General features: G+C 71.8%; 42 protein-coding genes and 1 pseudogene. 13 read left to right on the top strand and 30 right to left on the bottom strand.

Going from position 1 to position 46,245, the window contains the following annotated elements; all coding sequences use genetic code 11:
• Positions 1–1,178: lactonase family protein (locus AOQ53_RS02035; RefSeq protein WP_174523217.1), on the top strand; the 1,178-nt coding region annotated here is incomplete at its 5' end.
• Here the strand turns inward: AOQ53_RS02035 and AOQ53_RS02030 are convergent.
• Both AOQ53_RS02030 and AOQ53_RS02025 read right to left on the bottom strand, forming a co-directional pair.
• The gene (locus AOQ53_RS02030; RefSeq protein ID WP_059414394.1) at positions 1,146–1,874 is read right to left on the bottom strand and encodes a DUF2470 domain-containing protein; all 729 of its coding nucleotides are present in this window, start codon (positions 1,872–1,874) and stop codon (positions 1,146–1,148) included. The two genes, AOQ53_RS02035 and AOQ53_RS02030, sit on opposite strands and share 33 nt — an antisense overlap.
• An 85-nt stretch (positions 1,875–1,959) precedes the next feature.
• Positions 1,960–2,568 carry a TetR/AcrR family transcriptional regulator gene (locus AOQ53_RS02025; protein WP_059414392.1) on the bottom strand — a complete coding sequence of 203 codons (609 nt, stop codon included), beginning with the start codon at positions 2,566–2,568 and terminating at the stop codon, positions 1,960–1,962.
• Between the two features lie 109 nt (positions 2,569–2,677).
• On the opposite strand from AOQ53_RS02025, the gene AOQ53_RS02020 reads away from it, so the two are divergent.
• Positions 2,678–4,174 (top strand): cytochrome P450, encoded by a 1,497-nt coding sequence (locus AOQ53_RS02020; RefSeq protein ID WP_059414389.1) that lies wholly within the window; start codon positions 2,678–2,680, stop codon positions 4,172–4,174.
• Here AOQ53_RS02020 and AOQ53_RS02015 read toward each other — a convergent pair.
• The 10 genes from AOQ53_RS02015 to AOQ53_RS01970 all read right to left on the bottom strand — a co-directional run bounded on the left by AOQ53_RS02015 (position 4,136) and on the right by AOQ53_RS01970 (position 14,808).
• Entirely contained in the window at positions 4,136–4,978 is an 843-nt protein-coding gene (locus AOQ53_RS02015; RefSeq protein ID WP_059414387.1) for a pentapeptide repeat-containing protein, read from the bottom strand. The genes AOQ53_RS02020 and AOQ53_RS02015 overlap by 39 nt on opposite strands.
• Positions 4,979–5,045: 67 nt before the next feature.
• Positions 5,046–5,780 carry a PIG-L deacetylase family protein gene (locus tag AOQ53_RS02010; protein WP_059414385.1) on the bottom strand — a complete coding sequence of 245 codons (735 nt, stop codon included), beginning with the start codon at positions 5,778–5,780 and terminating at the stop codon, positions 5,046–5,048.
• A 50-nt stretch (positions 5,781–5,830) separates the two neighbouring features.
• A complete protein-coding gene (locus tag AOQ53_RS02005; protein ID WP_059414384.1) occupies positions 5,831–7,132 on the bottom strand; it encodes an alpha/beta fold hydrolase in 1,302 nt (433 codons plus the stop codon).
• 108 nt (positions 7,133–7,240) lie between these two features.
• Positions 7,241–8,266 (bottom strand): LacI family DNA-binding transcriptional regulator, encoded by a 1,026-nt coding sequence (locus AOQ53_RS02000; RefSeq protein ID WP_059414382.1) that lies wholly within the window; start codon positions 8,264–8,266, stop codon positions 7,241–7,243.
• An 87-nt stretch (positions 8,267–8,353) separates the two neighbouring features.
• On the bottom strand, positions 8,354–9,778 hold the full coding sequence (locus AOQ53_RS01995) for a BNR repeat-containing protein (protein WP_059414380.1): 1,425 nt from the start codon (positions 9,776–9,778) through the stop codon (positions 8,354–8,356).
• Between the two features lie 17 nt (positions 9,779–9,795).
• Complete coding sequence (locus tag AOQ53_RS01990; protein ID WP_059414378.1) at positions 9,796–10,116, bottom strand: L-rhamnose mutarotase; 321 nt, start codon at positions 10,114–10,116, stop codon at positions 9,796–9,798.
• Positions 10,117–10,150: 34 nt separating this feature from the next.
• The gene (rhaS, locus tag AOQ53_RS01985) at positions 10,151–11,236 is read right to left on the bottom strand and encodes a rhamnose ABC transporter substrate-binding protein (RefSeq protein ID WP_059414376.1); all 1,086 of its coding nucleotides are present in this window, start codon (positions 11,234–11,236) and stop codon (positions 10,151–10,153) included.
• A 32-nt stretch (positions 11,237–11,268) separates the two neighbouring features.
• Positions 11,269–12,261: an ABC transporter permease gene (locus AOQ53_RS01980; RefSeq protein WP_059414374.1), complete on the bottom strand. Its 993-nt coding sequence runs from the start codon at positions 12,259–12,261 to the stop codon at positions 11,269–11,271.
• Positions 12,254–13,294: an ABC transporter permease gene (locus AOQ53_RS01975; RefSeq protein WP_059414372.1), complete on the bottom strand. Its 1,041-nt coding sequence runs from the start codon at positions 13,292–13,294 to the stop codon at positions 12,254–12,256. The genes AOQ53_RS01980 and AOQ53_RS01975 overlap by 8 nt, the downstream gene beginning before the upstream one ends.
• Positions 13,291–14,808 (bottom strand): sugar ABC transporter ATP-binding protein, encoded by a 1,518-nt coding sequence (locus tag AOQ53_RS01970; protein WP_059414370.1) that lies wholly within the window; start codon positions 14,806–14,808, stop codon positions 13,291–13,293. The genes AOQ53_RS01975 and AOQ53_RS01970 overlap by 4 nt, the downstream gene beginning before the upstream one ends.
• 262 nt (positions 14,809–15,070) lie before the next feature.
• Here AOQ53_RS01970 and rhaI point away from each other — a divergent pair, with 262 nt between their 5' ends.
• The 6 genes from rhaI to AOQ53_RS01940 all read left to right on the top strand — a co-directional run bounded on the left by rhaI (position 15,071) and on the right by AOQ53_RS01940 (position 22,788).
• Positions 15,071–16,231: an L-rhamnose isomerase gene (gene rhaI / locus AOQ53_RS01965; protein WP_059414368.1), complete on the top strand. Its 1,161-nt coding sequence runs from the start codon at positions 15,071–15,073 to the stop codon at positions 16,229–16,231.
• 111 nt (positions 16,232–16,342) lie between these two features.
• The gene (locus AOQ53_RS01960; RefSeq protein ID WP_059414366.1) at positions 16,343–18,382 is read left to right on the top strand and encodes a bifunctional rhamnulose-1-phosphate aldolase/short-chain dehydrogenase; all 2,040 of its coding nucleotides are present in this window, start codon (positions 16,343–16,345) and stop codon (positions 18,380–18,382) included.
• Positions 18,379–19,827 (top strand): rhamnulokinase, encoded by a 1,449-nt coding sequence (locus AOQ53_RS01955; RefSeq protein ID WP_059414365.1) that lies wholly within the window; start codon positions 18,379–18,381, stop codon positions 19,825–19,827. Before AOQ53_RS01960 ends, AOQ53_RS01955 begins: the two co-directional genes overlap by 4 nt.
• 71 nt (positions 19,828–19,898) lie before the next feature.
• Positions 19,899–20,654 carry a (Fe-S)-binding protein gene (locus AOQ53_RS01950; protein WP_059414362.1) on the top strand — a complete coding sequence of 252 codons (756 nt, stop codon included), beginning with the start codon at positions 19,899–19,901 and terminating at the stop codon, positions 20,652–20,654.
• On the top strand, positions 20,651–22,129 hold the full coding sequence (locus tag AOQ53_RS01945) for a LutB/LldF family L-lactate oxidation iron-sulfur protein (protein ID WP_059414360.1): 1,479 nt from the start codon (positions 20,651–20,653) through the stop codon (positions 22,127–22,129). Before AOQ53_RS01950 ends, AOQ53_RS01945 begins: the two co-directional genes overlap by 4 nt.
• 11 nt (positions 22,130–22,140) lie before the next feature.
• A complete protein-coding gene (locus AOQ53_RS01940; RefSeq protein WP_059414358.1) occupies positions 22,141–22,788 on the top strand; it encodes a LutC/YkgG family protein in 648 nt (215 codons plus the stop codon).
• A gap of 6 nt (positions 22,789–22,794) precedes the next feature.
• Here the strand turns inward: AOQ53_RS01940 and AOQ53_RS45655 are convergent.
• The 4 genes and pseudogenes from AOQ53_RS45655 to AOQ53_RS01925 form a co-directional block, all read right to left on the bottom strand.
• A pseudogene (locus AOQ53_RS45655) lies at positions 22,795–22,893 on the bottom strand (oxidoreductase); the annotation flags it as partial.
• Between the two features lie 57 nt (positions 22,894–22,950).
• Complete coding sequence (locus AOQ53_RS01935) at positions 22,951–23,310, bottom strand: cupin domain-containing protein (RefSeq protein ID WP_059414356.1); 360 nt, start codon at positions 23,308–23,310, stop codon at positions 22,951–22,953.
• A 61-nt stretch (positions 23,311–23,371) separates the two neighbouring features.
• Positions 23,372–24,352 carry a pyridoxal-phosphate dependent enzyme gene (locus tag AOQ53_RS01930; protein ID WP_059414354.1) on the bottom strand — a complete coding sequence of 327 codons (981 nt, stop codon included), beginning with the start codon at positions 24,350–24,352 and terminating at the stop codon, positions 23,372–23,374.
• Complete coding sequence (locus tag AOQ53_RS01925; RefSeq protein WP_059414351.1) at positions 24,349–25,041, bottom strand: helix-turn-helix transcriptional regulator; 693 nt, start codon at positions 25,039–25,041, stop codon at positions 24,349–24,351. Before AOQ53_RS01925 ends, AOQ53_RS01930 begins: the two co-directional genes overlap by 4 nt.
• A 165-nt stretch (positions 25,042–25,206) precedes the next feature.
• On the opposite strand from AOQ53_RS01925, the gene AOQ53_RS01920 reads away from it, so the two are divergent.
• The 3 genes from AOQ53_RS01920 to AOQ53_RS01910 are packed head-to-tail and all read left to right on the top strand — an operon-like array spanning position 25,207 to position 27,850.
• Positions 25,207–26,127: a metal ABC transporter solute-binding protein, Zn/Mn family gene (locus AOQ53_RS01920; protein ID WP_059414349.1), complete on the top strand. Its 921-nt coding sequence runs from the start codon at positions 25,207–25,209 to the stop codon at positions 26,125–26,127.
• A 5-nt stretch (positions 26,128–26,132) separates the two neighbouring features.
• Positions 26,133–26,972, top strand: a complete 840-nt coding sequence (locus AOQ53_RS01915) for a metal ABC transporter ATP-binding protein (protein ID WP_408055126.1) — start codon at positions 26,133–26,135, stop codon at positions 26,970–26,972.
• Entirely contained in the window at positions 26,969–27,850 is an 882-nt protein-coding gene (locus AOQ53_RS01910; RefSeq protein ID WP_059414345.1) for a metal ABC transporter permease, read from the top strand. The genes AOQ53_RS01915 and AOQ53_RS01910 overlap by 4 nt, the downstream gene beginning before the upstream one ends.
• Positions 27,851–27,940: 90 nt before the next feature.
• Here the strand turns inward: AOQ53_RS01910 and AOQ53_RS01905 are convergent, their stop codons facing one another.
• From AOQ53_RS01905 to AOQ53_RS01890, 4 genes are all read right to left on the bottom strand, one after another.
• Complete coding sequence (locus AOQ53_RS01905; protein WP_059414398.1) at positions 27,941–29,638, bottom strand: amidohydrolase; 1,698 nt, start codon at positions 29,636–29,638, stop codon at positions 27,941–27,943.
• Positions 29,639–29,720: 82 nt separating this feature from the next.
• Positions 29,721–30,704, bottom strand: coding sequence for an ABC transporter permease (locus AOQ53_RS01900; RefSeq protein ID WP_059414343.1), 984 nt, complete (start codon positions 30,702–30,704; stop codon positions 29,721–29,723).
• On the bottom strand, positions 30,701–32,473 hold the full coding sequence (locus tag AOQ53_RS45650; protein ID WP_059414341.1) for a sugar ABC transporter ATP-binding protein: 1,773 nt from the start codon (positions 32,471–32,473) through the stop codon (positions 30,701–30,703). The genes AOQ53_RS01900 and AOQ53_RS45650 overlap by 4 nt, the downstream gene beginning before the upstream one ends.
• An 11-nt stretch (positions 32,474–32,484) precedes the next feature.
• Positions 32,485–33,495 (bottom strand): sugar ABC transporter substrate-binding protein, encoded by a 1,011-nt coding sequence (locus tag AOQ53_RS01890; RefSeq protein ID WP_059414339.1) that lies wholly within the window; start codon positions 33,493–33,495, stop codon positions 32,485–32,487.
• Positions 33,496–33,737: 242 nt separating this feature from the next.
• On the opposite strand from AOQ53_RS01890, the gene AOQ53_RS01885 reads away from it, so the two are divergent.
• Positions 33,738–34,769, top strand: coding sequence for a helix-turn-helix transcriptional regulator (locus AOQ53_RS01885; protein ID WP_059414337.1), 1,032 nt, complete (start codon positions 33,738–33,740; stop codon positions 34,767–34,769).
• Between the two features lie 31 nt (positions 34,770–34,800).
• On the opposite strand, the gene AOQ53_RS01880 is transcribed toward AOQ53_RS01885, so the two are convergent.
• Positions 34,801–35,739: a TIGR03619 family F420-dependent LLM class oxidoreductase gene (locus tag AOQ53_RS01880; RefSeq protein WP_059414335.1), complete on the bottom strand. Its 939-nt coding sequence runs from the start codon at positions 35,737–35,739 to the stop codon at positions 34,801–34,803.
• A gap of 104 nt (positions 35,740–35,843) precedes the next feature.
• Here AOQ53_RS01880 and AOQ53_RS01875 point away from each other — a divergent pair, with 104 nt between their 5' ends.
• Positions 35,844–36,416 (top strand): MarR family winged helix-turn-helix transcriptional regulator, encoded by a 573-nt coding sequence (locus tag AOQ53_RS01875; protein ID WP_059414396.1) that lies wholly within the window; start codon positions 35,844–35,846, stop codon positions 36,414–36,416.
• A gap of 14 nt (positions 36,417–36,430) precedes the next feature.
• Here AOQ53_RS01875 and AOQ53_RS01870 read toward each other — a convergent pair whose 3' ends face one another.
• The 9 genes from AOQ53_RS01870 to AOQ53_RS01830 form a co-directional block, all read right to left on the bottom strand.
• Entirely contained in the window at positions 36,431–37,123 is a 693-nt protein-coding gene (locus AOQ53_RS01870; protein WP_059414334.1) for a gamma-glutamyl-gamma-aminobutyrate hydrolase family protein, read from the bottom strand.
• Positions 37,120–38,610: an aldehyde dehydrogenase gene (locus tag AOQ53_RS01865; protein ID WP_059414332.1), complete on the bottom strand. Its 1,491-nt coding sequence runs from the start codon at positions 38,608–38,610 to the stop codon at positions 37,120–37,122. The genes AOQ53_RS01870 and AOQ53_RS01865 overlap by 4 nt, the downstream gene beginning before the upstream one ends.
• Before the next feature lie 118 nt (positions 38,611–38,728).
• Entirely contained in the window at positions 38,729–40,189 is a 1,461-nt protein-coding gene (locus AOQ53_RS01860; protein ID WP_059414331.1) for an APC family permease, read from the bottom strand.
• Between the two features lie 132 nt (positions 40,190–40,321).
• Positions 40,322–40,924 (bottom strand): TetR/AcrR family transcriptional regulator, encoded by a 603-nt coding sequence (locus AOQ53_RS01855; protein WP_059414329.1) that lies wholly within the window; start codon positions 40,922–40,924, stop codon positions 40,322–40,324.
• Positions 40,925–40,952: 28 nt separating this feature from the next.
• Positions 40,953–41,798 carry a fumarylacetoacetate hydrolase family protein gene (locus AOQ53_RS01850; protein WP_059414327.1) on the bottom strand — a complete coding sequence of 282 codons (846 nt, stop codon included), beginning with the start codon at positions 41,796–41,798 and terminating at the stop codon, positions 40,953–40,955.
• Positions 41,791–42,711: a 3,4-dihydroxyphenylacetate 2,3-dioxygenase gene (locus AOQ53_RS01845; protein ID WP_059414325.1), complete on the bottom strand. Its 921-nt coding sequence runs from the start codon at positions 42,709–42,711 to the stop codon at positions 41,791–41,793. Before AOQ53_RS01845 ends, AOQ53_RS01850 begins: the two co-directional genes overlap by 8 nt.
• Positions 42,704–44,167 (bottom strand): aldehyde dehydrogenase, encoded by a 1,464-nt coding sequence (locus AOQ53_RS01840; RefSeq protein WP_059414323.1) that lies wholly within the window; start codon positions 44,165–44,167, stop codon positions 42,704–42,706. Before AOQ53_RS01840 ends, AOQ53_RS01845 begins: the two co-directional genes overlap by 8 nt.
• A 122-nt stretch (positions 44,168–44,289) precedes the next feature.
• Positions 44,290–45,099, bottom strand: coding sequence for an acetoacetate decarboxylase family protein (locus AOQ53_RS01835; RefSeq protein ID WP_059414321.1), 810 nt, complete (start codon positions 45,097–45,099; stop codon positions 44,290–44,292).
• Positions 45,096–46,245, bottom strand: a 1,150-nt coding sequence (locus AOQ53_RS01830; protein WP_059414319.1) for an NAD(P)/FAD-dependent oxidoreductase, incomplete at its 5' end; no start/stop codon positions are given. The genes AOQ53_RS01835 and AOQ53_RS01830, both read right to left, overlap by 4 nt.

Genomic DNA, 46,245 nt, shown 5'->3' with positions numbered 1-46,245 from the left:
GCAGGCGCCGGTTCGTCGGCGCACTGGCGTCAGGGGCCGCCGCGGCGGCGCTGCCCGCCTGTGACGACGCGCCCGCGCCGGCGTCCCCGACGAATCCGGCGGTCCCCGAGTCGAGCGCGAGTCCGTCCCGCGAGGCCCGGCGCCCGTCCGGCCCGCGCCCGCTCTACCTCGGCACCTACACCTCCGCCGAGGGCGGCGGCAAGGGCATCGGGCTGGCCGTGTACGACGCGGCGACGGGCCGGATCACCGGCACCGGCACGCTCACCGGCGTCGACGACCCGTCGTACCTCGCGATCCACCCGGACCGCCACACGCTGTACGCGGTGAACGAGCGCGAGGAAGGCGCCGTGACGGCCGTCCGGCTGTCCGACCGGAAGGTCCTGGGCAGCCGGAGCACCGGCGGCGCGGCCCCCTGCCATCTGTCGGTGCATCCGGGCGGGCGCTGGCTGTTCAGCGCGGACTACGGCTCGGGCAGCGTGGCGGTGCATCCGATCGGCGCCTCGGGCGCCCTCGGCGAGCGGACCGACCTCGTCCGGCACACCCGTCCGGCGCCGGGGCCGGGCCAGGAGGGTCCGCACGCCCACCAGATCTTCACCAGCCCCGACGGCGGGCACATCCTCGCCGTGGACCTGGGCACGGACACCGTCTACACCTACCGGCTCGACGAGAAGGCCGGCACGCTCACCGAGGTCGCGCAGGCCCGCACCCGGCCGGGCGCGGGCCCACGACACCTGACGTTCCATCCGGGCGGCCGGTACGCCTACCTCGCCAACGAGGTCGACAACACGGTGGCGGTCTGCTCGTACGACCCCGCCTCCGGCCGCGTCACGGTCGGCGAGGCGCAGTCCACGGGCACCGGTCCGGGCACCAACTACCCGGCGCAGATCCTGGTGACCCCGAACGGCCGGTACGCCTTTCTCGCCAACCGCGGCGACAACAGCCTCACGCGCTACGCCGTCGAGGCGGACGGCGCCCGGCTCAGGTTGCTGGACACCGTGCCGGTGGGCGGGGACTTCCCGCGCCAGATCGCCTTCTCGCCGGAGGGCACGCTGCTGTTCGCGGCGAACCAGAAGTCCGGCACCGTGACCGTCTTCCGCGTGGACGGGACGAGCGGCGCGCTGCGGCGCGCCGGTGAACCGTTTCCGTCACCGGTCGCCGTCTGTGCGCTGCCACTGTAGGGCCCGCGGGCAGGACGCGGCGGTCGCCTGGCTGAGCAGGACGTGCATGCGCTCGGTGAGCTGCGAGACGTCGTCAGCGGGTGTGTGGAACGCCAGTCGTACGTCGCCGTGGGAGCGGGCGCGTTCGATCCTCAGGGTCAGTCCGTGCCGGTCGACGGCGAGGGGCTGGACGCGGACCGCGCCGTGCAGGCTGTCGGAGCCGACGAGGCGGGTGAGGCGCTCGACCGCGTCCGCGTGGCAGTCGGCGAGGTGCGTGAGCAGCCGGGCCTCGGCCGTGGTGAGCGGGTCGGGCGTCGCGGCGGCGAAGTCGTCGAGGTCGACGACCACGGCCCCGGAGGGCTGCCGCAGCACCACGCGCGTGGCCCGGAAGGCAAGCCGGTCCTCCTCGACGGTGAACCAGCCCGCGAGCCACAGCCGGGCGCGGATCCGGTCGCGCACGGGGACGGGGGCCACGTCGGCGAACTCCAGCACCGCGGACGGCTCGCCGCGGGGCGCGCAGATCGCGGCCGCGAGCAGGCCGCTGTCCCCGGGCACGTCCACCATCACCCGGCCGTCCTCGGTCACCGTGTGCGCGCCGACCAGCTCCTCCCGCGTGCCCTCCGCGGTCACCGAGCAGGACCACGCGGCGGCGAGCACCGAGCGCGCCCGCTCCGCCGCGGCAGGGGCCGCCGTCCAGCTGTGGCTGCCGTCACCCATCCCAGACCTCCTTAGGTAAGCCTTGCCTAACTTACCGAAGATCGGGGCGTGAGCCAACCACGTCACGTGATCTTTACGAGGCCTTTCAGGGAGTGAGCACGCCCAGCAGGGCGCGGGCACACAGCTCGCGCACCTGATCCCGGCTCAACTCCGTGCCGCGCAGCCACTCCAGACAGACGGACGTGGTGAACGCCAGCCAGCCGCGCACGGCCAGCCGCACCTCCGGCCGCCCTTGGCAGGCCGGGCCGAATTCCGGGTCCTCGGCGAGCGCCGCCAGGATCTGCCGCTCCTGCGCGCCCAGAGCCCGCTGGTAGACCCGCCGCACCGCCTGGTCCCCGGCCGCGTCGGCGCGGTGGAAGGCGCGGTAGCCATGGGCATGGGCCTGGACGTACTCCAGGAACGTGTCGAGGCCGCCCGCGAGCTGCTCACGCACCGGGACGCCGGGCACCGCCGCCGTCATGCGCAGCATCCGCTCGCTCTCGCGCTCGACGACCGCCGCGAAGAAGTCCCGCTTGGTCGGAAAGTAGTGGTACAGCAGCCCGCGCGACACGCCGGCGATCTCGGTGACCTGTTCGATCCACACGTCGTCGTACGGACTCTCCGAGAACAGCCGCGCACCGACGGCCAGAAGCTGCTCCCGGCGCTCCTCGGTGCTGAGCCGGCGGCGCGTGCGCCCACCCTGGTTCGCGGCCATGCCCGCACTTTACTTGACGCCGGTTCAACAACGGGACCAGACTGAACCGCGCTATTGAACCCGTGTACAACACGTGCGAACCCACCGCTGGATCAAGGGAGACAGCGTCATGACGGAGGCGCCGATACCGGACGGGCTGCCCAAGGGGTTCCGGGGTGCCGAGCTGGGCTGGCCGGAACTGGACCGCATTCCGCATCCGCCGTACCGGGTCCCGCTGCTCGGTGACGTGGTGGGCGTGAACCGGCGCACTCCCCTCCAGGACTCGCTGCGGTACGCCCGCCGACTGGGGCCGGTCTTCCGGCGGAAGGCCTTCGGCAAGGAGTTCGTGTTCGTGTGGGGCGCCCGGCACGCGGCCGACCTCGCGGACGAGTCGCGGTTCGCCAAGCACGTGGGCCTTGGCATCGCGAACCTGCGGCCGGTCGTCGGGGACGGCCTGTTCACGGCGTACAACCACGAGCCCAACTGGCAGCTGGCGCACGACGTGCTCGCCCCGGGGTTCAGCCGTGAGGCCATGGCCGGTTACCACCCGATGATGCTGGCCGTAGCGCGGCAGCTGACGGAGCACTGGGACCGGGCGGCGGCGAGGGAGAGGACGGTGGACGTGCCCGGCGACATGACCAAGCTGACGCTGGAGACGATCGCGCGCACCGGCTTCGGCCACGACTTCGGGTCGTTCGAGCGCTCCCGGCCGCATCCCTTCGTGACCGCGATGGTCGGCACGCTGACGTACGCGCAGCGGCTCAACACGGTGCCCTTCCCGCTGGCGCCGCTGCTGCTGCGGAGCGCGAGCCGCCGCAACGCCGCCGACATCGCCTACCTCAACCGCACGGTCGACGAGCTGGTCCGGGCCCGGCGCTCATCCGGCCGCGGGGACGGGGACCTGCTCGACCGGATGCTGGAGACGGACCATCCGGAGACCGGGGAGCGGCTGGAGCCGCGGAACGTCCGCCGTCAGGTCATCACCTTCCTCGTCGCCGGCCACGAGACGACGTCCGGCGCGCTCTCCTTCGCGCTGCACTACCTCTCCCGCCACCCCGAAGTCGCGGCCCGGGCGCGCGCCGAGGTGGACCGCGTCTGGGGCGACGCGGCGGAACCGGCCTACGAGCAGGTGGCCAGGCTGCGCTACGTCCGCCGGGTGCTGGACGAGTCGCTGCGGCTGTGGCCCACCGCGCCCGCCTTCGCCCGGGAGGCGCGGGAGGACACGGTGCTCGCCGGGGAGCACCCCATGCGGCGCGGGGCGTGGGCGCTGGTGCTGACGCCGATGCTGCACCGGGACCCCGAGGTGTGGGGCGCGGACGCCGAACGGTTCGACCCGGACCGCTTCGACGCGCCGGCCGTACGCTCCCGGGCCCCGCACACCTTCAAGCCGTTCGGGACCGGGGCGCGGGCCTGCATCGGGCGCCAGTTCGCCCTGCACGAGGCGACGTTGGTGCTCGGCCTGCTGCTGCGGCGCTACGAGATGCGGCCCGACCCGGCGTACCGGCTGCGGGTGACGGAACGGCTGACGCTGATGCCGGAGGGGCTGCGGCTGCATCCGGAGCGCCGGACACCGGTGCGGGAAGCGGCCTCAGACCTGCGCTGTCCAGTGCCCGGGGCGGGTGACTGAATCAGGCAGCCGGGTCCCGGCGCTCCCCCGGGCCGCGTTCAGCTGCGGCTGGGTGAGGAAGAACGCCCCGGTCAGGTCGGCGTCCGTGAAGTCCGCGTCGCGCAGGTCGGCACCGATCAGGTCCGCGCCCCGCAGGTCCGCGCCCGTGAGGTCGGCGGCGATGAGGTAGGCCCCGCGGAGATTGGCGCCGCGCAGGTCCGCACCCTTGAGGCGGGCGCCCATGAGGTCCGCGCCCCGGCGGTTCTTCTTACGGCCCTTGGTGCCGGCCCTGGCCAGCTCGCTCGTCCTCAGCAGCAGGACGTTGACCTCCTGGCGGTGCGCCGCCACGTCCAGCCCGGCGAGCTCCTCGGGAGTCAGCCCGGTCAGCTCCTCGGTCTTCTCCAGGGCCTTGCGCAGATCGGCGTGGACGGGACGGGCCGTGGACAGGGCGAGCGCCTCGGTCAGGTACCACAGCAGCTCGTGCAGCTGCCGGACGACCGGGAAGACGTCGAACATGCGGCGGGCGTGCTCCGGCGGTCCGGACCTCCAGTCCTGGCCGCCGAAGGTGATCTGCGAGACCTGCTGCCCGGCGCCGAAGCAGTCGTAGACCGTGCAGCCGGTGAACCCCTTCTGCCGCAACCGGGCGTGGATGCCGCAGCGGTGGTCGCTCTGAAGATTGCGGCAGGGTGTGCCGGCGTCCTTGTCGACCGCGAAGTCGGCCGAGGCCGCGAAGGGCAGGGCGACACAGCACAGTCCGAAGCACCGCTCGCAGTCGCCGCGCAGTTCCGCCCGCGCGGGCTTGTGATCTCGCATGACGTTCAGCATACGAAACGAAAAACTCACCGATGAGTTCGCGGCCCTGCGGGGGCCTCCTCATCCCAATTCGTCCGCGTCATCTGCCGAACAGTTCGAACGCCACCGCCGGTCTGCCTCCGAACCGCTCCCCGGTGGCCTCGGCGTGCTGGGTGAGGAAGCCGCGGACGTAGGTCTCCGGGTCCTCGTCGGTCAGGACCTCGATGTAGGTGCGGTGTTCCAGCAGTGAGCGCACCGCGCGTTCCATGCCGGGCGTCGCGTCGACCGCGTGCGTGGGGGTGCTGGAACCGGCGACGGCGACCCAGCGCACGCCGTCCCACGGTTCGAGGCCCTGCTCGGTGAGCTCCGGGAAGATCCACCGGTTGCCGGCGTCGCCGGCCGCGTCGAGCGTGGCCCGGCCGACGGCCACGTGGTCCGGGGTGTTCCAGGCGACACCGCCCCAGGTGTCCCGGTGGTTGAGCGTGATGACCAGCTCGGGCCGGTGCCGGCGGATCGCGGCGGCGATGTCGCGGCGCAGGGCGGTGCCGTACTCGATGACACCGTCCCTGTGGTCGAGGAACTCCACGACCGACACGCCGACCACCGCCGCGCTCGCCCGCTGCTCCCGCTCCCGCAGCGGCCCGCACCGCTCGGGCTCCAGGGTGTCGATGCCCGCCTCGCCCCGGGTCGCCAGCACATAGGCGACCTCGCGGCCCTCGTCGGTCCAGGCCGCGATCGCCGCCGAGCAGCCGTACTCGAGGTCGTCGGGGTGGGCCACGACCGCGAGGGCACGCCCCCAGTCGTCGGGCATGGGCTGGAGTTGAGTGGTCGTCATGTCGGCAGACTAATCCGCGCCACCGGCATCACCGCGCGTCCGGCACGGCATCACGCCTCGTTCCGCACGAGCGCCAGCAGCCGGTCGAGGACCCGCTGGCCGCCGGTGCGTACGCCGTCGTGCTCGAACTCGTCCGTGATCCAGGTGCGCAGGCCGCGGATCGTGCGGGCGGTCCGCAGGGAGTGGGCCGTGTCGACGTACATGTCGTCGTGGTAGACGGCGGCGACGACCGGGACGTCGTTCGCGGCGAGGCGGGCCGGGTCGTACAGGGTTGTCCAGTCGGTGCGGGCGGCGAGCAGGTCGGCGGTCTCGCGCAGGGGGCGCAGCGCCGGGTCGCAGTCGAACATCCAGGGGTGGATCGACTCGCCGGTGAACAGCAGCGGTTCGTCGCCCGCGAGCGCCTTCGCGGCGTCGAACTGCGGGAACTCGGCGCGGACCCGCTCGGCCGACCAGGCGGTGGGCCGGGCGTCCTGGCCGTAGATCGACTCGTGGACGAGGGCATACAGCGGGTGGCGGGCGTAGGACAGCATGCCCTGCGCCTGCTCCTGGAACGCGTCGGAGAGCGTGAAGCCCTGCGGGGTGCGGACGAAGGCGTTCTCGAGGAGGTAGTGGAGGCGGTGGGTGCCGTCGCCGGTGCCGAGGACGATGCCGAGGGACTGGAAGGCCTCGACGGTGAGCCGGTAGCCGTTCGGCAGGACCACGTCGTGGGTCAGGAGGTGGCCGGCGATCCGGCGGGCGCGTTCGGCGTCCTGCGGGTAACGCGCGTAGTGCGCGGTGACCTTGCGTTCGATGCGCGGGAAGGCGGCCCGGTAGACGTCGTCGGCGTGGGCGTCCAGGGAGGGCAGTCCGCCGGTGATCACGGCGGTGGCCAGGCCTTCGGGCGCGAGGGACAGGTAGGTGGTCAGGCAGAAGCCGCCGAAGCTCTGGCCGAGGACGGTCCAGGGGGCGCCGCCGGTGACCTGGGCGCGGATGGCCTCGCAGTCGCGGACGATCGAGTCGGCGCGGAACCGGGTGAGGTAGTCGGCCTGTTCGGCGGGGCCGCCGCGCAGCGGGAGCGTCTGCCGGTTGGCGGGCGTGCTGTGGCCGGTGCCGCGCTGGTCGAGGAGGAGCACGCGGTACTCCTTCAGCGCGCGGCCGAGCCAACCGGACCTGCCGACGGAGCGGTCCGCGCCGAAGCCGGGCCCGCCCTGGAGGTAGAGCAGCCACGGCAGGTCCTGGTGCGCCTTGTCGCTCGCGACGACCTCGCGGGCGTACAGCTCGATCGTCTCGCCCCCGGGGTGGTCGTGGTCGAGGGGGACGGTGAAGCGGCGGTCGGTGAGGACCACTCCGGGCTGGCGGTAGCTGAGGGTCAACAGGGCTCCCGGGACGGACGGGTGTTCGGACCGTGTCCCAGTTCATCACAGGAGACGTCCGCGAGTGAGCCCTTCGATCATGAAACCTTGCTGAACGGCGGTTCAGGTTCAGCGGGCGGACAGGCTGGAGCGGCGGACCACCAGCTCGGGCTGGAGCACGACCCGCCGGTGCTCGTGCGGCCGGGCCGGGCCCTCCTCCTCCGTCTCCTCCAGGAGCAGGTCGGCGGCCATGGCGCCCATGGTGACGGCGGGCTGGCGCACCGAGGTGAGCGGGACGGCCGCCGCGGCGGCGAACTCGATGTCGTCGTAGCCGACGATCGCGAGGTCGTCCGGGACGCCGACACCGGCCGCGTACATGGCCTGGAGGACGCCGAGCGCCAGCAGATCGTTGGCGCAGAACACGGCGGTCGGCCGGTCGGCGAGGCCGAGCAGGCGAGCGCCGGCGTCGCGGCCCGCGGCGACGTCCAGCCGTTCGGTGGGCAGCTCGCGCAGCGCGTCGGGGCCGAGCCCGGCCTCGGAGAGCGCTTCGAGGGCGCCCGTGCGCCGGTCCCGGACCTGGTTGAGGCCGGGCGGCCCGCTGACGTAGGCGAGGGAGCGGTGCCCGGCGTCGACGAGATGGCGTACGGCCAGGGCGCCGCCCGCGACGTCGTCGACGGAGACCGAGCACTCGGTGGTGCCCTCGGCGACCCGGTCGACCAGGACGAACGGGATGCCGTGCCGGCGGAACGCCTCGATGTTGCGGCCCGTGGCGTCGGCCGGGGTGAGCAGCACGCCGCGCACGCGCTGCTCGGCGAAGAGCGACAGGTACTCGGCCTCCTCGCCCGGGTTCTGGGCGCTGTTGCAGACCATCACGCCGAGTCCGGCCTGGCGTGCGGCGCGTTCGGCGCCGCGGGCCACGTCGACGAAGAAGGGGTTGCCCATGTCGAGGACGAGCAGCCCCATGATCCGGCTGCGGCCCGCGCGCAGCTGGCGCGCGGACTCGCTGCGGACGTAGCCGAGCCGGTCTATCGCGGACAGCACGCGGGCCCGGGTCTCGGTGGCGACCGTGTCCGGGCGGTTGATCACGTTCGAGACCGTGCCGACGGAGACTCCGGCGGCGCGGGCGACGTCCTTGATACCCACCGACTGGGCCATCGGGCGGGGACCTCCTGGTGAGATGAGGGGGGCGGCGGCCGGAGCGGCCTCACATTACCGGCATGCCGCCCCGGCGTCCGGCTTCGGTCAGGCGGGCAGGCGGAAGTCGATCACGCGCAGCGCCGAGGGCGTCGTACCGCTGGACTTCTCCTGGTACATGAAGGACAGCACCCCGTCCTGCGCGACGCGCATCTCGTCGATGACGACCTCGCCGAAGGCGTTGAGGCCACTGCCGTCGAACAGGATCCTCCAGTCGGTGTATCCGGAGGCCGCCGAGGCGCCGGCGATCCGCCCGAAGGGGAAGATCGCGTACGCGTTGTCGTACTTGTCCAGGATCAGCTTGGTGCGCTGGCTGGAGTTCAGCGGGACCGGGATCTCGGTCTTCTGCCAGGTGCCGGAGGCGTTCCTGCGGACGTGGAAGGCACGGCCGTTGCGCGTCCGGTCGGTGACGTAGTTGGTGGTGCACTGCCCGAAGCGGCCCGGGACGTAGGAGATGATCGCGTGCGGCCGGCCCGCGGAGTCGGTGAACTGGCTCTCCTGGTTCATCAGGGAGTGGTCCGGGTTGAGCGGGTCTACGACCAGCCCGGCGTCGTTCACGGACACCTTGTCGGAGCCGCCGGTGACGCCGACGACGGTGCCCGCGTTGTTGCGCCAGGTGCGGCCGCGGTCGTCGGAGTAGACGTAACCGGTGTCGTGGTTGGTGATGCCGCCGCTGCTGCACATCACGGCGCCGTTCTGCTCACGCCAGGTGAAGAACGAGTGCAGCCGGCCGCCCCGGTCGTAGTCGATCCCGTGCAGGTACATGTTGCGGGCGGTCGAGGAGCCGTGCTCGCTGCTGTACGTGCCCGTGGAGCTGGACCATTCGCCGAGGTTGGTCCACTTGGTGCCGTCGTACTCGGCGAGGGCGTTGCGGCCGTTGCCGGAGACGGCGACACGGTAGCTCAGCTGGAGCCTGCCCTCCGGCGTGGAGATGAACTGCGGGTAGGTGAACTGCGAGGTCAGCGCCAGGCCGTCCAGGGTGGACTGGGGTGCGCCGAAGCGGCTCGCGGTCCAGCTCAGCCCGGCGGGGTTGTCCATGAGCCCGGCGACCGACTTGACGTAGGTGAAGCCGTCGCTGTGGGAGTCCATGTTGAGGTGCAGCCGGCCGTCGACCTTGGAGACGCCCATGGAGATGACGTTGTGGGAGTCGTTGTAGCGCAGGGTGTGGCCGACCTTCACGGTGGACCAGGTACTGGCGCCGAGGGCGCGGCGGCCGACGACGGCGTTGCGGTCGGCTGTGTACCAGACGGCGTACTGGTAGCCCTTGTAGGTCAGCAGGCCGTTCTTCTGGAACGCGTTGTTGTTGACCAGGCCGTCGTACGACACGAAGAAGATGGCCTGGTTGTCGAGGGTCGTGGTGCCGGTCCGGGTGACGGCGGGGCCGGGGTCGGCGGCCCGCGCGGTGCCGGAGGCGAGGGCGGGGGTCACCACCGCACCCGCGAGGGCGGCGGCCAGCAATGTACGTCTGTGCATCTCATGAACTCCATCGTTCAGGCGAGGTGGAACACTTCCGTGAGCGGTTTCATGGCCTCGTCGGGCCGGGCGCCGTCCAGCGACTCGAAGAACGGCGCCATCTCCGCCTGCCAGCGGGCGTTGACGTCGGTGGCTTCCATTCCGGCCTGGGCGGCCGCGAAGTCCTCGGTCTCCAGGTAGCCGACGAGCAGTCCGTCCTCGCGCAGGAAGAGCGAGTAGTTGTGCCAGCCGGTGTCCGAGAGCGCCTGGAGCATCTCGGGCCACACGGCGGCGTGCCGCTCGCGGTACTCGTCGAGGCGGTCCGCCCGGACCTTCAGCAGGAAGCACACGCGCTGCATCAACAGCCCTTTCGGTGATCGGAGGACGCGGTGATCAGAAGTTGAACTGGTCGATGTTCTTGGCGTCGAACACGGTCGGCTTGCCGAGGCTGATCACACCGTCCTTGCCGATGGTGTACTCGCCCATGGAGCCGGCCTTGAAGGTCTCGCCCTCCTTGCCGGTGATCTGCCCGGAGGACAGGGCGACGGCGGTACGGGCGGCCAGCTCGCCGAGCTTCGCCGGGTCCCACAGCTCGAACGCCTCGACGGTGCCGTTCTTGACGTACTTGCGCATGTCGTTGGGGGTGCCGAGGCCGGTCAGCTTGACCTTGCCCTTGTACTTGGAGCCCGACAGGTACTGGGCGGCGGCCTTGATGCCGACGGTGGTCGGGGAGATGATCCCCTTCAGGTTCGGGTACTCCTGGAGCAGGCCCTGGGTCTGCTGGAAGGACTGCTGGGCGTCGTCGTTGCCGTACGCGGTCTTCACCAGCTTCATGTTCTTGTACTCGGGCTTCTTCAGCTCGTCCTTCATGAAGTCGATCCAGGTGTTCTGGTTCGTGGCGGTCTGCGCGGCGGACAGGATCGCGATCTCGCCCTTGTAGCCGATCTGCTTGGCGAGCAGCTGCACCTCGGTACGGCCCAGGTCCTCGGCGGAGGCCTGCGAGACGAAGGCGTTGCGGCAGTCGGGCGTGGTGTCGGAGTCGTAGGTGACGACCTTGATGCCGTTCTTCATGGCCTGCTTGAGCGCGGTGCACAGGGCGCCCGGGTCCTGCGCGGAGACGGCCATCGCGTCGACCTGCTGCTGGGTGAGCGTGTTGACGTAGGAGACCTGGCCGGAGGTGTCGGTGGCGCTGGAGGGACCGACCTCCTTGTAGCTGGAGCCGAGCTCCTTCAGCGCCTTCTCGCCGCCCTTGTCGGCGGAGGTGAAGTAGGGGTTGTTGACCTGCTTGGGCAGGAAGCCGACAGTCAGCCCCTTCTTCAGCTCGGCGTTCGGGTCGGCCTTCCCGGCCGCGGCGGCCGAACCGCCCTCGTTCTGCACGTCCTTCTTGGTGGTGCCACCACCGCAGGCGGTGAGCGCCAGGGCGAGAGAGGTGGCGGTGGCGAGCGCCGCGCAGCTGCGGCGGAGGGTTGACTTACGCATGACGATGGTCCTTTTTACGAGGAAGGGCTGGGTTACGAGGTGGGAGTCGAGGCGGCTCTACGGCCCGCCCTCGCTGTGGAGATCTGCCGTACGACCCGGGGGCCGAGCACGGACAGAACGAGCAGGACGCCGGTGACGACGATCTGGGACTGCGCGGAGACGTCCTGGAGGCTCATGACGTTCTGCAGCGCCCCCAGCAGGAACACCCCGGCGATGGCGCCGCCGAGCGTGCCCTTGCCACCGTCGAAGTCGATACCGCCGAGCAGTACGGCGGCCACGACGGACAGTTCGAGGCCGGTGGCGTTGTCGTAGCGGGCGCTGGCGTAGTGCAGCGCCCAGAAGATGCCGGTGAGCGATGCCATCAGGCCGGTCACCGTGAACAGGAGCAGCTTCTGCCGCTTGACCCGGATGCCGGCGAACCGCGCCGCCTCCTCACTCGCCCCGATCGCGAACAGCGACCGCCCGAACGGGGTGGCGTGCAGCGCGACCACGGCGATGGCGAGCAGGACGAGGAACGGCAGGAAGGCGTACGGGATGAACGTGTCGCCGATGCGCCCGGCCGCGAAGTCCAGGTACTGGGTGGGGAAGTCGGTCACCGCGTCGGAGCCGAGCACGATCTGCGCGATGCCCCGGTAGGCGGCCAGTGTGCCGATGGTGACGGCGAGGGACGGCAGCCCCAGCCGCGTCACCAGCAGGCCGTTGACCAGCCCGCACACCACACCCAGCAGCAGGCAGATCGGGATGATCGTCTCGATCGCCATGCCCTGGTTCCACAGGGCGCCCATCACGGCACCGGACAGGCCCGCCGTCGAGGCCACCGACAGGTCGATCTCGCCGGACACCACCAGCAGGGTCATCGGCAGAGCGATCAGCGCGATCGGCAGCGTGTTGCCGATCAGGAACGACAGGTTGAGCGCGTTGCCGAACCCGTCGACGAAGCCGAAGGAGAACAGCAGGACCACGATCAGCAGGGCGCCGACGACCGTGTCCCAGCGGACCGCTCGGCGCAGGGAGATGTCAGCCATGGCGGGCGTTCCTCTTCTTCAGGGCGGAGGCCACGCGCAGCGCGACGATCCGGTCGACCGCGATGGCGAGGATGAGCAGGATGCCGTTGATGGCGAGCACCCAGACGGAGCTGACGCCGAGGGCGGGCAGCACGCTGTTGATGGAGGTCAGCAGCAGCGCGCCGAGGGCCGCGCCGTAGACGCTGCCGGAGCCGCCCGTGAAGACGACGCCGCCGACCACGACCGCGCTGACGACGGTGAGTTCGTAGCCGTTGCCGGTGCCGGAGTCGACGTTGCCGAACCGCGCGAGGTACATCGCGCCGGCGAGTCCGGCGAGGGCGCCGCAGAAGGTGTACGCGGCGAGGATCCGCTTGCGCACGGGGATGCCGGCGAGGCGGGCGGCCTCGGGGTTGGAGCCCAGCGCGTACAGCTCGCGGCCGCTGGCGAAGTGCTTGAGGTAGTAGGCGGTGGCGATGAGGACCGCGAGGGCGATCAGCGCCAGGTACGGCACCGCCGAGATGCCGCCGGAGCCGAAGTCGACGAAACCGCCGGGCAGATCGGCCGCGGTGATCTGGCTGGAGCCGACCCAGATGGAGTCGATGCCGCGGATGATGTAGAGCGTGCCGAGGGTGACGACGAGCGCGGGCACCTGGCCGAGGCTGACGAGCAGGCCGTTGAGCAGTCCGAAGCCGATGCCGAGCAGGACGGCCAGCGCGATGGCTACGACCGGGTTGCCGCCGCCCTGGAGATAGGTTCCGGCGGCGAAGGCGCTGATGCCCAGCGTGGATCCGACGGACAGGTCGACGTTGCGGGTGATGACGACGAGGGACTGGCCGGTGGCGACGAGCACGAGGATCGTCGCGTTCAGCAGCAGGTCCTTGATGCCCTGTTCGGACAGGAACTGGCTGTTGCCGGCCTGGGTGACGGCGATCATCACCAGGAAGACGACGAGGATGGCGAGTTCGCGCATCTTGAAGACGCGGTCGACGAGGCGGGTGCCGCTCGACTTGGGCACGTCGGCCACGGGGGCCTCTTGGGGAGTGACGACCGTCATGCGGCGGCCCTCCCGGTGGCTGCGGCCATCACGGTTTCCTCGGTGGCGTCGGAGCGTGGGATCTCGGCGGTGAGCCGTCCCTCGTGCATGACCAGCACGCGGTCGGCCATGCCGAGGATCTCGGGCAGGTCGGAGGAGATCATCAGGACGGCCACGCCGTCGGCGGCCAGTTGCGACAGCAGCCGGTGCACCTCGGCCTTGGTGCCGACGTCGATGCCACGGGTCGGCTCGTCGACGATCAGCACCCTGGGGCCGGTGGCGAGCCACTTGGCGAGCACGACCTTCTGCTGGTTGCCGCCGGACAGGGTGTTCACGGTGTCGGCGATCCGGGCGTACTTGACCTGGAGCTTGACCGCCCAGTCGAGGGAGCGGCTGCGCTCGGCGCCGCGGTCCATCAGGCCCGCCTTCACGGTCGTGCGCAGCCCGGTGAGCCCGATGTTCCGCTCGATGGACATGTCCATCACCAGGCCCTGGGCGCGCCGGTCCTCGGGGACCAGGGCGAGTCCGGCGGACATCGCGGCGGAGGGGGCACCGTTGACGAGGGTCTTGCCGTCCACGGAGACCTCGCCCGCGTCCCAGCGGTCGATGCCGAACACGGCCCGGGCGACCTCCGTGCGCCCGGCGCCGACCAGCCCCGCGAGGCCGACGATCTCACCGCGCCGCACGTCGAAGGAGACGTCGGTGAACACGCCCTCGCGGGTCAGGCGGCGCACGCTCAGGGCGACCTCGCCCGGCTGGACGTCCTGCTTGGGGTACAGCTCGTCCAGGTCGCGGCCGACCATGCGGCGCACGAGGTCGTCCTCGGTCATGCCCGCCAGCGGCTCGCTGCCGACCCAGGCGCCGTCGCGCAGGGTGGTGACCCGCTGGCAGATCTCGAAGATCTCCTCCAGCCGGTGGGAGATGAACAGCACGGCGGCGCCCTGTTCGCGCAGGGTGCGTACGACGCCGAAGAGGCGGGCGACCTCGCTGCCGGTGAGCGCGGCGGTCGGCTCGTCCATGATCAGGACACGGGCGTCGAAGGAGAGGGCCTTGGCGATCTCGACGATCTGCTGGTCGGCGATGGACAGGCCGCGGGCGGGCCGGTCGGGGTCGAGTTCGACGCCGAGGCGCTCCATGAGGGCGGCGGTCGCGTTGTGCGTGGCCTTGTGGTCGATCCGGCCGAGGGCGCGCCGGGGCTGGCGGCCCATGTAGATGTTCTCGGCGATCGACAGGTCGGGGAAGAGCGTGGGCTCCTGGTAGATCACGGCGATGCCGGCGTCGCGGGCGTCGCCGGGGCCGTGGAAGGTGACGGGCGCACCGTCGAGCAGCACCTGGCCGGCGTCCGGCCGGTGCACTCCGGCGAGTGCCTTGATAAGGGTGGACTTGCCGGCACCGTTCTCACCGGCGAGCGCGTGCACCTCCCCGGGGAACAGCTCCAGGGAGACGTCCCGCAGTGCTCGGACCGCACCGAAGGACTTGGAGACGTCCTTCAGTGCCAGAACCGGGGCCGGACCCGTGGTGGACGGGTGGGTCATGGGGGCTCCTCGACGACGCCGGCGGGACGGCCCTCTCGGCGTCGTGAAAGGTTTCAACTGGGTTGCCGGGACGTTAGGCGGGTCGCGCATGTCACGTCAATGGGTTCCGGTCGAAAAAGTTTCGAAGGCAGAAGGTCACGCCCTGGTCACGGGAAACCGTGTTGGCCGGAGGGGTTGACACCCCTTCGGGGGGCCCATAACTTCGCGTCCTGAATCGTTTCATTCGGTGGTCGTTACGACCCGATGCCTCAGGAGCCCTGACGTGACCGAGCTCGCCGCGGTGAAGGCCGCTCTCAAGACCCAGGCAGTCGAGACGCCGTCGTGGGCGTACGGGAACTCGGGCACGCGCTTCAAGGTGTTCGCGCAAGCGGGTGTGCCGCGCAATCCGTACGAGAAGCTGGACGACGCGGCGAAGGTGCACGAGTTCACGGGGGTCGCCCCCACGGTCGCCCTGCACATTCCGTGGGACAAGGTCGACGACTACGCGGCGCTGGCGAAGCATGCCGAGCAGCGCGGGGTGAAGCTCGGGGCGATCAACTCCAACACGTTCCAGGAGGACGACTACAAGCTCGGGAGCATCTGCCACCCGGACGCGGCGGTGCGGCGCAAGGCCGTCGATCACCTGCTGGAGTGCGTCGACATCATGGACGCGACCGGTTCGACGGACCTGAAGCTGTGGTTCGCCGACGGGACGAACTATCCCGGGCAGGACGACATCCGGGCCCGGCAGGACCGGCTTGCCGAGGGGCTCGCGGAGGTCTACGGGCGGCTGGGCGACGGGCAGCGGATGCTGCTGGAGTACAAGTTCTTCGAGCCGGCCTTCTACTCGACCGATGTGCCGGACTGGGGCACGGCGTACGCCCACTGTCTGAAGCTCGGGCCGAAGGCTCAGGTCGTCGTCGACACCGGGCACCACGCGCCGGGGACCAACATCGAGTTCATCGTGGCGACGCTGCTGCGGGAGGGGAAGCTCGGCGGGTTCGACTTCAACTCGCGGTTCTACGCGGATGACGACCTGATGGTCGGGGCCGCGGATCCGTTCCAGCTGTTCCGGATCATGTACGAGGTCGTGCGGGGCGGCGGATTCTCGCCCGAGGTCGCGTTCATGCTCGACCAGTGCCACAACATCGAGGCGAAGATCCCGGCGATCATCCGTTCGGTGATGAATGTGCAGGAGGCCACGGCGAAGGCGTTGCTGGTCGACGGTGACGCGTTGGGCGCGGCGCAGCGGGCGGGGGATGTGCTGGAGGCCAATGCCGTGCTGATGGATGCGTACAACACGGATGTGCGGCCGTTGCTGCGGGAGGTGCGGGAGGAGATGGGGTTGGACCCCGACCCCATTGCGGCGTACCGGCGCTGTGGGTGGGGCGAGAAGATCGTTGCCGAGCGGGTCGGTGGGGAGCAGGCGGGGTGGGGTGCGTAAGCGTCTGCCGAGATCTGTCGTCTGTGGGGTGCGGGCCGTATGTGGTTGGTCGCGCAGTTCCCCGCGCCCCTGAGTGAATCACCCACCGTCCCTTGAGAGGAACACGTATCCATGGCAACCCATCCCGAAGCCGCCGCCCTCCTCGCCCGTTCCCACCGGCTCGGCTCTGATCCCCGTAACACCAACTACGCGGGAGGCAACGCCTCCGCCAAAGGCACCGAGACCGACCCCGTCACCGGCGGCGATGTCGAGCTCATGTGGGTCAAGGGGTCCGGCGGTGATCTCGGCACGCTCACCGAGGCGGGGCTGGCCGTGCTCCGGCTGGACCGGATGCGGGCGCTCGTCGATGTCTACCCGGGCGTGGAGCGCGAAGACGAGATGGTCGCCGCGTTCGACTACTGCCTGCACGGGAAGGGCGGTGCGGCGCCCTCCATCGACACCGCCATGCACGGGCTCGTCGAGGCGGCCCACGTCGATCACCTCCACCCGGACTCCGGTATCGCACTCGCCTGTGCCGCCGACGGGGAGAAGCTGACCGCCGAGTGTTTCGGGGACAGTGTCGTGTGGGTGCCGTGGCGGCGGCCCGGCTTCCAGCTGGGGCTGGACATCGCGGCCGTGAAGGCGGCCAATCCGCAGGCCATCGGGTGCATTCTCGGCGGTCACGGGATCACCGCCTGGGGTGACACCTCCGAGGAGTGCGAGCGGAACTCGCTGCACATCATCCGGACCGCGGAGAAGTTCCTCGCCGAGCGCGGCAAGGACGAGCCCTTCGGGCCGGTGATCGAGGGGTACGCCGCGCTGAGCGCCGGGGAGCGCCGGGAGCGGGCCGCCGCCCTCGCGCCGTACGTCCGTGCCCTCGCCTCCCAGGACCGGCCTCAGGTCGGGCACTTCAACGACTCCGAGGTGGTTCTCGACTTCCTCGCGAGCGCCGAGCATCCGCGGCTGGCCGCGCTGGGCACCTCCTGCCCGGACCACTTCCTGCGGACCAAGGTGCGGCCGCTGGTCCTCGACCTGCCGCCGACCGCTCCGCTCGACGAGGCCATCGCCCGGCTGAAGGAGCTGCACGCCGAGTACAGCGAGGAGTACGCCGCCTACTACCAGCGGCACGCCGAGCCCGACTCCCCCGCCATGCGCGGCGCCGACCCGGCGATCGTGCTGGTCCCGGGCGTGGGCATGTTCAGCTTCGGCAAGGACAAGCAGACCGCCCGGGTGGCCGGCGAGTTCTACGTCAACGCCATCAATGTGATGCGGGGCGCCGAGGCGGTCTCCACGTACGCGCCGATCGAGGAGTCGGAGAAGTTCCGTATCGAGTACTGGGCGCTGGAGGAGGCCAAGCTCCAGCGGATGCCGAAGCCCAAGGCGCTCGCGACGCGGGTCGCGCTGGTGACCGGTGCCGGCAGCGGCATCGGGAAGGCCATCGCGCACCGGCTGGCCGCCGAGGGCGCCTGTGTCGTCGTGGCCGATCTGAACGGTGAGAACGCGGCCGCGGTCGCCGAGGAGCTGGGCGGTCCGGACAAGGCCGTCGCCGTGACCGTGGACGTGACGTCCGAGCAGCAGATCGCCGAGGCGTTCCGGGCGGCCGTGCTGGCGTTCGGCGGTGTCGATCTCGTCGTCAACAACGCCGGTATCTCGATCTCCAAGCCGCTGCTGGAGACCTCAGCGAAGGACTGGGACCTCCAGCACGACATCATGGCGCGCGGGTCCTTCCTGGTGTCGCGGGAAGCGGCGCGGGTGATGATCGCCCAGGGACTGGGCGGCGACATCGTCTACATCGCCTCGAAGAACGCCGTGTTCGCCGGGCCCAACAACATCGCCTACTCGGCCACCAAGGCCGACCAGGCCCACCAGGTCCGGCTGCTCGCCGCCGAGCTGGGCGAGCACGGCATCCGCGTCAACGGGGTCAACCCCGACGGTGTCGTGCGCGGCTCCGGGATCTTCGCCGGTGGGTGGGGGGCCAAGCGGGCCGCCGTGTACGGGGTCGAGGAGGAGAAGCTCGGCGAGTTCTACGCCCAGCGGACCATCCTCAAGCGTGAGGTGCTGCCCGAGCATGTCGCGAACGCGGTCTTCGCCCTCACCGGGGGCGACCTGACCCACACCACCGGGCTGCACATCCCGGTCGACGCCGGCGTCGCGGCCGCCTTCCTGCGGTGAGCGCGGCCGTGAAGTCGTACGCCGCGGTCGACCTCGGCGCGTCCAGCGGGCGCGTCATGGTCGGCCGCGTCGGCCCCGACAGCCTGGAGCTGACCGAGGCGCACCGCTTCCCGAACCGGCCCGTGCGGGTGCCCGAGGGGTTGCGCTGGGACGTCCTGGGTCTGTACGCGGGAGTGCTGGACGGGTTGAAGGCGGCCGGGCAGGTCGACTCCGTCGGGATCGACAGCTGGGCCGTGGACTACGGGCTGCTCGACGCGGACGGGGCGCTCCTCGGCAATCCCGTGCACTACCGGGACTCCCGGACGGAGGGGGTCGCGGAGAAGGTGTGGGCGACCGTCCCGGCGGAGGAGCTCTACGCGGCGACCGGGTTGCAGTACGCGCCCTTCAACACCTTGTACCAGCTGACGGCGGCCCGGTCCTCGGCCCAGCTGTCCTGCGCCCGGCGGCTGCTGCTCGTCCCCGACCTCCTGACGTACTGGCTCACCGGCGAGCAGGGCACCGAGCTCACCAACGCCTCGACGACCCAGCTGATCGATCCCCGGACGCGCGACTGGTCGTACGACATCGCCTCGCGGCTGGGGATCGACCTGAGTCTGTTCGCGCCGCTGCGGCGGCCCGGTGATCCGGCGGGTGTGCTGCGGGACGCGGTGCTGGAGGAGACCGGGCTGACCGGCCCCGTGCCCGTGACGGCGGTCGGGTCGCACGACACCGCGTCGGCGGTGGCCGCCGTACCCGCCGGGCGTGAGCGGTTCGCGTACATCTGCACCGGCACCTGGTCCCTCGCCGGCCTGGAGCTGGACGCTCCGGTGCTGACCGAGGAGAGCCGGGCGGCCAACTTCACCAACGAGCTGGGGCTGGACGGCACCGTCCGGTACCTGCGCAACATCATGGGGCTGTGGCTGCTCCAGGAGTGCGTGCGGGCCTGGGGCGAGCCGGACCTGGGCGCGCTGCTGCTGGAGGCCTCCAAGGTGGAGGCGCTGCGGTCGGTCGTGGACGCGGGTGACGCGGCGTTTCTCGCGCCGGGGCGGATGCCGGAGCGGATCGCCGAGGCGTGCCGGGTCTCGGGGCAGCCCGTGCCCGAGTCGCCGGCCGAGGTGACGCGCTGCATCCTCGACTCCCTCGCCCTCGCCCACCGCAAGGCCGTGCAGGACGCGCAGCGGCTCGCCGGGCATCCGGTCGACGTGGTGCACGTGGTGGGCGGCGGTACGCGCAACGCGCTGCTGTGCCAGCTGACCGCCGACGCCTGCGGGCTGCCGGTGGTGGCGGGGCCGACGGAGGCGGCCGCCCTGGGGAACGTGCTCGTGCAGGCGCGGGCCCACGGTCTCGCCGGTGACCTTGCGGGGATGCGGCAGCTGCTCGTCCGTACGCAGCCGCTCACGCGGTACGAGCCGCGCGGCGGGACCGAGCGGTGGCGCGCCGCGCAGGACCGGCTCGCCGGGGACTGACGGGGCCTCCCCCGGGCCCCGTCCCCGGACTACGCTGCAACTCATCCGATGACCGACCACAAGGAGCCGCGATGCGTGTCGCCCTGTTCCTGACCTGCGTCAACGACACGCTGTATCCGGACACCGGGCGCGCCGTGGTGAAACTGCTGACCAGACTGGGCGTCGACGTCGACTTCCCGATGGCGCAGACCTGCTGCGGCCAGGCGCACTACAACACCGGATACCGTCACGAGGCCGAACCGCTCGCCCGGCACTTCTCCGATGTCTTCGGCGAGTACGAGGCGATCGTGACACCGTCCGGGTCGTGCGGGGCGATGGTGCGGGAGCTGTATCCGCGGATGGGCGAGCGAGCCCGGGCGGAGGGGCGCGGGGACACCCTCGCGGCCACGCTGGCGCCGGTGGTGCCGAAGACGTACGAGCTCACGGAGTTCATGGTCGACGTGCTGGGCGTGACGGACGTCGGGGCCTACTACCCGCACAAGGTGACCTACCACCCGACCTGCCACGGCCTGCGCGGCCTGGGCCTGGGCGACCGGCCCAGGCGGCTGCTCCAGGCCGTGAAGGGGCTGGAACTGGTCGAGCTGCCGGGGGCCGACGAGTGCTGCGGGTTCGGCGGCACCTTCGCGCTGAAGAACCCCGACGTCTCGGCGGCCATGGGCGCCGACAAGGTGCGCAACGCCGAGTCGACGGGCGCCGAGGTGCTGTGCGCGGCCGACAACTCGTGCCTGATGCACATCGGCGGGACGATGACCAGGCTGCGGACCGGCATGCGGCCGGTGCACATCGCGGAGATCCTGGCGAGCACGGAGGAGGAACCGGCCGTATGAGCGGGACGTTCGTCGGGATGCCGGCGTTTCCGGAGGCCGCGCGGGAGGCCGTGGGCAACAAGACCCTGCGCGGCAATCTGCGGCACGCCACGCACACCATCCGCGCCAAGCGGGAAAAGGCCGTGACGGAGGTGTCCGACTGGGCCGAGCTACGCGAGGCGGGCAAGCGGATCAAGGACCACACGCTGCGCCATCTCGACCGTTACCTCGAGCAGCTGGAGGAGGCGGTGACGGCGGCCGGCGGCATCGTCCACTGGGCCGCCGACGCGGCCGAGGCCAACGAGATCGTCACCCAGCTCGTGAAGATGACCGGCGAGTCGGAGGTCGTCAAGGTCAAGTCGATGGCCACACAGGAGATCGGACTCAACGAGGCACTTCAGGCCGAGGGCATCCGGGCCTACGAGACGGATCTCGCCGAGCTGATCGTGCAGTTGGGCAAGGACCGCCCCTCGCACATCCTCGTCCCGGCCATCCACCGCAACCGGGGCGAGATCCGCGACATCTTCTCCCGGGAGATGAGCGAGTGGGGCCGCCCGGCCCCCGAGGGCCTCACCGACACGCCCGCCGAACTCGCCGAGGCGGCCCGGCTGCACCTGCGGGAGAAGTTCCTGCGTGCCAAGGTCGGCATCTCCGGTGCCAACTTCATGGTCGCCGAGACGGGCACGCTGGTGGTCGTGGAGTCGGAGGGCAACGGCCGGATGTGCCTGACGCTGCCCGAGACGCTGATCTCGGTCGTCGGCATCGAGAAGATCGTGCCCACGTGGCGGGACCTGGAGGTGTTCCTCCAGACCCTCCCCCGCTCCTCGACGGCGGAGCGCATGAACCCGTACACGTCGACGTGGACCGGCACGACCGACGGGGACGGGCCGAGCACCTTCCATCTGGTGCTGCTGGACAACGGCCGCACCGACACCCTCGCCGACGAGGTCGGCCGGCAGGCGCTGCGCTGCATCCGCTGCTCGGCGTGTCTCAACGTGTGCCCGGTGTACGAGCGGGCCGGCGGCCACGCCTACGGCTCGGTGTACCCGGGCCCGATCGGCGCCATCCTCAGCCCCCAGCTGCGGGGCACGGGCAGTGAGATCGACGCCTCACTGCCGTACGCGTCCTCGCTGTGCGGCGCGTGCTACGAGGTGTGCCCGGTCGCCATCGACATCCCCGAGGTGCTGGTGCATCTGCGGGAGCGGGTGGTGCAGGGCGGGGAGGTCACCCGGGAGGGCAACAAGGTGGTGCTGCGGCCGGCGAAGGGGCATGCCGCCGAGCGGGCCGCGATGCGCGCGGCACGGTGGGCGTTCACGCACCCGGGCGCGCTGCGCACCGGCCAGCGCGCCGCCTCCCGGACCCGGCGCTTCCATCCTCGTACGCTGCCGGGGCCCGGGCGGGCCTGGAGCGGGACCCGGGATCTGCCGGCGGTGCCCTCCGAGCCGTTCCGGGACTGGTGGCAGCGGACGCGCGGCGGGAAGGGCGGGGCGGAGTGAACAGGGGCCAAGTGAACAGCAGGGAGCGGATCCTGGGCCGGGTGCGGCGCGCGCTGGCGGACGTGCCGCGGGACGACACGGCGTACGAGCAGGCGGTTTCGCGCGACTATGCGCGTGAGCACGGGGACCGGAGTGTCGAGGAGACCGTCGAACTGCTCGCCGAGAATCTGGCGGACTACCGGGCGATCGTGCACCGTACGGACACCGAGGGGCTGGCCGGGCTGATCACGGGGCTGCTGGAGAAGCGCGGATCGGCTTCGGTGCTGGTGCCGCCCGGGCTGGACGAGGGCTGGCTCTCGCAGACCGGTGTGACGCGGGTGGCGGACCGGGCGGAGAGCACGCCGCACGAACTCGACCGAGTGGACAGCGTGGTGACGGCCTGTGCGGTCGCGATCGCGGAGACCGGGACGATCGTGCTGGACGGCTCACCCGACCAGGGGCGGCGCCGGATCACTCTCGTCCCCGACCACCACATCTGTGTGGTGCGCGTCCCCGGCCAGGTCGTGTCGTCCGTGCCGCAGGGCCTCGAACGCCTCGACCCGGCACGCCCGTTGACGTGGATCTCCGGGCCGTCGGCGACCAGTGACATCGAGCTGGACCGGGTCGAGGGGGTGCACGGTCCGCGCACGCTGGAGGTGATCCTGGTGAGCGAGGACTGACCGGGCTCAGGGCAGGATCGAGTCGACGCAACCGCCGTCGACCCGCGGGGCACCGCCCGTGGCCGCCGAGGCCTGGTCGGAGGCGAGGCAGACGACCCGGTGTGATCAGGCGGTGGGGCGCCCTTCGCACGCGGCGGGCCGCAGGTGCGAAGGACGGCCGGGCTACTCCTTCTTGGCGTACTCCTTGGCCATGGTGCCCGCGAAGTCGTACACCACGCACTGCTCGTCGCCGACGACCCAGGCGTCGTGGCCGGGCGGGCAGACGAACACGTCGCCGGGTCCCACCTCGCCTTCCGCTCCGTCGTTCATGCGGATGCGCAGACGGCCCGAGACGACGTAGCCGTTGTGGTGGATCTGGCAGCTGTCGGTGCCCGCGATCGGCGCCACGGACTCGGACCAGCGCCAGCCGGGCTCGAAGGTCGCCACGGCGAAGTCGAGGTCCGTCATGTGGACGGCTTCGAGGTGGCCACGGGGGAAATCGCGCCGTTCGTCCGGCTTGTCGAGCGTCTTCACCTCAAGCATGACGCTCCTCCTCGGTGAGGGATGTGTTTCCATCGTCCGTCCGTCGAGCGGGCCACGCCATTCAGCGGGTGCCGGTGCCGCAGAGCCGGGCGAAGCGCTCGGCGTCGATGTTGCCGCCGGTGATGATGACGCCGACGCGGCGTGGGAGAGGGCCCGCGCGGCCGGTGAGCAGGGCGGCCAGCGGGGTGGCGCCGCTCGGCTCGATGACGATCTTCAGGCGTTCGAAGGCGAACCGCATCGCGTCCCGGATCTCGTCGTCGGTGACCAGGACGATGTCGTCGACGAGCCGCCGGTTGACGGAGAAGGTGAGTTCGCCGGGTGTGTGAAGGGCCTGTCCGTCGGCGATGGTGTGCGGCACCGGGATGCTGATGCGCCGGCCCGCCTCCAGTGAGCGCTTGGTGTCGTCCCCGGCCTCCGGTTCGACGCCGATCATCCGGATGTCCGGGTGCAGCCCCTTGGCCACCGTGGCACTGCCGGCCATGAGCCCGCCGCCACCGACCGGTGTCAGCAGCGCCCCCAGCTCCCCCGTCTCTTCGAGGAGCTCCAGTGCGGCCGTGCCCTGCCCGGCCATGATGTGCGGATGCTCGTACGGCGGAATGACGGTGAGACCCCGCTCGGCGGCCAGGGCCTCGGCGATGGCGACTCGGTCGCCGGTGTAGCGGTCGTAGGTGACGATCTCGGCGCCGTAGCCGGCGGTGGCCGCCCGCTTCGACGGCGGGGCGTCCTCCGGCATGACGATCAGGGCGGTGGTGCCGAGCTCGCGGGCGGCGAGGGCGACGGCCTGGGCGTGGTTGCCGGAGGAGTAGGTGGCGATCCCCCGGGAGAGCTGCTCGGGGGTGAGGCGGGAGACGGCGTTGTAGGCGCCGCGGAACTTGAAGGCGCCGACGCGCTGGAAGTTCTCGCACTTGAGGTGGATCTCGGCGCCGGCGAGTGCGTCCAGGGTGCGGGAGCGCAGGACGGGCGTGCGGTGGGCGACGCCCTGGAGCCGGGCGGCGGCGTCCCGGACGTCGTCGAGGGTGACCGGTGGGGTGGTGGTCGTCACGCTTGTCCTCCAGCGGAAGAGTCGGAAGCCGTGCTGTGGGCGGCCCGGGCCTGGGAGAGGTAGTTGTAGGCGGAGGCGCGGGAGATGCCGAGCCGGGCGGCGACCTGCTCGACCGCGCCGCGCACGGCGAAGACACCGCGCGCGTCCAGCCCGCCGAACAGCTCCAGGCGCTCCGCGCGGTCGAGCTCCGCCCAGCTGCCCCGCTGCCTCGACTGGTGGGCGTCGACGAGGGCGTCGACCACGGAGTCGATGTCGTTGCCGAAGGTGGTGGTCGGCAGCTCCGCGGGGGCCGCGCCGAGCCCGGCGAGGGCGCCGAGCAGGCTGTGGACCTGGCTGACGGCACTGACGTCCACGTTGACGCAGAGCGCGCCGAACACGGCTCCCGTGGAGTCCCGCAGCACCATCGTGGAGGACTTCACCATCGTCCCGTTGCGGGTACGGGTGACGTAGTTCAGTTCGTCGGCCGCCTCGTCCCCGTGGGCGAGGACGCGCATCCCGATCTCGCTCATCGCGCCTCCCACCGTCCGCCCGGTCACCGATCCGGCCACGGCGACGACCGACTTCTCCGGGTTCCGGTAGTCGTGCAGCACGACTTCGCAGACCGGTCCGAAGGTCGCGGCGATCCCGTCGACGACCGGTGTCAGCGCGGCGAGGATCGCGTCCCGTTCCGCGGTCAGAGTCTCTCCCATGGATTTAGACTACATGTCCAACGGTTGGACGACTAGTCCATTCCCTCCGTCAACAACTGGCAATGGTTTTCACATGACTTCGGCCAGAACTCGCTCTTGACATTCATTGCCATCTAGCGTGGCGCCTGCCTGACATCCCGTCTGCACATCCGTCATGGAGGAGCCATGCCCCTGTCCACGTCCCGCCGCCTGGCGCTGCTGACCGGCGCGTCACTGGCCCTTCTCGCGGGCTGCGGCAGCTCGTCGGACTCCGCCGACGCCGCGAGCGCCTCGGCCAAGGTGCCCGTGGTCGCCTCCACGAACGTCTACGGCGACATCGTGCGGAGCATCGGCGCCGACAAGGTCGACGTCACCTCGGTCATCAGCGACCCCGACCAGGACCCGCACTCCTACGAGGCCGACACGCAGAACCAGCTGGCCCTGTCCAAGGCGAAGGTCGTCGTCGAGAACGGCGGCGGCTACGACGACTTCGTCGACCGCATGCTGAAGAGCGGCCACAACGACTCCGCCCAGGTGATCAACGCGGTGCGGGTCTCCGGCAAGACCGCGCCGAAGGGCGGCGAGCTGAACGAGCACGTCTGGTACGACTTCCCCACCGTCGCCCGCGTCGCCGACCGCATATCCGCGGCCCTCGCCAAGGCCGACCCGGCCGACGCGGCCGCCTTCAGGAAGAACGCCACCGCCTTCAAGGCCGAGCTCACGCCATTGGAGGCGAAGGAGGCACGGATCATGAAGGAGCACGGCGGTGAGGCGGTGGCGATCACCGAGCCCGTGCCGCTGTACATGATCGAGGCGAGCGGCCTGGTGAACAGGACGCCCGCGGCGTTCAGCGAGGCGATCGAGGAGGGCGGCGACGTCTCCCCCCGGATCCTCCAGGAGAGTCTGGCCCTGTTCAGCGGCAGGAAGGTCAAGGCACTCGTCTACAACGAGCAGACCTCCGGTCCGCAGACCGAGAAGACCGAGGCGGCGGCCAAGACGGCCGGCGTCCCCGTCGTGCCCGTCACCGAGACCCTGCCGAAGGGCAAGGACTACCTCGGCTGGATGACCGCCAACGTCGACGCGCTCGCGAGCGCGCTGGCCAGGTGACCCCGGTGTCCGGGCAGGCCGGCACCCCTGTCGTCAGTCTGCGCGGCGCTGCCCTGTCGTACGGCGACCGCACGGTGTGGAGCGGCCTCGACCTCGACGTACGGCCCGGGGAGTTCCTGGCCGTGCTGGGGCCGAACGGAGCGGGCAAGACCAGTTTCGTACGGGCGTTGCTGGGCCGTCGGCCGCTGTCCGCCGGGACGCTGACCGTCCTCGGCCGACCCGCTCGCGAGGCCGCCCGGCACATCGGCTACGTCCCGCAGCAGGCGGCGCTGTCCGCGCAGGCCCTGCTGCGCGCCCGGGACCTCGTGCGGTTCGGCATCGACGGGCACCGCTTCGGGCCGCGCCTGCGCACCGGCGCGGTCCGCCGCCGGGTGGACGAGATCCTCGAATCGGTCGGGGCCGCGGCCTACGCCGACGTCCCGCTCGGCCTGCTGTCCGGCGGCGAACGGCAGCGCGTGCGCATCGGGCAGGCCCTGGCGACCGACCCGCGCATCCTGCTGTGCGACGAGCCGCTGCTGTCGCTCGACCTGAACCACCAGCGGGCCGTCACCGGGCTGATCGACGCCCGGCGCCGCTCCCACGGCACGGCGGTCGTCTTCGTGACCCACGAGATCAACCCGGTGCTGGGGATGGCCGACCGGGTGCTGTACCTGGCCCCCGGTGGCCACCGAGTCGGCACCCCGGACGAGGTGCTGACCTCCGAGTCGCTGTCCCGGCTCTACGGCACGCAGGTCGACGTGGTGCGCGTGCGGGGCCGGGTCGTCGTCGCCGGGGCCCCCGACGAACCCGCCGCGCCGCCGCACCATCCCGGGCAGGTTCACGAGACGGACGGAGTGCGCGCATGACGCTCGCCGACGGGGTCTGGCAGCAGATCTTCGACTTCACCGACTACGGCGAGCTGCTGGCCCTGGTCCGCAACTCCCTCATCGCCGGCGTGGCACTCGGTCTCGTGGGCGGGCTGGCCGGCGTCTTCGTCCTGATGCGGGACCTGCCGTTCGCGGTGCACGGCATCAGCGAGCTGTCCTTCGCGGGCGCGTCGGCCGCCCTGCTGCTGGGCGCGAACATCGTGGCGGGCTCGATCGCCGGTTCGCTCCTCGCGGCCGGCGCCATCGGGGTGCTGGGGACACGGGCCCGGGACCGCAACTCGGTGATCGGCATCATCATGCCGTTCGGGCTGGGCCTCGGCGTGCTCTTCCTCGCCCTCTACAAGGGCCGGGCGGCCAACAAGTTCGGGCTGCTCACCGGTCAGATCGTCGCCGTGGACACCCCGCAGATGTCGTGGCTGCTCGGCACGTCCGTGCTGGTGCTGATCGCTCTGGCGGTCATGTGGCGTCCGCTGGCCTTCGCCAGCACGGACCCGGACGTGGCTCAGGCACGCGGAGTGCCGGTGCGTGCGCTGTCCTTCGCGTTCATGCTGGTGCTCGGGCTCGCGGTCGCCCTGTCGGTGCAGGTCGTCGGCGCGCTGCTGGTGCTCACGCTGGTCGTCACCCCGGCCGCGGCCGCCGCCCGCGTCACCGCGTCGCCGGTGCTGCTGCCCGTGCTGAGCGTGCTGTTCGCCGTGGCCTCGATCGAGGGCGGCATCCTGCTCGCGCTGGGCAGCAGCATTCCCATCAGCCCCTACGTCACGACGATCTCGTTCGGCGTCTACGCGGTGTGCCGGGTGGCCGGGAAGTACCGGACCCGGCGCTGGGGAACGCGGCGGACGCCTGTGGGGTCGACCTGACTCGGTGATCGGCCACGGTCGTCACGGGCCGGGGAATCCGCGGTGCGGAGGAGCGGGCCGCCGGTCGGCGGCCCGCCGTGGGGTACAGGCTCAGCGCTCGAACACCACCCGCCCGTCGAACACCGTGAGATCCACCTGGACCTTGGTGATGTCGTGCGGGTCGAGGCCCAGCAGCGGTCGGTCCAGGACGCACAGGTCGGCGGCCCTGCCCGGCTCGACGGTGCCCTTCCAGTCGTCGGCGAAGTCCTGCCAGGCCGGGGTGGCGGTGTAGGCGCGCAGGGCGTCGGCGAGCGGCACGCACTGTTCGGGGCCGCTGGCGCGTCCGCTGGCCTTGGACTCGCGGAGCATCATCGCGGCCACGCCCTGTCGCCAGTCGGGCTCGGTGATCGGCGCGTCGGAGCTGGCGCAGACCCGTACGCCGGCGTCGAGCGCGGAGCGCACCGGCCACTGGTAGGCGGAGCGTTCGGGGCCCACGACCTCGTCCATGAGGTCGGAGATGGTCCACTTGATCGCGGGGTTCATGTTGACGCCGTATCCGTGTGCGGCCAGCTCGGCCAGGCTGCCGGGGCTGATGAAGTCACCGTGGATGACGTAGTGGCGGGCGTCGGGGCGGGGCGCGGCCCTGTCGGCGGCGACGAAGGCCTCCACCACCGTGTCGATGGCGCGGTCGCCGGTGACGTGCACGCCGAGCTGGAAACCGGCCTCGTGGGCGACCCGGATCATCTCCCGCAGTTCGTCGGCCTGGAGCGCGGGGGTGTCGCCGTGGACGCACAGGGCGCCGTGACCGCCCTCCGGGTAGGGCTCGTTCATCCAGGCCGTGCGGTTGGGCGGCACGCCGTCGCCGAAGATCTTGACGCCGATGGCCCGCAGCAGCCGGGGGTCGGCGGACTCGGGGCGGCGCAGTTCGGCCAGGCCCTTGCGGACGTCGGCGGCGGAGCCGCCCATGGGGGCGGGCAGCAGCAGCACGCTGACGCGCGCGAGGAGTTCACCGCTCGCCGCGAGGTCTGCGTACGCGGTCCAGTTGTCGGTGCTCAGGCCGCCGAAGAGGGTGCCGGCGCCGCCGGGGCCGAGGCCGGGCTCGGTGTAGCTGGTGATGCCGCGGGAGTGCAGCTCGCGGATCACGTTCTGGATGGCCTGGCGTCGCTGGGCGAGGGTGGGGGCGGGCAGCGCGGCCTGGACGAGCCGCCCGGCGGCCTCGCGCAGGATGCCGGTCGGCCGGCCGTCGGGGTCGTGGTCGATGACGCCGCCGGGCGGGGGCGCGGTGTCCGCGTCGATGCCGCAGCGGCGCAGCGCCTCTGAGTTGGCCCACACCATGTGCGAGGAGAAGTCGGTGAGGCAGACCGGGTGACCCGGCGCCACCGCGTCCAGGTCCCGGCGGTGCGGAAAGCGGCCCGGGTCGGCCAGGCACTCGGCGAGGTAACCGGGGTCCCAGCCCAGGCCGACGATCCACTCTCCGTCCGGGACGTCCCGCGCCGCCCGGGCGACGGCCGCGGCGATGTCGGCGAGGGACCCCACCGCCGGATGGCCGACGTCGATGGCGAACGGCGGTTTCGTCATCCCGTAGGCGGCTCCGTGCAGATGCGAGTCGTTGATGCCGGGCAGCACGGTCCGGCCGCCCAGTTCGACGATCCGGGTGCCGGGCCCGGCCAGGGCGCGCATCTCCGCGTCGCTGCCGACGGCCAGGATGTCCCGGCCGCGTACGGCCACGCCTTCGGCGACGGTGAAGCCGGCGTCGACGGTGAGAACCTGGCCGCCGGTCAGGACGAGGGTGGGGGCGGTGTCGCTCATGGATGTGTCGTCGCTCTCGGACGGGGTGCCGCTCGCGGGTGCGGTGTCGCTCACGGTGACCTCTTTTCAGGGGGAGTGTGGGTCAGCGCCCCGTGCGGGGTGCGAAGTACGCCAGGGCCGCGCCGGCCACCAGCGCGACGCCTTGGGCCATCTGTTGCCAGAACGTCGGCACGTTCAGCAGGGTCAGACCGTTCTGTAGGCCGCCGAGGAAGAGCACGCCGAGCAGGACGCCGAGGATCGAGCCGGAGCCGCCGGTGAGGGCGACTCCGCCGACCAGCACGGCGGTGAGCACGGCCAGCTCAAAACCGGATCCTGAGGTTCCGGCCACCACGCTGTCCAGTACCGACGCCTTGACGGCACCGGCCAGGGCGGCGGCCACGCCGGTGACGACGAACAGCGCGAACGGGGTGCGGCGGGTCTGGATGCCGGAGAGGTGAGCGGCCTCCCGGTTGACGCCGATGGCGAAGACGTGCCGTCCGGCCGGGGTGAACGCGAGGAACAGCGCACCCGCCGCCAGCACCAGCGCCGCGATGACGACCGGCGCCGCGATCCCGGCGATCCGCGCCCCGCCGATCCAGGCGAACCCGGAGCCGAATCCGCTCAGCGGCAACGGGAACAACTGCTGTGCCAGACCTCGTACGGCGGTCAGCATGCCGAGCGTGACGATGAACGCGGACAGGCCGAAGTAGCAGCACAGGACGCCGTTCACCGCGCCGACCACCGCCCCGGCGGCGAGCGCCCCGAGCAGGGCGACGGCGGGCGACTGGTGGTGCTGGCCGGCCAGCCAGCCCGCGACCAGCCCGCCGAGGGCGAGCGTGGAGCCGACCGACAGGTCGAGGTATCCGCTGATGACGAGCAGAGCCAGCGGGACGGCGACGATGGCGAGGGTGGCGGCGTCGGTGGCTATACCGCCGAGGTTGGCCGGGTCGAGGAAGCTGCCCGTGGTCAGCTGGAAGACCAGCACCATCGCGACGAGCACGACCAGCAGGGGGTTGCGGCGTACGGTGGTCAGCCCGCCCGTGGCGATCAGACGCGGGCGCGTGAGGACGCGGTCGGCGGTGGTCATGCTGCTCCTTCGGCGGGCAGGGGGTCGGTATCGGCGTCGTGGACCGCCGACAGCAGCGCCTGTTCGGTGAGTCCGGTGCCGGAGAGTTCGCCGACGATCCGTCCCCGGGCGACGATCAGGCAGCGGTCGGCGAGCGCCACGATCTCCTCGGGGTCGCTGGACGCGAACAGCACGGCGGTGCCCCGCTCGGCGGCGAGTCCGGACACCACCCGGTAGATCTCCTGACGGGCGCCCACGTCGACGCCCTGGGTCGGCTCGTCCAGCAGCAGCACGTCCACGTGCCGCGCCTCGTTGATCCACCGGCCCAGCACGAGCTTCTGCTGGTTGCCCCCCGAGAACGCGCCCGCCGGCAGCCCGGGCCGGGCCGGGCGCAGCCCGACCGCCGTGGCCAGCGCGTCGAACACCCGCCGTTCGGTGCGCAACGCCCGTACGTTGTACCGGGCCAGGGTCCGGACGGCCGGCAGCAGCGCGTTGTCCTGCGCGGACAGTGACGGGAACAGGCCCTGTGCGCGCCGGTCCGCCGGCACCAGCGCGATTCCGGCGCCGAGCGCGTCGGCCGGGCGGGCGGGGCTGACGGTGCGTTCGCCGACCCGGATGGTTCCGGCGGTGGCTCGGCGCCTGCCGTAGAGCGTCTCCAGGATGCGGGTGCGGCCGGAGCCGATGAGCCCGAACAGGCCGACGCGTTCGCCTTCGGTGACGGTGAGACCGACGGGCCCGAAGCCGGGGCCGCGCAGGGCTTCGACGATCAGCCGGGGCGGGGCCGGAGTGCGCTGCGGCTCGGGCGTGTCAGGGCCTGGCGTGTACTCGTCTCGGTCGGGAGCGCGCCTCGGCTCCTGGGCGTCCGGGCTCGGCGTGCGACGGGCGTCGTGCCCCGCCGGGACGGGCGCGTACCGCGGCCTTTGGGCGTCCGTGCTCGGCACGCCACGCGTCTCGTCCCCGTCCGAGCCGGGCGCGTACCGCGGCCTTTGGGCGCGCGGGCCGGTCCTGCGAGGCGGCTCCGGCGCGTCCGTGCCCGTGGCGCGCCGAGGCCCGTGCACGGCCTCCGTCGGCCTGCCCGCGATCGCCTCGACCAGGTCACGCCGCGTCTGTCCCGCCACCGTGGCCTGGTGGGTCACTCGCCCGTCGCGCAGTACGGTCACCGCGTCCGCGAGCCGTTCCACCTCCGACAGCAAGTGGGTGACGTAGACGATGGCGAGGCCCTGCGCGCGGAGGTCCTCGACGCGTTGGGCCAGGGCGTCGGTCTCGGCGCCGGACAGGGCCGCGGTCGGCTCGTCGAGGACCAGGACGGAGGCGCTGCGGCTGAGGGCCTTGGCGATCTCGACCAACTGCCGCTGGGCCATGGGCAGATCGCCCACCCGGTCGCGCGGAGAGCACCTGGCCGCGACCCGCTGAAGCAGCCCGGCGGCGACCTCCTCCTGGGCGCGCCGGTCGATGCGGCCGTACCGGGTCCACTCCTGACCGAGGAAGATGTTCTCCGCCACGGTCAGAGCGTCGACCACGCTCAGCGTCTGGAAGATGATCGCCACGCCGGCCGCGATCGACTCGCGCGGGGTGAGGCGGGTGTACGACGTGCCGCCCACCTCGATCGTGCCCGCGTCGGGCGGGTAGGCACCGCCCAGGCACTTGATGAGGGTGGACTTGCCGGCGCCGTTGTGGCCGAGCAGGGCGTGCACCTGCCCGGCGGGCACGGTGAGGTCCACACCGTGGAGGGCCCTGACGCCGCCGAAGGACTTGGTCAGCCCCCGGATGCGGAGGTTCGTGGTCGTCATGGCGGCGGGCCTCAAGCGTTCTGCGCGAGCAAGGCGTCGATCTCGGCGGTGTCGGCGTGCTGGACGAGCGCGACCGGCACCTGGGCGCTGGGGTTCGCCTTGCCCGCGGCGACGGCTCGTGGCACCTCGACGATGGCGGCGGCGATGTCCTTGGGCGCGAGCGCGGCGGAGGCCCGGTAGAAGGTGCCCTGCTTGACGGCGAGGAGGGAGGGCGCGGAGCCGTCCTGGCCGCCGACGAAGGTCTTGGCGTCGTCGGCGGCCCGGCCCGCCTGCTGGAGGGCCTTGAATCCGCCGTAGGCGGCGGCGTCCGTGACGCCGAGGACGAGGTTGAGGTCGGGGTGCTTGGCGAGGATCGCCTTCGTCTTCGACAGGCCAGTGTCGGGGTCGATGGCCTGTTCCCGCGCCACCACGTCGACGCCGGGTGCCAGCCTGGTGAAGGCGTCGATCATGCCCTTGGTGCGTTCGCGGCCCAGTTCGATGGTGCTGTCGGTGAGGAAGGCGATCTTGCCCTTGCCGCCGAGGTGCTCCTCGGCCCACTTCGCCGCCGCCTCGCCGAGCAGGGTGCCGCCCTTGCGGAAGCTGAACTGGATGTCGGCGCTCTGGTGTTGCAGGGAGCCGCCGTAGGTGACCCAGATCAGTCCCGCGTCCAGTGCCGCCTTGGCGATGGGCTCGGCGGCCTCGAAGACCATCGGGAAGGACACGATCGCCGGGACCTTGCGGGCGACCCAGGTGTTGAGGTTGCTCGCCTGTGTGTCGGCGCTGGCGTTGTCGCTCGTGGTGACCAGCGACATGCCGTGCTTCTTGGCCTGGGCGGTGGAGAGCTTCACCAGGGTGGAGTAGAGCGGGAGCTGGGTGAAGGGGTAGTCGAGTCCGATCTTCGTCAGGCGGGTGCCGCCGGGGGACGACGGTTTGGCCGAGGCGGCCGTGTTCTGCGGTGCCGAGCATCCGGCGGCGGCCAGGGCGGTGGCCGCGGAGAGGGCGAGGAAGTGTCGGCGTGAGGCTGTGGACGGGGATGGGGTCATGGCGGGGACTCTCCGAGGGGCGGGCCCGACTGGAGCGGGCATCCGGGTGTGCCGAACAGGAAAGTCCCGCCGGGCCCGCCGCACCATCCGTACAAATACCGACTGCGAACGACAGCCGGCGAATCATGGGGCCCCCGCACGACAAGTCCGCGGCAAGTCGGTGAACACCTTGTCGGACCCCGACCGGACCTCTATCGTTAGACCCCAAACGACATCGCGTCGGAGCCGCCCGGAGGCTCGCCATGCCCAGCCACCACCAGATCGCGGCAGCAGCACGCATCGGCATGCTCACCCGCGAGCGCGACACCACGTCGGCCTCCGCGCAGGCCCTGCGGGAACTCGCCCGCGCCCTGCCGCTGGACGCGGCGACCCTGCTCACGATCGACCCGCTGACCGGCTCCCACGTCCAGGTCGCGAGCATCGGTTACACCGCCGCGGCCTCGCAGGCCCTGGCCGGGGAGTTCGTCGCGACGCAGTGGTACCGCAACGTCGTACGGCAGGAGCTGCCACCGTCCATCTCGGAGGACGCGGAGGACGCCGACGACGCCGGGCCGCGCTTCCGGCACGGCTGGTTCTACGCCGAGCGGGTCCGCCCGGCCGGTTTCCGGGACGGCGTCACGGGAGCGCTGCGGCACCGGGGCCGGCTGGTGGGCCTGGTCCATCTCTCCACCGAGAGCGCGGACGCCTACGACACCGACGCCCGCCGGCTCCTCGCCTCCGTGATGCCCGCCTTGGCCGCGCTCGCCGACCCGCTGGCCCACGCCGGTGACCTGCACGGTCTGGCGACGGAGGACGCGGCGAGCCTGGTCACGGGCGACGGTGGGGTGATCGACCTGCCGGGCCGGGACCGGCCGCGGGTGCTGCGGGAGGAAGGCGGGTTCCACGCGCTGCTCGACGCCTTCACCGGCACGGGCGGCCGGCGGCTGCGCCTGCTGTGGCCGGCCGGCGGCGGCTGGCAGCGGGTCGTACTCCACCGGCACCCGGCGGGGCCCGGCCTCGCGTCCGACGCGGTGCTGGTGCACGAGACGCCCACGGAGCTGCCGTACGGGCTGAGCCCCCGGGAGCTGGAAGTGCTCACCCGGGCGGCCACGGGGCAGACCAACCAGGCCATCGCGCAGGCGCTGTTCCTGTCCCCGCGGACCGTGCACAGCCATGTCGAGCATCTGCTGCGCAAGACCGGCTGTGCCTCCCGTGCGCAGGCCACGGCGCTCGCCGTCCGGGACGGGCTGCTGCGGCCGGACCCGGATCACCTCGGACGTTTCGTCGAGCGGTGATCCGGGCCCTGGCGGTCGGGGAGGAACGCGGTCAGGAGGTCAGCGCCTCGACCCGCCGCATGACGTCCCGGCAGAACTCCCCCACCCCCTCGGGGTCGTCGATGAACTGGTTCGGCTTGACGCAGAAGGTCGTGAAGCCCTGCTCCAGTTGCTCGGGGATGACGGCGAGCGCCGCGCCGAGGTCGGCCGGTGAGCGGTCGTCGGGGAAGACGGCCTGGGTGCCGCCGATCATCTCCAGGTCCGCGCTGTCCCGCCCTGCCGCGGCCATCGCCTCCTTGAGCGCCTGGAGGTCCTCGGATGTGGGCCGGCCGAGCGGGTGGAAGCCGTGGCCGTACCGCACGAGGCGGCGCAGGACGGGGCCGTGCAGCCGCTGTCCGCCGAACCAGAGCCGGGGGCCGTCCGGGCGGTGGGCCTTGGGCTCGAAGTAGACGTCCTGGAAGGGGTAGTGCGGCCCGTCGTGGGAGAGCGGCGACGGGCCCCAGGCCTTCGCCCAGATCTCCAGGTGTTCGTCGAGGAGCCGCCCGCGCCGGGCGAAGGGCACGCCGAGGGCGTCGTACTCGTCCTTGCTCCAGCTGACCGTGGGCTGCACGACGAGGCGCCCCTGGCTGAGGAGGTCCAGGGTGCCGAGCTCGCGGGCGAGCAGCAGGGGGTGGCGCAGCGGGGCGAGGACGGCCGCCGCGGCCAGGCGCAGCCGGGAGGTGACGGAGGCGATGGCGGCGAGCAGCAGCAGGGAGTTGGGCCAGGGGGTGTACGGGTCCTGGTTGCCCGGGAGGGCGTAGTCACGGGGGTTGCCCATGATTCCGGCGGCCGCCGCGTCGGGGCCGAGGACGATGTGCTCGCTGACCATGACGGCGTCGAAGCCGGCGTCCTCGGCCTCGCGGGCCCAGCGGACGGCGGCGGGCAGGTCGGCCCGGCCGCCGGTCAGCGTCCAGTTCTCGCTGAGGACGAGGAGCATGCGGGGAGTGGGCATGTCGGGTTTCCCTTTCGTCTCCGTACAATTTGAGTCCGAACGACCGGACGGCGAGGATGCGCCGCCCCGGCGTGACGCGTCGCGACCAGACGAAGGAGCCGCCCGTGCCGGGCCAGCGATCCATCACCGAAGCCGAGAAGCTCGCAGCGGCGAAGCTCGGCGGTGTTCCGATCCGCCGGGAGCAGATGGCGGCGGTGGCGAACATCTACCGGGCGGCGTCCGCCGTGCGGCAGCACCTGGAGAACTCGGTGCTGCGGGGCTCGGACCTGACCTGGACGGCCTTCGTGGTGCTGTGGGTGGTCTGGGTGTGGGGCGAGTCCGAGACCCGGCACGTGGCGGAGGAGGCGGGGATCTCCAAGGGCACGCTGACGGGTGTGGCGCGCACGCTGGAGTCGCGGGGGCTGCTGCGGCGGGCGGATCATCCGAGCGACGGGCGGCTGGTGCTGCTGAGCCTCACCGAGGAGGGAGACGCGTTCATGCAGCGGGTCTTCCCGGCGTTCAACGAGGAGGAGGCGTTCGTGACGGCCCGGCTCAGCGACGCGGAGTGCCGCAGCCTCGCCGAAGGACTGCGCAGTGTGGTGCTCCAGGTCGAGGAACACGGCGAGGAGCGGCGGCAGTCCCTGCTCGGCGGTGCCGAGCCCGCGCCGCGGCGCAGTGGACGGCGACCCCGGGCCTGACTCCCGCTGCGGCCTCACCGGGCCGCGGCCCGTACGAGTGCGTCGAACAGGCCCTGCTGGGCGGGGTCTTCGTGGGCGGTGTCCTCAGGGTGCCACTGGACGGCGGTGAACCAGCCCCTGGCGCCCGGGAGTTCGAGGGCCTCGACGGTGCCGTCCGCCGCCCGGGCCGTGACACGCAGGCCCGTGCCCAGGCGGTCGACGCGCTGGTGGTGATAGCAGGACGCGTCGGTCTTCTCGACGCCGGTGGACCGGGCGACGACCGAGTCGGGTTCCAGGGTGACGGGGTGCACCAGGTGCCGGTGCTCGCGTTCCGGGCCGCCCATGTCCTGCTCCAGGGTGCCGCCGAGGGCCACGTTGACGGCCTGGAGTCCGCGGCAGACCGCGAGCAGGGGCAGGCCCGACTCCAGGGCGTGGCGGGCGACGTCGAGGTCGAAGGTGTCCTGGAGGGCGTCGACGTCGTAGACGGTGTCGTGGGTGTCGGTCGCGCCGTAGCGGGAGGGGGCGAGGTCGCCGCCGCCGGGGAGCAGGACGCCGTCGAAGCGGGCGAGCCGGGCGGCGGCGCCGGTGTCCGCCGGGTGGAGGCTCACCGGTTCGCCACCGGCCCGCCAGACCGCCTCGATCAGGGCGCGGGCGTTGACCTCGGCGGCGTACCGGAGTGCGGAGGCCCGCGCCGAGAACCGGGCGGGAACGGCGATCAGCGGCCTCACAGCTGGATCCAGGTGGTCTTGAGCTCGGTGTACTTCTCCAGCGCGTGGACGGACTTGTCACGCCCGTTGCCCGACTGCTTCATGCCGCCGAAGGGCACGGTCAGGTCGCCCTCCTCGTAGCAGTTCACCCAGACCGTCCCGGCCTTGAGCGCGCGCGAGACCCGGTGGGCGGTGGTCAGGTCGGAGGTCCACAACCCGGCGGCGAGACCGTACTCGGTGGCGTTGGCAAGTCGGACCGCCTCGTCGAGGTCGTCGAAGGCGAGCACGGACAGGACCGGGCCGAAGATCTCCTCGCGGGCCAGTCGCGAGCCGGGGGCCACGCGGTCGAAGACGGTCGGCTCCAGATAGGTCCCACCGGTCTCGGCGAGCAGGCGCTCGCCGCCGGTGCGCAGCCGGGCGCCCTCCTCGACGCCGTGGCGGATGTGATCGCGTACGCGGTCCAGGTGTCCTTGGCCGACCAGTGCGCCCATCTCCGTCTCCGGGTCGAGAGGGTCGCCCACCTTCAGCTCGCGGGCCCGCCGGACCACGGCCTCGGTGACCCGCTCGGCGATCGAGGAGTGCACGAGCAGCCGCGAAGGCGCCGTGCACATCTCGCCCTGGTTGAAGAAGATGCCCCAGGCGGCCGTGGCGGCGGCCTGGTCGAGGTCGGGGGCGTCGGGCAGGACGATGTTGGGCGACTTGCCGCCGAGTTCCAGCCAGACGCGCTTGAGATTGGAGTCGGCGGCGTAGCGCAGGAAGTGGCGGCCGACGGCGGTGGAGCCGGTGAACGCCAGGACGTCGACGTCGGGGTGGAGGCCGAGGGCCCGGCCCGCGGTGGGGCCGTCGCCGGTGACGACGTTGAGCACGCCGGGCGGGATGCCGGCCTCGGTGGCGAGGCGTCCCAGGAGCAGGGCGGACAGTGGTGAGTTCTCCGAGGGCTTCAGGACGACCGTGCAGCCCGCGGCCAGTGCCGGGGCGACCTTCCAGCCGGCCAGGGTCAGCGGGAAGTTCCAGGGGACGACCGCCCCGACCACTCCGGCGGGTTCCCGGGTGACCAGGGCGAGGGCGTCCGGGGCGGTGTGCGGGGCGGAGTCGGTGAGCTTGTCCGCGAGCTGCCCGTACCAGCGGAAGGTGCTGATGACGGCGCGCAGTTCGATGCCGTGGGCGTCGTTGATCGGTTTGCCCATTTCCAGGGTCACGGTCAACGCCAGTTCCTCGCGGCGCTCTTCGAGCAGGTCGGCGAGGCGGAGCAGGGCCCGGCCGCGCTCGGCCGGTGCCAGGTGCGGCCACGGGCCGGTGTCGAAGGCCTGCCGGGCGGCGGCGACGGCCGCGTCCACCTCGGCGGTGCCCGCGTCCGGGACCTCGGCGAGGACCCGGCCGTCACGCGGTGACACGACCGGGAACGTCGCCCCGCTCCCGGGCTCGTCGGCGCCGGCGATGTGGTGGGCGCCGGAGAGCTGGTACGCCTTGGCGCGGCGCAGCCACTCGTCGTGGGTGACGGCCGGCATGGAGGACCTCCTTCGGTCTCGGACTTTCGATCTGAGTCTTTGGCCTGCGTCTTTCGACTTGCGTCTTTTGATCTCAAACGATATGGGTGCGGCTCTCCGCGGAAGGCGACGAGCGCGGTCATCCGCCGTCGGCCGCGACGCCCCTCCCCCGCACCCGTGCGGCGACGAGGCCCAGCGCCATGACCACCGGGACCGACAGCGTGAGCCACACGGCCGTGCCGCGCTCACCGCCGATGAGCGTGGTGAAGTTGGCCAGGATGAGCCAGATCGCCCCCGCGATGCCGAGCGCGCCCAGGCCGGGAGCGATCAGCGTGTTCCAGGGGCGGGCGTCGAGGCGCTCGCGGCGGAAGAAGACGACGACGGACACCGACGTCAGCAGGTACAGCAGCATCATCGCCAGGACGGCGACCCCGCTGAACCAGGAGAACAGCGTCAGCACCGGGTCCTTGCCCGCCAGCGCGAAGGGCATCACCAGCAGCACGGCCAGGGCCGTCTGGACGCACCCGGCGGCCCAGGGCGCGCGCCGGCGGTTGAGCCCGCACATGCGGCGCGGCAGCAGCCGGTCGCGGCCGAGGGAGAACAGGTAGCGGTTGGCCGAGTTGTGGAAGGTGAGGATGCCGGCGAAGAGGGACGTGGCGAGCAGGACCGGCAGCACGTCGCCGACCCAGCCGCCGAACTGCGCCGCGATGGGCGCGAAGACGAACCCGGCCCCGTCGCCGCCCTCCAGGGCCTTGCCCGCGGCCGCGGTGGCCTGGGAGGCGCCGTAGGAGGAGATGAGCATCCAGGACGTCAGGGCGAAGAAGCCGGTGACCACGACGACCGCGAGATACGTGGCCCTCGGCACGGTCTTCCTGGGCTCGCGGGCCTCCTCGCCGTAGATGGCGGTGGCCTCGAAGCCGAACATGGACGCCACGGCGAACATCACGGCCACGCCCGGTGCGCCGTCCAGGGCGGCGGCCGGGGCGAAGCTGTCGGCGAGGCCGAGCCCCTCGGGTCCGCCGCCCTTGACGAGGGTGACCAGGGCGAAGACCGACAGGATGCTGAACTCCGCCAGGACCAGGACGGCCAGCACCCTGGCGCCCATCTCGACGCCGGCGGCCCCGAGCGCCTGCACGACGGCCATGGTGGCCAGCGTCCAGACCCACCACGGCAGGTCGAGGCCCGTGTGGCTCGCGACCAGCCCGCCGACGATGGATCCGTAGAGCCCGTACATGGCGGCTTGAATGGTGCAGTACGCGAAGAGCGCGAGGCCCGCGCTGCCGGTGCCGGTGGTCCGGCCCAGGCCCTTGCCGATGTAGGTGTAGAAGGCGCCCGCGTCCACGACGTGGCGGCCCATGGCCACGAAGCCCACGGAGAACAGCAGGATCACCAGGCCCGCCACCAGATAGGCGGCGGGCACGCCGGGACCGTTGCCGAGCGCCACGGCGATGGGGGCCGCGCCGGCGATGCCGGTCAGCGGGGCCTGGGCGGACAGGACGAAGAAGAGGATGCCCAGCACCCCGAGGGCGTTGGGCTTGAGCGTGCCTGCGGTGGGCGCGTCCGGTGTCACCGTGTGCCGGGAGACCGTCTGACTGTCCACTCGGATCACCTGCCAGAGGGAGGAAGGGTCGTTTCAGGCCAAACGAGTTGCCTCATCGTGGGGCGGAACTATCCGTTTGGCAAGGGGTGCGGGGCGAATTCCGGGGCCTCGGGACCGGGAGGTCCGCAGAACTCAGTCCTCGCTGTTCCGCTTCTCGGCCAGCAGCCGCAGCACCGAGCGCAGCTCGTCGAGCGCGTCCTCGATGACCTCGCGCTCACCGAAGACCAGCTGGTGCAGGACGAGTCCCTCCAGCGTGGCGAAGACCATCCGGGACAGGCCCTCGCCCACCGGAGCGGGGAGCATCTGGGTGAGCTCGCGCCGCGTCGCGTCGAAGTACTCGTCGTACAGCGACCGCAGGTGGGCCAGGAGCTCGGGGCGGCGCCGGGACTCCAGCAGCAGTTCGTACTGGAACGCCTGGAGGTCGGGACCGGACTCCACCATGTCCGTCAGGCCCACCGAGAAGTCGGCGGCCCTGCCCGTGCCCGGTTCGAGGGCGCTGCTGCTCAGGGAGGCCCGGATGGCGTGGGTGAGGGCCTCTTCGATCAGGGCGTCACGCGTGCCGAAGTGGTGCACGACCAAGCCGTGGGTGACGCCGGCCTCCTCCGCGACCGCCCGGTAGGTGAGCCTGCGCAGCCCGCCTCGGGCCACGACACGCACGGCGGCCTCCAGCAGGGCCTCGCGGCCCGTGCCGTAGTTCACGCGCTTGCGGGGTCGGCGGCCGGCGGGCTCGGTCATGCCCGTGACCCTACCCGGGCCGTCCCGCTCAGCGACGCGGCGGCCGGATGCCACGGAACTCCCAGTCGCCGCCGAGCGCGGTCGACAGCACCTCCTCCGACTCGGTGGGCTGGGCGCCCACGTCCGCACGGATGGCGGCCGGCCCGGTCACGATGTGGTTGGTGAGCCGGCCGAGCCCCTCGACCTCCACCTCCACGACGTCCCCCGGCTGGACGGGGCGGGAGTTGGCGGGCGTGCCGGACAGCAGGACGTCTCCGGGGTACAGCGTGATGGTGCGGGCGATGTCGGCGACGAGGTAGTGCATGTCCCACGTCATCTCGTCGGTCGAACCGTCCTGCACCACCTGTCCGTTGACGTAGGTCCGCAGCCGCTTGCCGTGGAAGTCCCAGTCGGTGACCAGCCCGGGGCCGAGCGGGCAGAGGGTGTCGGAGCCCTTGACGCGGAGCATGGAGCCGGCGTCGGTGTCGCGGAAGTCGTGCAGGCCGTAGTCGTTGGCGACGGTGTAGCCGGCGATGTAGTCGCCTGCCCCGGCCGGGGAGATGTTCCGCGCCGTCCTGCCGATGACGATGGCGACCTCGCCCTCGTAGTTGAGCCACTTGCAGCCCTCGGGGCGGACGATGGCGCCCCGGTGGGCGTTGAGGGCGGAGACCGGCTTGTGGAAGTAGGTGGGAGTGTCGGGCAACCCGATCCGGAACTCCTCCACCCGGCTGCGGTGGTTGAGGTGGACGGCAATGACCTTGGAGGGGACGACCGGCGGCAGGTGTTGCGCGTCCCCGGTCTTGACGCGGCGGCCGTCAGGGGCGACGAGTTCGTCACCGTCGACGGTGACCTGGACGGCGGCGCCGTCGAGGAGGATACGGCGGTACTCAGGCATGGGCGGACTCCTGCGCGGGGGTGTGGTCTGCGGTCCAGCCATCGGCCGGCCGGTCGAACCAGAGGTGGGCCTGGCCGGTGCCGATGGAGTTCTCGTACTCGCCGTACTGGCGGGCCCTGGCGGTGCACGCCTGCCCGCCGAGGGCGCCGGCCATCATCAGGTAGTGGAAGAACTTCGCCTCGGGCTTGAACTTCCAGAAGTCGTCCATGGTGTCGAGGACCTTGTCGTGGCGGCCCTCCTTGAACCAGGCGATGCGTTCCAGGTCGGCCTCGCGGGCCTCGGGCGTGCGGATGTGCACGGGGTCGCCGGCCTCGTGGTCGCGCAGTTCGCGCAGCGGCCAGAAGGTGTGCGAGAGGGCTCCGGAGGCGACGAGCAGGACCCGTCGCCCGGGGGTGGCGGCGATACCGTCGGCGAGCGCCCGCCCGAGCCTGAGATGGTCCTCCATGTCGCCGGTCTGGCAGACCCCGATGGTGACCCACCGCTTGTCGGGCAGGCCCTCGCCCAGGAACTTCCAGAGGTTGATGGTGGCGTAGTAGACCGGCAGGTACGCGTCGTCGATCGGGGTGATCCAGGTGCCGTGCTTGTCGGCGAACGAGGCGATGCTGCGGGCGAGTTCGGGGTCCCCCGGGAAGTCGTACGGCATCCGGCACATGCCGCGCGGCAGTTCCTCGGAGGTGAACAGCCCCGCACGGCGCTCCTGCGCGGTCACGACGAACTCGACGGTGGTCGCCCAGTGGGAGTCGAGCACGACCACGGTGTCGTAGTCGTCGCGCTCGAAGACGTCCCTGCGGAGCTCCTGGAGCCCGGTGACGAGGGTGATCTCCTTGCCCTCGTTCAGCTCCAGCCGCTCCTCCTCGGGCAGCACGATGGTGGGGACGTGGGCGAGCAGCCCGGCCCCGACGATCTCACCCATGGCTCTGGTTCCATCCCTTCGGGGCGGTCACGGTGTTCTTCAGGTCGCAGTAGAAGTCGAAGCTCCAGGTGCCGCCCTCACGTCCGACACCGGACTGCCGGGAGCCGCCGAACGGGGCCTGGAGGTCGCGGACGAAGAAGCAGTTGACCCAGACCGTGCCGGCGACGAGCCGCGCGGTGACCCGCTCGGCGCGGTCGCGGTCGCCGGTGGCGACGGTGGCGGCCAGCCCGAAGCGGGTGCCGTTGGCGAGCCGGACGGCCTCGTCCTCACCGGCGAACGTCTGGAGGGTCAGGACCGGCCCGAAGACCTCCTCCTGCACGATCTCGGAGTCCTGGGCTACATCGGTGAGCAGGGTCGGCGCGTAGTACTGCCCGTCCTTGCGGTGCCCCCCGACGACCGCCCGCGCCCCGGCCGCGACGGCCCGCTGCACGAACCCGTCGATCTTCTCCAGCTGGCGCGGATGGATGGTGGGCCCGATGTCGGTGGCCTCGTCGCGGGGATCGCCTTGGGTGAGGGCGGACGCCCTCTCCACGAACCGGCGCGTGAACTCCTCGGCGACCGGCTCCTCGACGAGCAGCCGGGTGCCCGCCAGGCACACCTGCCCGGCATTGTCGTACTGCTCTACGGCGAGGTCGACGGCCAGGTCGAGATCGGCGTCGGCGAAGACCAGAAGGGGTGACTTGCCGCCGAGCTCCAGGCTCAGGGGCGTGAGGTTCCCGGCGGCCGAGGCAGCGATGCGCCGCGCGGTCGGCACCGAGCCGGTGAAGCTGATGCGGCGCACGTCCGGGTGGGAGGTGAGGGTGTCACCGATCTCGGAGCCGTACCCCTGGACGACGTTGAGGACACCGGCCGGCAGGCCTGCCTCGGCGGCGATGTCGGCCAGCAGGGAGGCGGTCAGCGGGGACCACTCGGCGGGCTTGAGGACGACGGTGTTGCCCGCGGCGAGGGCCGGGGCGACCTTCCAGGTGGCCAGCATCAAAGGCGCGTTCCACGGCGTGATCAGCACGCAGGGACCGGCCGGGTCCCAGCTGACGTGGTTGGTGTGTTCCCGTGTCTCGAAGTCCTCATGCTCCAGTTTCAGCAGCCAGTCGGCGAAGAACCGGAAGTTGTGGGCGACGCGGGGCATGACGCCCCGGCGATGCGACCGCAGCAGCGCACCGTTGTCGGTGGTCTCGACGATCGCCAGCTCTTCGATCCGCTTCTCGACGCCGTCGGCGATGGCGTGCAGGATGCGAGCGCGGTCGCTGTGCGAGGTCGCGGCCCAGGCGGGAAAGGCGTCCCGGGCGGCGGCGACGGCGGCCTCGGCTTCGGCCGGGCCGCCCCGGGCGATCTCGCCGAGCTCACTGCCGTCGATCGGCGAGTGGTCGGTGAAGGTGCCGGCGGAGGCAACGCGCAGGCCGCCTATCCAGTGCCGGGTGTCGACGGCAACGCCGGCGACGGTGATGTTGTCAGGCATGAGAAGAGTTCCATTCGAACGAGGAGAATCGCACTCACCTAGGGGCGCGGGGCTGTGTTCGATGTGCGGCTCCGCCGCGTGGGCGCGACCAACCACGACGAACCCGCACCCGCCTACCGGCGCTACTCGGCAGACGCTTCCGAAGTACCGACTTCCAGCAGCCGCCCCCCGTCCCAGACCACCCCGACCTGCCGGTAGTACGCCGCGATCGGCTCCCGCACCTCCAGCCGGGCCAACTCCTCCGTCGGCGCCTCGAACAACTCCAACTCCGCGTCCCCTGCCCACGGTTGACCGCCCTCGAAGGACGCCGCCCCGGACTCGATCAGCTCATCGAGAGCCAGCCCCTTGCCCTCGATCGACGGCAGCCACCGGTGATGCGCCATGGGGTGCGCATTGACGAACCCGCCACTCTCAGCAGGCTCGCGCAGCGTCACCACGGCCTGCGCGATTCGCCGGTCCGCGGCCGCCAGAGTCGCCCCGAACCGCGCCCCCGCCTCGATCCGCGGCGCGGGCCCGTACGGATGCGGCCGCGTCTGGTGAATGGAGCCGAGCTTCTTCGGATACCCCTGATGCAGCCCGCGCGCGATCGCGAAGTCCTTGTCCACCCAGATGTAGACGCACCGCGAGTACGTCCGTCCCCGGTACGTGCAGCGCACCACCGCGAACGCCTCCTTGTACTGCGCCCGCACCGGATCCAGCAGCTCCTCCCCCGAGGCCGAGCAGGACTGCCAGTCGGCCCAGATCAGAGCGACCGCACCGGGGTCCTCGTCGGCCAACTCCAGCGGTTCGGGGAGCAGTTCACGCACCCGCGAGGGGTCCGTGCGGTACTCCACCGTCAACAGGTCACCGGAGTACCGCCAGGGCGGAGAGGGAATCAGCGACGACGCACCCGTCGCCGTCTTGGGATGGAAGTAACCACGAAGACCGGTCACGAGGAGGCTCCTTGCGAGGTGAGGGCGGGCTGCTTCAGCAGGTCGGCGCGGTACCGGGCAGCGGCACGGGCGGCGGAAGGCCCGCCGAGCGCCACGACACCGACCAGCCGTCCGTCGCGGTGATAACCGACCAGCACGTCCCCCGAGATGTCGCCGTCGAGGACCCGGACGTCACCGAGCCCCAGGGCGGGCGCACCGAAGGACTGCAACCGGAAGTCGTGCTGGTCGCTCCAGAAGGTGGGCAGGGGCGCGAAGGGCGCCACGCCGGCGTCACCACCGACCAGCACCTTCGCCGCGTGCCTGGCCGAGTCGGCCGGCACGGACCAGTGCTCGACCCGCCGGGGCACACCGTCGTAGCGGGCGTTCGGGAAGCGGGCGACATCCCCGACCGCGACGACCTCCGGCCGGCCTCCGACCCGCAGGTGCTGATCGGTGAGGACGCCGTCGCTCAGATCCAGCCCGTTGCCGTCCAGCCACTCGGTGTTGGCGACCGAGCCCACGGACTCCACCACCACATCAGCGGGAAGCACGGACCCGTCGCTCAGCACGACACCGGTGACCCGGCCGCCCCCTTCGAACCCGGTCACGCCCGAACCCAGCACGAAGGAGACCCCGCGCTGCTCGTGCCGCGCGAGCAGCACCCGCGCGAGCATCTCTCCGAGCGGCCCGGCCATCGGCAACGGCAGCGGATCGACGACGGTCACCTCGGCCGCACCGAGCCCGACGGCCGTCGCGGCGACCTCGCAGCCGATGAACCCGGCGCCGACCACGACCACGCGCACCCCGGGCCGGGTCAGCTCCTCCCGCAGGCCCCGGGCGTCATCGATCGTGCGGACGGTGTGGCGGCCGGCGAGCGGCCCGGGGCAGCGCAGACGCCGGGGCCGCATGCCGGTGGCGACGACCAGACCGTCATAGGGGAGCACCGAGCCGTCGTCGAGTTCCACGGTCCGCTCGGCGAGCCGGGCCGCGACGGCCTTCGTGCCCAGCCGCCACTCCACGTCCGCCACCGATGCCTTCGGTGTGAGGGCCAGGGACGTGAAGGGCACGGCTCCCGCGAGGACCTCCTTGGACAGCGGGGGCCGGTTGTACGGCGGGTGCGGCTCGTCGCCGACCACCGTGACGCCGCCGGCCCAGCCCGCGGCGCGG

It is taken from the genome of Streptomyces azureus (genome assembly GCF_001270025.1).
Lineage (GTDB): Bacteria > Actinomycetota > Actinomycetes > Streptomycetales > Streptomycetaceae > Streptomyces > Streptomyces azureus.
This window is presented reverse-complemented; position numbering and strand designations above follow the sequence as displayed.

Excerpts from the sequence above, each read along its gene's own strand:
- AOQ53_RS02030 (WP_059414394.1), bottom strand. The coding sequence starts at position 1,874 with ATGGGTGACGGCAGCCACAGCTGGACGGCGGCCCCTGCCGCGGCGGAG.
- AOQ53_RS02025 (WP_059414392.1), bottom strand. The coding sequence starts at position 2,568 with ATGGCCGCGAACCAGGGTGGGCGCACGCGCCGCCGGCTCAGCACCGAG.
- AOQ53_RS02020 (WP_059414389.1), top strand. The coding sequence starts at position 2,678 with ATGACGGAGGCGCCGATACCGGACGGGCTGCCCAAGGGGTTCCGGGGT.
- AOQ53_RS02015 (WP_059414387.1), bottom strand. The coding sequence starts at position 4,978 with ATGCTGAACGTCATGCGAGATCACAAGCCCGCGCGGGCGGAACTGCGC.
- AOQ53_RS02010 (WP_059414385.1), bottom strand. The coding sequence starts at position 5,780 with ATGACGACCACTCAACTCCAGCCCATGCCCGACGACTGGGGGCGTGCC.
- AOQ53_RS02000 (WP_059414382.1), bottom strand. The coding sequence starts at position 8,266 with ATGGCCCAGTCGGTGGGTATCAAGGACGTCGCCCGCGCCGCCGGAGTC.
- AOQ53_RS01995 (WP_059414380.1), bottom strand. The coding sequence starts at position 9,778 with ATGCACAGACGTACATTGCTGGCCGCCGCCCTCGCGGGTGCGGTGGTG.
- AOQ53_RS01990 (WP_059414378.1), bottom strand. The coding sequence starts at position 10,116 with ATGCAGCGCGTGTGCTTCCTGCTGAAGGTCCGGGCGGACCGCCTCGAC.
- rhaS (WP_059414376.1), bottom strand. The coding sequence starts at position 11,236 with ATGCGTAAGTCAACCCTCCGCCGCAGCTGCGCGGCGCTCGCCACCGCC.
- AOQ53_RS01980 (WP_059414374.1), bottom strand. The coding sequence starts at position 12,261 with ATGGCTGACATCTCCCTGCGCCGAGCGGTCCGCTGGGACACGGTCGTC.
- AOQ53_RS01975 (WP_059414372.1), bottom strand. The coding sequence starts at position 13,294 with ATGACGGTCGTCACTCCCCAAGAGGCCCCCGTGGCCGACGTGCCCAAG.
- AOQ53_RS01970 (WP_059414370.1), bottom strand. The coding sequence starts at position 14,808 with ATGACCCACCCGTCCACCACGGGTCCGGCCCCGGTTCTGGCACTGAAG.
- AOQ53_RS01960 (WP_059414366.1), top strand. The coding sequence starts at position 16,343 with ATGGCAACCCATCCCGAAGCCGCCGCCCTCCTCGCCCGTTCCCACCGG.
- AOQ53_RS01950 (WP_059414362.1), top strand. The coding sequence starts at position 19,899 with ATGCGTGTCGCCCTGTTCCTGACCTGCGTCAACGACACGCTGTATCCG.
- AOQ53_RS01945 (WP_059414360.1), top strand. The coding sequence starts at position 20,651 with ATGAGCGGGACGTTCGTCGGGATGCCGGCGTTTCCGGAGGCCGCGCGG.
- AOQ53_RS01935 (WP_059414356.1), bottom strand. The coding sequence starts at position 23,310 with ATGCTTGAGGTGAAGACGCTCGACAAGCCGGACGAACGGCGCGATTTC.
- AOQ53_RS01925 (WP_059414351.1), bottom strand. The coding sequence starts at position 25,041 with ATGGGAGAGACTCTGACCGCGGAACGGGACGCGATCCTCGCCGCGCTG.
- AOQ53_RS01920 (WP_059414349.1), top strand. The coding sequence starts at position 25,207 with ATGCCCCTGTCCACGTCCCGCCGCCTGGCGCTGCTGACCGGCGCGTCA.
- AOQ53_RS01910 (WP_059414345.1), top strand. The coding sequence starts at position 26,969 with ATGACGCTCGCCGACGGGGTCTGGCAGCAGATCTTCGACTTCACCGAC.
- AOQ53_RS01905 (WP_059414398.1), bottom strand. The coding sequence starts at position 29,638 with ATGAGCGACACCGCCCCCACCCTCGTCCTGACCGGCGGCCAGGTTCTC.
- AOQ53_RS01900 (WP_059414343.1), bottom strand. The coding sequence starts at position 30,704 with ATGACCACCGCCGACCGCGTCCTCACGCGCCCGCGTCTGATCGCCACG.
- AOQ53_RS45650 (WP_059414341.1), bottom strand. The coding sequence starts at position 32,473 with ATGACGACCACGAACCTCCGCATCCGGGGGCTGACCAAGTCCTTCGGC.
- AOQ53_RS01890 (WP_059414339.1), bottom strand. The coding sequence starts at position 33,495 with ATGACCCCATCCCCGTCCACAGCCTCACGCCGACACTTCCTCGCCCTC.
- AOQ53_RS01885 (WP_059414337.1), top strand. The coding sequence starts at position 33,738 with ATGCCCAGCCACCACCAGATCGCGGCAGCAGCACGCATCGGCATGCTC.
- AOQ53_RS01880 (WP_059414335.1), bottom strand. The coding sequence starts at position 35,739 with ATGCCCACTCCCCGCATGCTCCTCGTCCTCAGCGAGAACTGGACGCTG.
- AOQ53_RS01865 (WP_059414332.1), bottom strand. The coding sequence starts at position 38,610 with ATGCCGGCCGTCACCCACGACGAGTGGCTGCGCCGCGCCAAGGCGTAC.
- AOQ53_RS01855 (WP_059414329.1), bottom strand. The coding sequence starts at position 40,924 with ATGACCGAGCCCGCCGGCCGCCGACCCCGCAAGCGCGTGAACTACGGC.
- AOQ53_RS01850 (WP_059414327.1), bottom strand. The coding sequence starts at position 41,798 with ATGCCTGAGTACCGCCGTATCCTCCTCGACGGCGCCGCCGTCCAGGTC.
- AOQ53_RS01845 (WP_059414325.1), bottom strand. The coding sequence starts at position 42,711 with ATGGGTGAGATCGTCGGGGCCGGGCTGCTCGCCCACGTCCCCACCATC.
- AOQ53_RS01840 (WP_059414323.1), bottom strand. The coding sequence starts at position 44,167 with ATGCCTGACAACATCACCGTCGCCGGCGTTGCCGTCGACACCCGGCAC.